This is a genomic window from Chryseobacterium sp. CFS2 (genome assembly GCF_036543225.1).
Taxonomy (GTDB): domain Bacteria; phylum Bacteroidota; class Bacteroidia; order Flavobacteriales; family Weeksellaceae; genus Chryseobacterium; species Chryseobacterium culicis_A.
In genome coordinates, this window is the sequence record NZ_JAZHQU010000001.1 from 1 (window position 1) to 57,671 (window position 57,671).

General features: G+C 36.0%; 55 protein-coding genes (1 of these 55 running past the window's edge). 30 read left to right on the plus strand and 25 right to left on the minus strand.

The genetic code is table 11. The features are described from left to right. The first annotated feature begins 125 nt into the window (after window positions 1-125). The 3 genes from ODR02_RS00005 (at window position 126) to ODR02_RS00015 (ending at window position 1,439) form a co-directional block, all read left to right on the plus strand. Complete coding sequence (locus tag ODR02_RS00005) at window positions 126-758, plus strand: peroxiredoxin (RefSeq protein ID WP_047098363.1); 633 nt, start codon at window positions 126-128, stop codon at window positions 756-758. A 124-nt stretch (window positions 759-882) separates the two neighbouring features. Next, complete coding sequence (locus ODR02_RS00010; protein WP_105682642.1) at window positions 883-1,191, plus strand: thioredoxin family protein; 309 nt, start codon at window positions 883-885, stop codon at window positions 1,189-1,191. Further along, complete coding sequence (locus ODR02_RS00015) at window positions 1,191-1,439, plus strand: DUF6952 family protein (RefSeq protein WP_123939986.1); 249 nt, start codon at window positions 1,191-1,193, stop codon at window positions 1,437-1,439. Before ODR02_RS00010 ends, ODR02_RS00015 begins: the two co-directional genes overlap by 1 nt. Before the next feature lie 983 nt (window positions 1,440-2,422). Here ODR02_RS00015 and ODR02_RS00020 read toward each other — a convergent pair. The 3 genes from ODR02_RS00020 to ODR02_RS00030 are packed head-to-tail and all read right to left on the minus strand — an operon-like array spanning window position 2,423 to window position 4,664. Continuing rightward, window positions 2,423-3,112 (minus strand): Bax inhibitor-1/YccA family protein, encoded by a 690-nt coding sequence (locus tag ODR02_RS00020; protein WP_105682644.1) that lies wholly within the window; start codon window positions 3,110-3,112, stop codon window positions 2,423-2,425. Between the two features lie 32 nt (window positions 3,113-3,144). Beyond that, complete coding sequence (locus tag ODR02_RS00025) at window positions 3,145-3,582, minus strand: peptidylprolyl isomerase (protein WP_309511239.1); 438 nt, start codon at window positions 3,580-3,582, stop codon at window positions 3,145-3,147. A 47-nt stretch (window positions 3,583-3,629) separates the two neighbouring features. Next, complete coding sequence (locus ODR02_RS00030) at window positions 3,630-4,664, minus strand: acyl-CoA reductase (protein ID WP_309511240.1); 1,035 nt, start codon at window positions 4,662-4,664, stop codon at window positions 3,630-3,632. A gap of 59 nt (window positions 4,665-4,723) precedes the next feature. Between ODR02_RS00030 and ODR02_RS00035 the strand changes: the two genes are divergently transcribed. The 9 genes from ODR02_RS00035 to ODR02_RS00075 all read left to right on the plus strand — a co-directional run bounded on the left by ODR02_RS00035 (window position 4,724) and on the right by ODR02_RS00075 (window position 15,883). After that, the gene (locus tag ODR02_RS00035) at window positions 4,724-5,074 is read left to right on the plus strand and encodes a 4Fe-4S binding protein (protein ID WP_105682647.1); all 351 of its coding nucleotides are present in this window, start codon (window positions 4,724-4,726) and stop codon (window positions 5,072-5,074) included. A 112-nt stretch (window positions 5,075-5,186) separates the two neighbouring features. Next, window positions 5,187-6,251 carry a 3-phosphoserine/phosphohydroxythreonine transaminase gene (gene serC / locus ODR02_RS00040; protein ID WP_209784798.1) on the plus strand — a complete coding sequence of 355 codons (1,065 nt, stop codon included), beginning with the start codon at window positions 5,187-5,189 and terminating at the stop codon, window positions 6,249-6,251. Window positions 6,252-6,364: 113 nt separating this feature from the next. Beyond that, window positions 6,365-7,330, plus strand: a complete 966-nt coding sequence (locus ODR02_RS00045; RefSeq protein WP_209784799.1) for a D-2-hydroxyacid dehydrogenase — start codon at window positions 6,365-6,367, stop codon at window positions 7,328-7,330. 2 nt (window positions 7,331-7,332) lie between these two features. After that, a complete protein-coding gene (locus ODR02_RS00050) occupies window positions 7,333-8,577 on the plus strand; it encodes a DUF1015 domain-containing protein (RefSeq protein WP_209784800.1) in 1,245 nt (414 codons plus the stop codon). A gap of 54 nt (window positions 8,578-8,631) precedes the next feature. After that, window positions 8,632-10,035 carry a M28 family peptidase gene (locus ODR02_RS00055; protein WP_309511241.1) on the plus strand — a complete coding sequence of 468 codons (1,404 nt, stop codon included), beginning with the start codon at window positions 8,632-8,634 and terminating at the stop codon, window positions 10,033-10,035. A 2-nt stretch (window positions 10,036-10,037) separates the two neighbouring features. Then, on the plus strand, window positions 10,038-11,396 hold the full coding sequence (locus tag ODR02_RS00060) for a M20/M25/M40 family metallo-hydrolase (RefSeq protein WP_309511242.1): 1,359 nt from the start codon (window positions 10,038-10,040) through the stop codon (window positions 11,394-11,396). A 2-nt stretch (window positions 11,397-11,398) separates the two neighbouring features. Continuing rightward, window positions 11,399-12,757, plus strand: coding sequence for a M20/M25/M40 family metallo-hydrolase (locus ODR02_RS00065; RefSeq protein WP_309511243.1), 1,359 nt, complete (start codon window positions 11,399-11,401; stop codon window positions 12,755-12,757). 859 nt (window positions 12,758-13,616) lie between these two features. After that, window positions 13,617-13,847: a hypothetical protein gene (locus ODR02_RS00070; RefSeq protein WP_209784804.1), complete on the plus strand. Its 231-nt coding sequence runs from the start codon at window positions 13,617-13,619 to the stop codon at window positions 13,845-13,847. A gap of 701 nt (window positions 13,848-14,548) precedes the next feature. After that, window positions 14,549-15,883 (plus strand): hypothetical protein, encoded by a 1,335-nt coding sequence (locus tag ODR02_RS00075; RefSeq protein WP_309511244.1) that lies wholly within the window; start codon window positions 14,549-14,551, stop codon window positions 15,881-15,883. 253 nt (window positions 15,884-16,136) lie between these two features. Here ODR02_RS00075 and ODR02_RS00080 read toward each other — a convergent pair whose 3' ends face one another. The 4 genes from ODR02_RS00080 to ODR02_RS00095 form a co-directional block, all read right to left on the minus strand. Then, window positions 16,137-16,712, minus strand: a complete 576-nt coding sequence (locus ODR02_RS00080; protein WP_309511245.1) for a hypothetical protein — start codon at window positions 16,710-16,712, stop codon at window positions 16,137-16,139. Window positions 16,713-16,878: 166 nt separating this feature from the next. After that, window positions 16,879-17,916, minus strand: coding sequence for a peptidylprolyl isomerase (locus ODR02_RS00085; RefSeq protein WP_245169878.1), 1,038 nt, complete (start codon window positions 17,914-17,916; stop codon window positions 16,879-16,881). An 81-nt stretch (window positions 17,917-17,997) separates the two neighbouring features. After that, window positions 17,998-18,510, minus strand: coding sequence for an FKBP-type peptidyl-prolyl cis-trans isomerase (locus ODR02_RS00090; protein WP_209784807.1), 513 nt, complete (start codon window positions 18,508-18,510; stop codon window positions 17,998-18,000). 169 nt (window positions 18,511-18,679) lie between these two features. Beyond that, window positions 18,680-19,750 carry a branched-chain amino acid aminotransferase gene (locus tag ODR02_RS00095; protein WP_309511246.1) on the minus strand — a complete coding sequence of 357 codons (1,071 nt, stop codon included), beginning with the start codon at window positions 19,748-19,750 and terminating at the stop codon, window positions 18,680-18,682. An 85-nt stretch (window positions 19,751-19,835) separates the two neighbouring features. Here ODR02_RS00095 and mnmD point away from each other — a divergent pair, with 85 nt between their 5' ends. Both mnmD and ODR02_RS00105 read left to right on the plus strand, forming a co-directional pair. Further along, complete coding sequence (gene mnmD / locus ODR02_RS00100; RefSeq protein ID WP_105682660.1) at window positions 19,836-20,510, plus strand: tRNA (5-methylaminomethyl-2-thiouridine)(34)-methyltransferase MnmD; 675 nt, start codon at window positions 19,836-19,838, stop codon at window positions 20,508-20,510. A gap of 207 nt (window positions 20,511-20,717) precedes the next feature. Further along, on the plus strand, window positions 20,718-21,134 hold the full coding sequence (locus ODR02_RS00105; RefSeq protein WP_142015296.1) for an NUDIX domain-containing protein: 417 nt from the start codon (window positions 20,718-20,720) through the stop codon (window positions 21,132-21,134). Between the two features lie 21 nt (window positions 21,135-21,155). Here the strand turns inward: ODR02_RS00105 and ODR02_RS00110 are convergent, their stop codons facing one another. Then, window positions 21,156-21,860 (minus strand): DUF4294 domain-containing protein, encoded by a 705-nt coding sequence (locus ODR02_RS00110; RefSeq protein WP_209784808.1) that lies wholly within the window; start codon window positions 21,858-21,860, stop codon window positions 21,156-21,158. A gap of 51 nt (window positions 21,861-21,911) precedes the next feature. Here ODR02_RS00110 and chrP point away from each other — a divergent pair, with 51 nt between their 5' ends. Together chrP and rpe are read left to right on the plus strand one after the other, a co-directional pair. Next, window positions 21,912-22,985 carry a chryseobasin maturation metalloprotease ChrP gene (gene chrP / locus ODR02_RS00115; protein ID WP_062670358.1) on the plus strand — a complete coding sequence of 358 codons (1,074 nt, stop codon included), beginning with the start codon at window positions 21,912-21,914 and terminating at the stop codon, window positions 22,983-22,985. A gap of 118 nt (window positions 22,986-23,103) precedes the next feature. Next, window positions 23,104-23,754 (plus strand): ribulose-phosphate 3-epimerase, encoded by a 651-nt coding sequence (gene rpe, locus ODR02_RS00120; protein WP_105682664.1) that lies wholly within the window; start codon window positions 23,104-23,106, stop codon window positions 23,752-23,754. A 217-nt stretch (window positions 23,755-23,971) separates the two neighbouring features. Here rpe and chrI read toward each other — a convergent pair whose 3' ends face one another. The 3 genes from chrI to chrA are packed head-to-tail and all read right to left on the minus strand — an operon-like array spanning window position 23,972 to window position 25,815. Beyond that, window positions 23,972-24,457, minus strand: coding sequence for a chryseobasin maturation helper ChrI (gene chrI / locus ODR02_RS00125; RefSeq protein WP_245169721.1), 486 nt, complete (start codon window positions 24,455-24,457; stop codon window positions 23,972-23,974). A gap of 35 nt (window positions 24,458-24,492) precedes the next feature. Continuing rightward, on the minus strand, window positions 24,493-25,590 hold the full coding sequence (gene chrH, locus ODR02_RS00130) for an MNIO family chryseobactin maturase (protein ID WP_309511247.1): 1,098 nt from the start codon (window positions 25,588-25,590) through the stop codon (window positions 24,493-24,495). 3 nt (window positions 25,591-25,593) lie between these two features. Continuing rightward, window positions 25,594-25,815, minus strand: coding sequence for an MNIO class RiPP chryseobasin precursor ChrA (gene chrA / locus ODR02_RS00135; protein ID WP_209784811.1), 222 nt, complete (start codon window positions 25,813-25,815; stop codon window positions 25,594-25,596). Between the two features lie 189 nt (window positions 25,816-26,004). Between chrA and ODR02_RS00140 the strand changes: the two genes are divergently transcribed. Then, complete coding sequence (locus ODR02_RS00140) at window positions 26,005-27,852, plus strand: alpha-L-fucosidase (protein ID WP_309511248.1); 1,848 nt, start codon at window positions 26,005-26,007, stop codon at window positions 27,850-27,852. An 80-nt stretch (window positions 27,853-27,932) separates the two neighbouring features. On the opposite strand, the gene ODR02_RS00145 is transcribed toward ODR02_RS00140, so the two are convergent. The 9 genes from ODR02_RS00145 to ODR02_RS00185 all read right to left on the minus strand — a co-directional run bounded on the left by ODR02_RS00145 (window position 27,933) and on the right by ODR02_RS00185 (window position 36,819). Then, complete coding sequence (locus tag ODR02_RS00145; RefSeq protein WP_076355787.1) at window positions 27,933-28,349, minus strand: nucleoside-diphosphate kinase; 417 nt, start codon at window positions 28,347-28,349, stop codon at window positions 27,933-27,935. A 588-nt stretch (window positions 28,350-28,937) separates the two neighbouring features. Beyond that, window positions 28,938-29,864, minus strand: a complete 927-nt coding sequence (gene rsgA / locus ODR02_RS00150; RefSeq protein WP_309511249.1) for a ribosome small subunit-dependent GTPase A — start codon at window positions 29,862-29,864, stop codon at window positions 28,938-28,940. A 165-nt stretch (window positions 29,865-30,029) separates the two neighbouring features. After that, window positions 30,030-31,109, minus strand: a complete 1,080-nt coding sequence (locus ODR02_RS00155) for a chorismate mutase (protein ID WP_105682670.1) — start codon at window positions 31,107-31,109, stop codon at window positions 30,030-30,032. A gap of 402 nt (window positions 31,110-31,511) precedes the next feature. Continuing rightward, entirely contained in the window at window positions 31,512-32,087 is a 576-nt protein-coding gene (locus tag ODR02_RS00160) for a hypothetical protein (RefSeq protein ID WP_245169723.1), read from the minus strand. A 38-nt stretch (window positions 32,088-32,125) separates the two neighbouring features. Next, the gene (gene dnaX / locus ODR02_RS00165) at window positions 32,126-33,211 is read right to left on the minus strand and encodes a DNA polymerase III subunit gamma/tau (protein ID WP_309511250.1); all 1,086 of its coding nucleotides are present in this window, start codon (window positions 33,209-33,211) and stop codon (window positions 32,126-32,128) included. Window positions 33,212-33,310: 99 nt separating this feature from the next. After that, window positions 33,311-33,943, minus strand: coding sequence for a TetR/AcrR family transcriptional regulator (locus ODR02_RS00170; protein WP_077414530.1), 633 nt, complete (start codon window positions 33,941-33,943; stop codon window positions 33,311-33,313). Window positions 33,944-33,948: 5 nt separating this feature from the next. Beyond that, complete coding sequence (locus ODR02_RS00175; protein ID WP_105682672.1) at window positions 33,949-35,205, minus strand: aminotransferase class I/II-fold pyridoxal phosphate-dependent enzyme; 1,257 nt, start codon at window positions 35,203-35,205, stop codon at window positions 33,949-33,951. Between the two features lie 427 nt (window positions 35,206-35,632). After that, on the minus strand, window positions 35,633-35,986 hold the full coding sequence (locus ODR02_RS00180) for a helix-turn-helix domain-containing protein (protein ID WP_209784816.1): 354 nt from the start codon (window positions 35,984-35,986) through the stop codon (window positions 35,633-35,635). A gap of 95 nt (window positions 35,987-36,081) precedes the next feature. Next, entirely contained in the window at window positions 36,082-36,819 is a 738-nt protein-coding gene (locus tag ODR02_RS00185; RefSeq protein ID WP_309511251.1) for a response regulator transcription factor, read from the minus strand. Between the two features lie 89 nt (window positions 36,820-36,908). Here ODR02_RS00185 and ODR02_RS00190 point away from each other — a divergent pair, with 89 nt between their 5' ends. The 3 genes from ODR02_RS00190 (at window position 36,909) to ODR02_RS00200 (ending at window position 41,909) form a co-directional block, all read left to right on the plus strand. Next, window positions 36,909-37,556: a DUF1349 domain-containing protein gene (locus ODR02_RS00190; RefSeq protein WP_209784818.1), complete on the plus strand. Its 648-nt coding sequence runs from the start codon at window positions 36,909-36,911 to the stop codon at window positions 37,554-37,556. A gap of 745 nt (window positions 37,557-38,301) precedes the next feature. Then, complete coding sequence (locus ODR02_RS00195) at window positions 38,302-41,292, plus strand: sensor histidine kinase (RefSeq protein ID WP_309511252.1); 2,991 nt, start codon at window positions 38,302-38,304, stop codon at window positions 41,290-41,292. Between the two features lie 5 nt (window positions 41,293-41,297). Further along, a complete protein-coding gene (locus ODR02_RS00200) occupies window positions 41,298-41,909 on the plus strand; it encodes a response regulator (RefSeq protein ID WP_105682677.1) in 612 nt (203 codons plus the stop codon). 137 nt (window positions 41,910-42,046) lie between these two features. On the opposite strand, the gene ODR02_RS00205 is transcribed toward ODR02_RS00200, so the two are convergent. Continuing rightward, window positions 42,047-42,892, minus strand: coding sequence for a hypothetical protein (locus ODR02_RS00205; protein ID WP_209784820.1), 846 nt, complete (start codon window positions 42,890-42,892; stop codon window positions 42,047-42,049). Between the two features lie 271 nt (window positions 42,893-43,163). Here ODR02_RS00205 and ODR02_RS00210 point away from each other — a divergent pair, with 271 nt between their 5' ends. The 4 genes from ODR02_RS00210 to ODR02_RS00225 all read left to right on the plus strand — a co-directional run bounded on the left by ODR02_RS00210 (window position 43,164) and on the right by ODR02_RS00225 (window position 46,320). Continuing rightward, on the plus strand, window positions 43,164-44,120 hold the full coding sequence (locus ODR02_RS00210; RefSeq protein WP_309511253.1) for a helix-turn-helix domain-containing protein: 957 nt from the start codon (window positions 43,164-43,166) through the stop codon (window positions 44,118-44,120). Window positions 44,121-44,234: 114 nt separating this feature from the next. Beyond that, on the plus strand, window positions 44,235-45,437 hold the full coding sequence (locus ODR02_RS00215; RefSeq protein WP_209784822.1) for an MFS transporter: 1,203 nt from the start codon (window positions 44,235-44,237) through the stop codon (window positions 45,435-45,437). A 197-nt stretch (window positions 45,438-45,634) separates the two neighbouring features. Continuing rightward, a complete protein-coding gene (locus ODR02_RS00220; protein WP_209784823.1) occupies window positions 45,635-46,048 on the plus strand; it encodes a hypothetical protein in 414 nt (137 codons plus the stop codon). 110 nt (window positions 46,049-46,158) lie between these two features. Then, a complete protein-coding gene (locus ODR02_RS00225) occupies window positions 46,159-46,320 on the plus strand; it encodes a hypothetical protein (protein WP_331834607.1) in 162 nt (53 codons plus the stop codon). 72 nt (window positions 46,321-46,392) lie between these two features. Here the strand turns inward: ODR02_RS00225 and ODR02_RS00230 are convergent, their stop codons facing one another. Both ODR02_RS00230 and ODR02_RS00235 read right to left on the minus strand, forming a co-directional pair. Then, window positions 46,393-48,033 (minus strand): serine hydrolase domain-containing protein, encoded by a 1,641-nt coding sequence (locus ODR02_RS00230; RefSeq protein WP_309511254.1) that lies wholly within the window; start codon window positions 48,031-48,033, stop codon window positions 46,393-46,395. A gap of 119 nt (window positions 48,034-48,152) precedes the next feature. Further along, a complete protein-coding gene (locus tag ODR02_RS00235; RefSeq protein ID WP_309511255.1) occupies window positions 48,153-49,193 on the minus strand; it encodes a helix-turn-helix domain-containing protein in 1,041 nt (346 codons plus the stop codon). 207 nt (window positions 49,194-49,400) lie between these two features. Here ODR02_RS00235 and ODR02_RS00240 point away from each other — a divergent pair, with 207 nt between their 5' ends. The 4 genes from ODR02_RS00240 to ODR02_RS00255 all read left to right on the plus strand — a co-directional run bounded on the left by ODR02_RS00240 (window position 49,401) and on the right by ODR02_RS00255 (window position 52,152). After that, complete coding sequence (locus ODR02_RS00240) at window positions 49,401-50,000, plus strand: Crp/Fnr family transcriptional regulator (RefSeq protein ID WP_209784827.1); 600 nt, start codon at window positions 49,401-49,403, stop codon at window positions 49,998-50,000. 65 nt (window positions 50,001-50,065) lie between these two features. Next, window positions 50,066-50,686: a hypothetical protein gene (locus ODR02_RS00245; RefSeq protein WP_309511256.1), complete on the plus strand. Its 621-nt coding sequence runs from the start codon at window positions 50,066-50,068 to the stop codon at window positions 50,684-50,686. A 12-nt stretch (window positions 50,687-50,698) separates the two neighbouring features. Then, a complete protein-coding gene (locus ODR02_RS00250) occupies window positions 50,699-51,100 on the plus strand; it encodes a DoxX family protein (protein WP_309511257.1) in 402 nt (133 codons plus the stop codon). A 140-nt stretch (window positions 51,101-51,240) separates the two neighbouring features. Then, entirely contained in the window at window positions 51,241-52,152 is a 912-nt protein-coding gene (locus tag ODR02_RS00255; protein WP_309511258.1) for a PhzF family isomerase, read from the plus strand. Window positions 52,153-52,327: 175 nt separating this feature from the next. On the opposite strand, the gene ODR02_RS00260 is transcribed toward ODR02_RS00255, so the two are convergent. After that, on the minus strand, window positions 52,328-52,975 hold the full coding sequence (locus ODR02_RS00260) for a DUF1062 domain-containing protein (protein WP_209784831.1): 648 nt from the start codon (window positions 52,973-52,975) through the stop codon (window positions 52,328-52,330). Window positions 52,976-53,478: 503 nt separating this feature from the next. On the opposite strand from ODR02_RS00260, the gene ODR02_RS00265 reads away from it, so the two are divergent. Together ODR02_RS00265 and ODR02_RS00270 are read left to right on the plus strand one after the other, a co-directional pair. Continuing rightward, window positions 53,479-54,894 (plus strand): aldehyde dehydrogenase family protein, encoded by a 1,416-nt coding sequence (locus ODR02_RS00265; RefSeq protein ID WP_309511259.1) that lies wholly within the window; start codon window positions 53,479-53,481, stop codon window positions 54,892-54,894. A 116-nt stretch (window positions 54,895-55,010) separates the two neighbouring features. Beyond that, window positions 55,011-55,808 (plus strand): helix-turn-helix domain-containing protein, encoded by a 798-nt coding sequence (locus ODR02_RS00270; protein ID WP_309511260.1) that lies wholly within the window; start codon window positions 55,011-55,013, stop codon window positions 55,806-55,808. A 159-nt stretch (window positions 55,809-55,967) separates the two neighbouring features. Here ODR02_RS00270 and metE read toward each other — a convergent pair whose 3' ends face one another. Further along, on the minus strand, window positions 55,968-57,671 hold the 3' portion of the coding sequence (gene metE, locus ODR02_RS00275; protein WP_309511261.1) for a 5-methyltetrahydropteroyltriglutamate--homocysteine S-methyltransferase. The gene runs 600 nt beyond the window's last position; the window shows 1,704 of its 2,304 coding nt (coding positions 601-2,304); the start codon falls outside the window, past its right edge; the stop codon is at window positions 55,968-55,970.

Below are 57,671 nucleotides of genomic sequence, written 5' to 3' on the forward strand. Positions count from 1 at the left end.
CAGGGCTTTTTTATTTCACAACGCACCAAAAACAATTATAGATTTTATTTATCGATATTTGTTTGTTCGATAGATGAATCTTTTATATATTTGCATAAGAAATTTAAATATAAAAACAGAAAATTATGTCTTTAGTAGGAAAAAAATTCCCAAATTTAACAATCGACGCAATGTCTGAAATGGGTGACGATCTAAGAATCAACATCCTTGATGAAGCAGTAAACAACCAGCAAAAAGTTCTTTTATTCTGGTACCCTAAAGATTTCACTTTCGTATGCCCTACTGAGCTTCACGCTTTCCAGGAGGCTTTAGGTGAATTCGAAAAAAGAAACACTAAAGTAATCGGTGCATCTTGTGATACTAACGAAGTACACTTCGCATGGCTGAACACACCAAAAGATAACGGAGGAATTGAAGGAGTAACTTACCCACTTTTAGCAGATACTCACAGACAATTGGCTAACACGTTAGGAATTGTTGATCAGGATTTCGAATACAATGAAGAAGGAGAAGAAGTGTTCACAGGGTCTAACGTAACTTACAGAGCGACTTACCTTATCGACGAAACTGGAAAAATCTTCCACGAAGCGGTAAACGATATGCCTCTAGGAAGAAACGTAAAAGAATTCTTAAGATTAATTGACGCTTACACGCACGTTCAAAAACACGGTGAAGTATGCCCTGCAAACTGGGAAGAAGGAAAAGACGCTATGAAAGCTGACAGAACTTCTACAGCAGAATACTTAGCAAAAAATTAATATCTTAATTTAAATACAACAATGTAACAATCTAACAGTATAACAATTTTAAAAGTCTTTTTTTGAATTGTTAGATTGGTCAATTTTTAGATTGTTACATTGTTTATTTTTTAAAAATAAACTTATGTACACAGAATTAACCGAAGATACATTACAAAATATAGTTAACGACAACGAAAAAGTAGTTGTTCAATATGGCGCAACATGGTGCGGAAACTGCAGAATCATGAAGCCAAAATTCAAAAAATTAGCCTCTGAAAATGACACTATTCCATTTTTATATGTAGATGCTGAGAAGCTTCCTGAAAGCAGAAAATTAGCAAAAGTAGACAACTTACCTACTTTCGCCATCTTTAAAAACGGAGAATTGGTCAACCAGGTTCAATCTAACCAGGCAGAAAGTTTAATTAACCTTTTTAACGAATTAGCATAATGAAATTACCCGTAATCAGACAGTTTTATCAGAATCAGACTCCTGAAAATCTTGAAAAAACATTAGAAGTACTGGAAAGCTTCTGTGAATTCAGAGGAACAAGCGAAGAAGACTTAAATGTTGCAGGAGAATTGATTACCAACATCTGCGGAGCTTTAGAAGTTCACGCTAATGTACAAAGCGGAATGAGTGAAAAAGATGCTTTAAACTCTTTTGCTCAAAAGGTTTTAGGATCAATCGACAAATAACATCTTTCGATTATCCTTAATCAAAAGAGTGCAAAAACACAAACTATACAATACCTGAGGTTTTCCTCATTACTATACTTTTTTCTATTCTTTAAGAATTTTTTATTTCAACTAAAATGTACTTCAAAGGACCTTAATCCGTCACATGAGGCTGGAAGTTGTATGAAAATCCGTCAAGAATAACCAATTAAAATCCCGGTGATATTTTCATCAGGATTTTTTGGGTTTACTTCTGAAACCACTAATAATACAAATGATTTTCACAAATATCACCAATAGAATATTACCAATCCATTCATCAAAATAACATGCAATCGTTTGTGTTAATCTTTGAAATCAGCAGAATACTTATAAGTTTTGGCTAAAGCCGTTGGAAGATATCTATACAATATAAAACGGGCTAAAGCCCGCTCCTATTAATCTTATTGAATTCATGTTATCCGCGAAAACATTTGCGAACTTTGTATTTGATTTTTCAAAACCACAAGTAACACAAATATTCCTTCACAAATAACGCAAATAAATATACGCATGCATCCGTGTCAATCTGTGGAATCTGTGGGATACTTATAAGTTTCGGCGAAAGCCATTGATGAGGCTTTATTTAAAGTAAAGAGACTAAAGCCCATTCCTATTAAATTTGTGTTATCCGTGAAATCATTTGTGCCATTTGTGTTTAATCTTAAAAACCACTAATAACACTAATATCTTTGCACTAATTTCACAAATAGAAGATGTGAAATTTATCCATCAAAACATACACAATTATCAATATCAATCAGTGAAATCCGTTGTTATAAAGTTCCGGCGAAAGCCATTGATGAGGGTTTATTTAAAGTAAAGAGACTAAAGTCCATTCCTATTAAATTTGTGTTATCCGTGAAAATCATTTGTGCCATTTGTGTTTAAAAATATCTGTATAAAAAAAAATCCCGATGAAAATTCACCGGGACTATTATTTAAAAGCTAAAATAACTTATCAATTAGTTTCTTCTGCTCATCAGAATATTTAGGATATACCAGAACAAAAGCATAATGGAAGCAAAAAGCTGCAAGGCTGCTCCAACATATTGGTTGGTACCATATGAATCTTTCAGTTTACTGGTCTGATATAAAATGGTAGCCGAAGCAAGGATTACCATCCCTACTGAAAACCACAGCCCAAGGTTAAAACCAAAGATCATTCCTCCAACAATCAGTCCGATTGAAATAAATCCTCCGATTACAATGATATTTCTTAAGAAAGAAAAGTCTCTTTTAGAGGTAAATGCTACTGCTGAAATACCCGCAAACATAGCAATTGTTAAGGTAGCAGCCTGGAAAATTACATTAGCTCCCCCTTCAATATTTGTTGCAATAAAAAGCAGAGGCATGAAGATAATTGCTTCAAGCAAGATATAAAACCCTAATCCCAGATACTGAGTGGATTTACTCTGTGAAAGAGACCATTTTGAAGCCAAAACAGAAGCTAACCAGAAAACTCCAATGATCAGTAACCAGATATATCTCTGACCGAACATCATTGCAATCAGTTCTGCCGGAACAGTTTTTAATAATATCGTTTCAACTCCAATAAAAGCAAGAATTGATAAAGCAACATGCAAATACGTCTTCTTGTAAAAATTCGCTTTCTCCACATCCGAAGAATGAGCGACTAAAACATCTGTCATCATAGTTAATATTTTTTATTTAATTGAAAATAAGTTTATTTCGCAGGCAATACCCCTAAAATCTTTCCATCATCTTCAAATACAGCTGTAATAGCCTCTTTGGAAGATGATTCTCCTACGTATTTATATTTAATACTCGGATGATTCAAGCCATCCATTGTCTTGTAATATCCTGCTTTTAAGATTTCAAGCTTTTTATTGGGATCAATGCCATCTTTAACTTTTTTAAGAACATTATCCGTTACAATTTCCTTCACTTTCTCAGAAAGCAATCCATCAATAGTCTTACGGTCAGAAGCCTGTAAAGCATCAATAAACTTAAGGAAGTTATCGTTATACAAACTGATCTTTTCCTTACTTATACTGGCCTGCTGCTCTTTTTGGGGACTATTTTCGACCTTTGCACCCGTTACTTTTTGTGCAAAAATCAACTGTCCGCCTACAAGAGCAAGTCCGAGCAATAATTTTCTCATAGTATTCATTTTTGTTCTGGTGAAATAAGTGATGGAAGATACGAAAATCAGACCAGTTCTAAAAATTTCATTGTATCTACGTTATCAGCGTAGGTATCCAGGCCTGGATTTTGTGCTTCACCAAAAGCTATTGCATCCAATCCTGCCTCTTCTTTTGCTACTACACATTGAATATTTTCTTCATTTTCTGCAATAAAAGATTTTACATCATCCAAAGATTCATATCTGCTGAAATTAATTACAGAAAGTGGGCTGAACAGTTTATCATCTTCCTTCAGCATCACAAAATTATTATCCCAGAATTTATCCTGATTTAAAAGATAAACAGCTCGGTTATAGTCATAATTGTTGGCATATTTATTATGATTGATAATATCCTGGAAACCTAAGAAGCTTTCAAACAGTCTGTCAATCACAAAATCTTTCGGAATAAAAATTCTCGTTACATTTCTGCATCCTAGTCCAAAATACTGAAAAATATCTTTTGCTAATAACTGCAGTTCCTCATTCGTTTCATCACCCTTCAGTACAGCAACAGAAGTTCTGTTTTTGCGGATAATACTTAAATGATTTTTAAAATAATATTCAAGATATCTCGCAGTATTGTTACTTCCTGTAGCAATAACGGCATCGAAATTTTCTAATTTTTCTACAAATTCAAAAGTTACATTTTCATTAGAAAACGCACTCCATTTCTTTAATAAAAACGGAATCATATACTTATCCTTTGAAGACAGCTTAATCACAGGAATATGATTGCTCAAAACAACAGAAATCACATCGTGAAACCCTACCAAAGGGATATTTCCGGCTAAAATAAGTCCAACTCTTTTTGAAATTTTAGAGATGGAATAATTTCCAAGCCAGTTTTTGATATTCTCTTCAGTCAAAAGATCTGTCCATTGCTGTAAAGCAAATTTCTGATTATCAATGGTAAACCACGGATTCTCTATTTCAGATCTTTTTAACAATAATTCAATATCAACATCATCTTCATTGTGATCTTCCGGTTTCTTCGCTAAAAACGCTTTTATATAATCACTTAATTTAATAAGTCCTAAAACTTGATTTTCGGTATTCATAATTACTTTAAAATTGGGGAATATTTTGTAATTTTGTGCAAATTTAAAAAAAATTAGCGATGGCTATTAAAATAACTGATGAATGCATTAACTGCGGGGCTTGTGAACCGGAATGTCCAAATAATGCAATATATGAAGGAGCTGTAGATTGGAAAGCTTCTGACGGAACGGCTCTTCAAGGTACTATTACGATGCCGTCGGGACTTACTGTAGATGCCAACGCACCACAGGAACCTGTAAGTGATGACGTATACTTCATTGTAACTGATAAATGTACAGAATGTAAAGGATTCCACGAAGAACCTCAGTGTGCTGCTGTATGTCCTGTGGACTGCTGCGTACCTGACGAGGATCACGTAGAATCAGAAGATGCTCTTCTTAATAAAAAAGCATTCTTACACGGCGAATAAAAAAAATTCCGTCTCATGATCTGTGAGGCGGCTTTTTTTGACCCAAACTCTCATTTAACCAAAAATAAAGCAGAAGGAATGTAAAATCCGGAAGCATCAAAAAAAATAAAATATGAACAAAAAGCACAACTTCAGCGCAGGACCATGTATTTTACCTCAAGAGGTATTTGAAAAATCAGCACAGGCTATCCTGGACTTTAACGGTATTGGATTGTCTCTTCTTGAAATCTCCCACAGAAGCAAGGATTTCGTTGCTGTAATGGATGAAGCGCGTGCCATTGTAAAAAGATTGATGAATCTTGGTGATGATTATGAAGTACTTTATTTAGGAGGAGGTGCCAGCCTGCAGTTTGCAATGGTTCCTTACAACCTGATGAAAGTAGGTGGCAAAGCAGCTTACCTGGATACAGGAACATGGGCAGCCGGAGCCATCAAAGAAGCAAAAAAAGTAGGAACGGTAGATGTAGTAGGCTCTTCAAAAGAAGAAAACTATTCTTTTATTCCTAAAGACTATACGGTAGGTGCAGAATATGATTATTTCCACTGTACTTCCAACAACACAATCTACGGAACTCAAATGAAATCTTTCCCTGAAGTGGATACGCTGATGGTATGTGATATGAGTTCTGATATTTTCTCAAGACAACTGGATTTCTCTAAATTTGATCTGATCTATGCCGGCGCTCAAAAGAATATGGGACCTGCAGGAGTTACTTTGGTAGTGATTAAAAAAGAAATCCTTGGTAAAACAGGAAGAGAAAATATGTTTTCTATCCTGGATTATTCTCAGCACATCGCTAAAGAATCTATGTACAATACTCCACCGGTATTCCCTGTATACGCTTCTTTACTTACCCTTCAATATCTTGAAAAAAATGGAGGAATTGCTGCTGCAGAACAGAGAAACGAAGCCAAAGCCAAGCTTTTATATGATGAAATTGACAGCAATCCGCTATTCGAAACTTTCTGCGTAAAAGAAGACCGTTCATTGATGAATGTTTCTTTCAAAATTACAGATGAAAGCAAGAAAGAAGAATTTGACAATGCATGGAAAGCTGCAGGTATCAGTGGATTAAACGGACACAGAAGCTTAGGCGGATACAGAGCAAGCTTATACAATGCCTTACCTATTGAAAGTGTACAGGTTTTGGTGGATGTAATGAAGTCAATAAAATAGCTTATATTAGGCGACCGAAAAAATAAAAAGATATCAGACAACAGATGTCGGATAACAGACCTCAAAATCTAGCTTCTGACATCTTCAATCTAAAATCTGTAATAAAATAACTCATGAAAGTTTTAGCAAACGACGGAATTTCAAAAGCAGGAGAAAATGCTCTAAAAGAAGCCGGAATTGAAATTCTGGACAATAGAGTGGCTCAGGATCACGTTATTAATTTTATCAACGATAATAATGTGGATGTTCTTCTGGTAAGAAGTGCAACGAAAGTGAGACAGGATCTGATTGATGCATGCCCGAACCTTAAAATTATCGGAAGAGGCGGTATCGGAATGGACAATATTGATGTGGAATATGCCAAAAGCAAAGGCATTAAAATAATCAATACGCCTACAGCATCATCAAAATCAGTGGCAGAATTGGTTTTCGGACATTTCATTTCACTGGCAAGATTCCTTCACGAATCGAACAGACTCATGCCTTTGGAAGGAGAAACTCATTTCAACGCCATGAAAAAGTCATTCAGCAATGCGTATGAACTTTCAGGAAAAACATTAGGAGTAATCGGCTTTGGAAGTATTGGCCAGGAAGTCATCAAAATAGGAATTGCTTTAGGAATGAAAGTAACCGTTCTGACAAGAAGCCCTAAGACAGAACTTCTTACGCTGAATTTCTTCGATGGACAGTCGGTAAACTTTGAAATCACTTCCACCAATGATATGGATGCATTCCTTAAAGATGCAGATTTCATCAGTATCAATACGCCGAAAACGAACGAGTATATTATAGACACCCCTCAGTTTGAAAAAATGAAAGATGGAGTCTATATTGTAAATACTGCAAGAGGAGGTGTCATCAATGAAGTGACACTGATTGATTTTATCGAGTCAGGAAAAATAGCCGGAGCTGCTTTGGATGTTTTTGAAAACGAACCCAATCCGGAACTCCCTTTACTGATGAATCCCGCATTATCACTATCTCCTCATGTAGGCGGCAACACAGTGGATGCGCAAGAAAAAATCGGTATCGAACTTGCAGAACAAATTATTAAGCTACAAAAAGAAACTATAAGATAAATATGCCTGTTTTTAAACCTTTCCGTGGAATAAGACCTCATAGAGACTTTGAGAGTACTTTCCCTACCCATCCACTGGATAATTTCACCCAGGAAGAGATTGCAGAGAAAGCTCAAGTTGAAAATACTTACATCAATATGATTAAACCCTATGTTGTAAGTAAATCTAAAGATATTGACCGGAACCTGCGAAAGATTCGTTCTACATTTGAAGAACTTCTGGACGAAAAGAAATTGGTCCAGGACAACTCTGCCTATTATCTTTATGAGCAGATCTATCCAAACAAACAGGTGTTCAGAGGACTTCTGGGATTAGCTAGCATCGAAGATTTCTGGAGTGGAAAAATCAAAAGACATGAAAGTACCATTCCTCAGAAAAAGGAGAAACTGGCGCATTACCTTGAAAAAGTAAATCTTCAGGCAGAACCTGTACTTCTTACCTACCCTGCCAATTCAAAAATTGAATTGCTGATGAACCATGAGGAAAAAAATGTTCCTATCTTCAATCATGTGGATTCTATTGGGATCAGACACAAAATCTGGAGAATAGACAACCGTCTGAAGCTGCAGCAGTTTAAAGAAGTAATCGATCAGATTGATTCATTCTATATTGCAGACGGTCACCACAGAATTGGTTCCACAGCTATAAACGCCAAATACCACAAGGAGAAAAACAAAAAGCATAATGGTACAGAGCTTTACAACTTTGTATACAGCTTTATTGTCTCCAATCAGTCGATTAAGATTCATGATTATAACAGAATCTTACATGACCTGAATGGCATCGCTCCCGAAGACTTCCTGAAGGAACTTGATAAATATTTCCTTATTCACGAAAAAGGAGAAACATCATACTACCCTTCTCAGAAATTCCATATTTCAATGTATATGGATGGGAAGTTCTACTCTCTTCACGTGAAGCACGATCTTCGTTCCAAAGAAATGTCTCTTGACAATCTGGATCACCATCTTCTGGACAAATATATTTTCAAAAACATCCTGAAAATTGAAGATCCGGATAGCTCTGAGCTTATTTCTTATGTAAAAGGAACTTCCAATATCAACGGGATCAACCTTTTAAAAGAAAAAGTAGACAGCGGTGAAGGAAAAGTAGGTTTCGGAATTTATCCTGTAAGTTTTAATGATATGATTAAAATTTCAGACTTAAAATTAAGTATGCCTCCGAAATGTACATTCATTGAGCCCAAGTTGATTACAGCCCTGTTAATGTACGACATGAAACCTTAATAAATTACTAATTTTTCCCTACTTTTATCAACGGAAAAGATAAGTAAATAAAAAATGAAAAAAATATTCATTATACTTCCACTCTTTTTGAGTGGATTTTTATTTTCTCAGAAAAAGCCACAAAAAAATCCTGCAAAAAAAGGTACTGTTGCCAAATTCAATTATCATGATGAGTTCAGAAAAATTTCAGATGAAATTATGACCAATGGTAAGGCTTATGATAACCTCGGAGAACTTACCAAAGGAATAGGATCGCGTTTCAGTGCAACTCCAGGCTATGCAAAGGCTGCGGAATGGGCAGAAAAAAAGTTCAAGGAAATTGGTATTAATATGATCTGGAGGCAAGAAGCCAAAGCTCCTGTCTGGATCAGAGGAAAAGAATCTTTACAGATAAAATCAGGAAACGGAGACTGGAAAAATATCAGAATGCTGTCCTTTGGAAATTCTGAAGGAACAGGCGGAAAAGATCTCGTAGGTGAAATTATTTTAATCAATTCCACTTCAGAACTGAACGCAATGTCAATAGGCCAGTTAAAAGACAAAATAGTTTTCGTAAATGTACCTATGGATCCGAAAATTATCAATACCAGTGATTCCTATTTACTGACGGCAAAATCAAAATTAATTTCGGCTTCCGTAATTGCTAAAACAGGCGCAAAAGCATTAATTATACGATCATTAACAACCGCTAATGACGACACTCCTCATGCTAAAATGATTTACTACGAACCAGACGATAAAGTTAAAATACCGGCTTTATCAATTGGAGTACGATCTGCTGATGAATTGGAAAGAACCTTAAAAAAACAAAAAGTCACGGCTAAAATAAACATGACCGCCGAATCAAAAGGAGATACAACAAATCCCAATATTATTGCTGAAATTGGCGGCAAAAAAGATTCTAAAGTAATCGTTTTAGGTGCTCAGCTTGATTCATGGGATTTTGGCGAAGGTGCAATTGATGATGGAACAGGAGTTGTGCAGTGTATCGAAGTCTTAAGAACGCTAAAAGCACTTGGATATGAAAATAACCATACCATCCGCGTGGTCTTGTATGCCAACAGTGAAAACGGAGGACAAGGCCGTGAAATGTATGCTGCTTATGTAAAAAAGAAAGACGAAAAACATGTATTTGCCCTAGGAACAGATGCCGGAGGTTATTCTCCACGAGGGTTTTCGTTAGACATGTCACCTCAAAGAAGAAGATTGGTTTTTCCATGGAAAGAATATTTTCTTCCTTACGGGGTTTATGATTTTGACCAAACAGAGGCTATTCAGGATATTTCACCTTTAAAAAAACTCGACATTCCTTTAGCTGAGCTTGTTGTAGACACCCAAAGATATTTCGACTACCATCATTCCGAACAGGATACTTTCGACAAAGTGAACAAAAGAGAGCTTCTTCTCGGAGCAGTGGCAATGACACAGATGATTTTTATGGTTGATAAAAACTGGTAACAATGAAAAAGATATTAGGAACCTCATTATTGCTTTTTGGAATGGCTGCTTTTGGCCAGTCTACAGAAGATTCTATCCAATTCAAAAAGATTTCCACAGAAATTCTGAACAATGGTAAAGGATACAATGAACTGAAAGAGCTCACCAAAAATATAGGACATCGTCTAAGTGGTTCTGAAGCCTATGAAAAATCAGTACAATGGGCAGCTCAGAAACTTCGTGATGCCGGAGCTGATAAAGTATGGCTTCAGGAAGTAATGATTCCGGTTTGGGTAAGAGGAAAAGAATCACTGCATATTCAAACCTCTAACGGAAAATGGAAAAGTCTGAAAATGCTTTCCCTTGGAAATTCTGAAGGAACTGGAGGAAAAGATCTCTCCGGTGATATTATTATGGTGAAATCACTGGAAGAATATGAACAGCTTCCCGCAGAAAAAGTAAAGGGTAAAATTGTATTTTTCAACTATCCTTTTCATCAGGAAAATGTACAGACATTTATTTCTTACCGTGACGCAAGTCCTTACAGAAGAACAGCCGCTTCATTGACCGCTCAAAAAGGAGGTAAATTTGCCATCATCCGGTCGCTTTCTTCTGCTTTCGATGATGTTCCTCATACAGGAAACATGCGCTATGACGAGAATACTTCGAAAATACCGGCCGTCACTATAGGAAATATCTCTGCTGATGAGCTGGAAGTTCTTTTGAAAAACCAGAAAGTCACTGCTAAACTCAATTCCAATTGTGGAATGAAAGGGGAAAAACGCTCCCACTCCGTGATCGGAGAAATCACAGGCAAAAAAGACCAAAGCGTAATTGTTGTCGGTGGACATCTGGATTCCTGGGATGTGGGCGAAGGCGCTCATGATGACGGTGCCGGAATTGTACAGAGTATTGAAGTATTACGAACTTTTAAAAAATTAGGAATTCAGAATAATCATACCATCCGTGCAGTTTGTTTTGCCAATGAAGAAAACGGAACAAAAGGCGGCAAACAATATGGTAAAATTGCCAAAGAAAACAATGAGAAACATCTTTTTGCCATAGAATCAGACGCAGGAGGATTCTCACCACGAGGAATTTCTCTGGAAATGAATGAAACTCAGAGAAATCAGATCAAAAGCTGGGTCAGCCTGTTTCTACCTTATGGAGTGTACAACTTTGAAGGTAAATATTCCGGATCAGATATTGCTCCGCTCCACGAAATGGGAGTGCCCACGGCTGAGCTGGTACCCGATCCACAGCGTTATTTCGATATTCACCACACGGAAGAAGACACTTTTGAAAAAGTCAACCGAAGAGAGCTTTTATTGGGCTCTGCGGTAATGACACAACTTATTTATATGATTGATAAAAATTGGTAACAATGAAAAAGATATTAGGAACTTCATTATTGCTTTTTGGAATGGCTGCTTTTGGCCAGTCTAAAGAAGACTCCATCCAGTTCAGAAAGATCTCCACAGAAATCCTGAACAACGGAAAAGGATATACAGAGCTCAGAGAGCTTACAAAAAATATAGGCCACCGTTTAAGCGGTTCTGAAGCCTATGAAAAGTCCGTAAAATGGGCAGAACAGAAACTTCGTGATGCCGGAGCTGATAAAGTATGGCTTCAGGAAGTAATGGTTCCGGTATGGGTAAGGGGAAAAGAATCCCTGCACATCCAGGCTTCTAACGGAAAATGGAAAAGTCTTAAAATGCTTTCTCTTGGAAATTCTGAAGGAACCGGAGGAAAAGATATTTCGGGAGAAATCATTATGGTAAAATCTATGGAAGAATACGATAAACTTCCTGCCGAAAAGGTAAAAGATAAAATTGTGTTCTTCAACTACCCTTTCAGCCAGTCATTCATAGAGACTTTCAAAGGATACGGTGACGCTGCAAAATATAGAACGACAGCAGCTTCACTAACAGCAAAAAAAGGGGGAAAATTTGCCATCATCAGATCTCTTTCTTCTGCCTTTGACGATGTTCCACACACCGGAGCAATGCGCTATGAAGATAAAGTATCCAAAATACCAGCCGTAGCCATCGGAAGCACTACTGCAGATGAACTGGAAGCCTTATTGAAAGGCCAGAAAATAATGGCTAAACTTAATTCCAACTGTGGAATGAAAGGAGAAAAACTTTCCCACTCGGTAATCGGAGAAATCACAGGTAAAAAAGACCAAAGCGTTATTGTGGTAGGCGGACATCTTGATTCCTGGGATGTAGGTGAAGGAGCACATGATGACGGTGCCGGAATTGTTCAGAGTATTGAAGTGTTACGAACTTTTAAAAAGTTAGGATTACAAAATAACCACACCATCAGAGTGGTATGTTTCGCCAATGAAGAAAACGGTGTAAAAGGCGGAATACAATATGGTAAAACCGTAAAAGAGAAGAATGAAAAACATCTTTTTGCCATCGAAACAGATGCCGGAGGCTTTGCACCAAGAGGTATTGCTCTGGATATGGATGATACCAAAAGAAACCAGATCAAAAGCTGGTCAAACCTATTCCTTCCTTACGGAGTTTACAATTTTGAAGAGCGCTTTTCAGGAACGGATCTCTATCCCCTTCACAACATGGGCATTCCTGCAGCTGAATTGATGCCGGATTCTCAACGCTACTTCGATATTCACCACACTGAAGAAGATACTTTTGAAAAAGTGAACCGAAGAGAGCTTTTATTGGGCGCCACAGCTTTGACACAGATTATTTATATGATTGATAAAAACTGGTAAAAACCTGAAACCGTCTGTAAAGGCGGTTTTTCTTTTTTTAATAGTACATAACTCTTAGATTCAATAGGAACGAAATTTAGTCTGTATACCTATATTTTTTATCAATGAATTTTACTTTTTCTATTTGTGAAATTAGTGTAAAGATATTAGTGTTATTGGTGGTTTTAAGATTAAACACAAATGCCACAAATGATTTCACAGATAACACAAATTTAATAGAAACGTACTTAGTCTGTTTTACTTTAAATAAACCTCCATCTTCATTTCTAAACTTTTCTGATCGTATTAGAAATATATAAAAAATTTTCACCGTAATATTTTCTACGTTTCAAATTACCAAGCAGGAAAAACGGAAAATTTTTCTTTGTTTAAGGAAATAACAGATAAAAATATGTTTCAGTACAGGTTCTATCAATCCCGTGAAACAAAGTGTTGATCGCGAATATATAACTTTGGCATGATATTAGCATGTAAAATATTGAGAAAAAATTAAAAAAACACTAAGGATGAGAAAAGAGGTTTTCTGTGGATTTTCAGTTTTTCCACTGATTCAATTTCATATCTAGTATATGAATCCTTTTTTTTCTACGATGCCGTACAAGATACGGGTTTGTGATTAATTAACCCCCGTTAGTTTTTCACAGCAATTTTGCACCCCGTATCTAACTGGTATCACAATAGCAAAGAATCTTTATTGATTCAAAAAACAAAAATTTCCCGGACTTTCAGCCCGGTATAACGATATAAATAAATGGCAAAGTCATCGTGAACCTTAGCCCAGTAAAGGAATTTATTCTTTTTACCGTGATGAGTACGCCTTTATTTTTTAATTAATTGTATAACCCTTAAAATGTGAGTAATGATGAGAGCCTTTTTTGAAATGATTTTTAAGAGAAATGAAGATGCTGCAAAATTGCATATATGGAGCCTATTGCTGGTATTAAGTTTTGCTGCATTTTCTGTGTTGGTATACGCCCTAAAACCAAGCTTTAACAGCTTAATTATATACCTGACGGCATTTGCCGCCTATATCGGGTTTGGCCTAGTATTCATCAGTTCCTTAGCTGGAACAAGTATGAAGAAAAAATAACAAAACATATAACTTTCAATTTATTTTTACTGAAAAACTATCCTTTGGGATAGTTTTTTTTATGTCTGATCAGAATAAAATATCCCGATCCTTATATCTCACTATTCATTTCCTCTTTTCATAGGTGAAAAATCACACAAAAATTTCAGAGAAAATTAAATCCAAAGCAACTTAAATGGAGTTGTTTTCCATAAATCATAGATAAGTCAGCGTTTTTCCACCCCATGATAATCTTTGTATGATAAAACTTCCTCTCCCCTAAGAGGATATGGCATATTTCACATTCAGAAATAAATCAGGTTTCTTTTACAGCCCGTAAGTAAAATTCAATCTCTGGTATTGCCATCAGAGTAGCTGTATTTTCCAGGCATTTTTTTGAGATCCTTTTTAATTATAACATGAAAGGATTCTTTTATCATACTTCTTTAAAAATGAAATTTACATTTTCACAGATCTGTTTTGATGGGATTACTTATAATTTAAGGGAAGTTGAAATGTTCAATAGATGCATAAAAAAGCATTTCAATATTAAACAAGGGTTTAAAAACCTGAATTTTTAACAATATTAGCCCAAATGGCCGCTGAACAGCGAATGATGTATATTTGATGTATGTGTTTTTTTGGCCACAAACTAAAAAAACAAGGATATTTGCATATAAAAAAATAACTCTCCTATTGGAGAAAAATTAAAAACACATATTATGATTTCGAAAAAATTATTAGTAGGTTTACTATTGGTAAACCTGTCAGTCTATGCCCAAAAAGGGAATGTAGGTATTAATACATCCAATCCGGGAACAACGCTGGATATAAACGGAGCAATCACTACCCGTGAAAGTAGTTTGGCTGTGACTGGTAATGCAGCTACCATCCCAAGTAATGTGAGCCAGGTACAACTTACAGGAGCTGCTACAGCAACAGTGGCTATTTCTGCGCCTAATGCGCCTAATGCCGGCCAGCGTTTGATTGTCTATAACAATACAACAGGTGGGTTTGGGGCTACCTTAAACGGTACTACTATTCCTAATGGTAAAATACAGGAATTCGTTTTTACCAATTCATCGTGGAGATCTACTGCCAGCGACACTGGGGCTGCCTCAGCAAATATTTATACTGCAGACGGCAGCCTTACCAGAAACAGGACTGTAACACAGGGTTCAAATACTTTAACTTTTACGGGTAACAAAATCAATGCTTTTTCTGTGGATGGAAGCACTATTTCTGTGGATGCTGCTAATCACCGCTTTGGGGTAGGTACCGCCAATCCAGATACTAAACTTACCGTACAAACACCGGATAATAGCTTTGGAATCAGTCATAATAATGGATCTGTCAATCTGAAAACTTACATCGGAGGAGGATCTGCATTTATAGGGACCACTACTGCCAATACATTAAATCTGACCAGTAATAACGCTTCCAGAGTAAGTATTATTCCTAATGGAAATGTAGGGATTAATACTAATACTCCAGATCGTACATTGGATGTAAATGGTAATGTGAGAATCCACAAAATAGATTATGTCAATAGTGCTGCTAATTACGGAATTGTAGTAGCAGATGGAGGTGGGGCTATTTCACAGATTAATCCCGATAACTTTATGGGCTCATTAAAGATTCCGGAAAGCATCTTTCATGCGGAGCAAAACTCGTCTCTTTCTGCTTCCCTGTCAGGAAATGGAGCTGACCATAAGGTTGTATTCAGTTCAGTTAATATTAATAAACCCAATGCAGGCACCTGGAATTCAGCAAATAATACATACACAGTGGCAAAAGCAGGAATATATCAGATTGTAGCAGGGGTAAAACTTGAAAATACAAATAGTAAAGCTTTATACACCTTATATATTAGCGCAGGCTCACCGACATGGGTTTTTCCAGGAACCCATCTACTTGGAGGAATGGTTTCATCTGGAGGAACCTATGTCAAATTACTCAATGCCGGAGATGTAATTTATTGCTCAACAAGAACAGGGGGTACATTCAATTATACTCAAGGTCCTGCATTCATGCATATTATCTATACACCCCTATAGAAATTGTACTTACATTATAATAACTTAGTTGAAGCACAAAGTTTTAATTTAATTTAAGACAAAAATAAAATAGGCTGCCTGATAGGGAGCCTATTTTGTATCGTCAATGGGTTATTTTACTTTTACAAGCTCAACATCGAAAACTAACCAGAAATTTGGCGGGGATCACTACTCCTGCTTCTCTTTCTCCGTAAGACATTGCTATAGGAATCAATAATTTACAATAAAAGTTGATGCTTATTGCTTAGCTTCTTTAAAATTTATCAAGAACTTTCTTTGGTAAGATTTTCACCAGTTCTTTTTTATATTCCTTTTCAAGAACGACAAATTTCCAAGTCTTTCTATCTTTTGAAACCGCACAGGCTTTCATAGTGGCATTGATGAGATATGAACTTTCATTGGCCAGATATTTCACATTATTTGCGCCATACTTAGTGGTTAAAGCGCTGCTCATTTTCTTTTTCATATCATCATTTAATGAGCTGACATTACATTTCAGTTTCAAAAAATACCGGGTAATAGAAAAATACTCTCCAGTAATGAGTTCAGGTTTTTCAATATTTCCGAACTTGAAATCCTGTACTTCAATTTTCATGAATGGATTATTGTAAGTCATATTCAAAATCTGTGTCATCTGCTCTTTTGAAATGATGGTAAAGAATTTTGGATATATACAGCTTACCGCCTGATCTATCTGTTTAGATTGAATACTGTTTACAAAATAAGTAAGTGACTTTTTTATCGCAGCATCGTCAGGATTTGACTTGGTCTGCGAAAAAGTCATCATCGACAGCAGAACAAAAAGAAACAGAAGTGATTTGGTTTTCATTATCTAATAGTTGTTACAAATTTTAAGATTACTTCTCATGAGAAAAATTATTAAACTTTCCAGATATTAAAATAGGTCGCAACATATATGCAGATCGTTACAGAATATATTTAAACTAAAAAAGCCGTCCTTATCGGGACGGCTTCATATCTTAAAAAAGATTCAATTATTTTACTTTTACAAGCTCAACATCGAAAATTAACCAAGAGTTTGGCGGGATCACTCCTCCTGCCCCTCTTTCTCCGTAAGCCATTGCCGGCGGGATCAATAAAGTAGCAGTTTCACCTTCTTTCAATAACAGGATTCCTTCATCCCATCCTTTGATTACTCTTCCCATTCCGATTGGTATTTCGATAGGCTCGTTTCTCTTGAATGAAGAATCAAATTCAGTTCCGTCTACCAATTTACCTGCATAGTGTACAGATACATTGTCACCCGCTTTTGGAGCTTTACCATCAGCAGTTTTGGTGATTTTATAGTAAAGACCTGATTCAGTTTTCTGCATACCAGCTTTTAGGTTTTCAACCAATTTCTCCTGGTTAGCTTTGAATTCTTCTTCTTTTTTCTTCTTTTCAGCTTCTTCTTTAGCGATAAAAGCTTTATTATTTTCTGCAATTTTAGCTTTTCCTTCGTTGAAAGTCTTAGCAGCATCATAGTGCTTGTACTCGTCACCTTTGCTGAAAACAGAAACTTTTTCTAAAACGATATCTGTTTTAGGTTTATCCTGAGCTCCTTTTTCAACGTTAGCGATAGCATCAATCACATCATTTCCTTTTACCACTTTTCCGAAGATGGTGTGTCTTCCGTCTAACCAAGGTGTAGCCACCTCCGTGATGAAGAACTGAGAACCATTGGTATTCGGTCCTGAGTTTGCCATAGAAAGAATACCTTTTCCTGTATGTTTAAGGTCATTTCTTTCATCCTCGAATTTATATCCAGGATCACCAGCTCCAGTTCCTTTAGGGTCTCCCCCTTGGATCATGAAATCTTTGATCACTCTGTGGAAAATAGTTCCATCATAGTAAGGAACTCCCTTAGCCTTAGCTTTGTTGTCGATTTTCCCTTCTGCAAGACCGATAAAGTTGGCTACAGTTACTGGTGCTTTCTTGTCCTCAAACTTTACAATCAGGTTACCTTTTGTAGTTTGAAGATTGGCATAAAGTCCGTCATTAAGACCTTCGTAAGTTTCTTTGTCTACGTTCATTTTTTTATAAATTGGGGTACAACTCATCAGCGAAATACTTGCCGCTGCCAGAATTATATTCTTGTTAAACAATTTCATGTATTATAGAGCTTTTAATTTTATGATTAATGGAATATCGTTATCTATTTTCTTTTCGTCTCCGTAGGTTCCGTAAGCCAAAGAAGACGGTACCAAAAGCGTTACTTCCTCTCCATCACGTATAAAACGCAAAGCATTCTCCACCGCTCTCAGTTCATCAAAATGCCCGAATCTGGCATCTCTTCTTTCAAAAGGCTGATCGTATATTTTAGTCTGGTCAAAATCGTACAGATCATAAGAATAAGAAATTGTTGTTTCATCCTTTCTTCTTTCCCTTTGATCATAGCCCTCCACTGTCACCCAATAATTAAGCTGCGTAGGATAATACTTTACAGACTGACCACTGATCCAATCCTGAATCTGGCCCCGTTCTATAGTATTAAGATTTTTCATCCTGTTTCTAGAAACATCCAGATCTTTTTGGCTTAAAACACCTCCTACAGGAGGATGGGCCGTCTGTGCATTTCTATTGCAGCTCAACAGGCTTATGGCTGATATGAAGAGTATTTTTTTCATAAACTTTTGCGAAAATACACATTTCGCGAATCAATTACAAAACTTGACAAAGAAATATGTGAATGTAACAATATATTACCTTCCATACACTATTCCTACATAACACTTGAATACATAGATACAAAAAAGCCGGGAAAAACCCGGCTTTAATATAGTTATTTATATCCTATTATACTGTTTCTAAAGCGTGATCTACTGTAACTCTCCATCCGAAAGGATCTTCAGCTAAGTTGTTTTGTAAATCTACCAGGTCTTTCTTAAGAAGAGCAGCATAGCTTTCTTCATCAGATAATCTTGGAAGCTCCAATTTTTCACCTTGGTATCCTAAAGCCTGGAATTGAGTGGTTACTACTGCAGTACCTACTCCCCATACTTCTTTAAGCTCTCCATTCTTTAAAGCTTCAATTACTGTTTTCACAGGAATTGGTTCTATTTTCACTTCGATTCCTCTTTTCTTAGCTAACTGAATGAAGCTGTCTCTTGTTACTCCGTCAAGGATTTTCTCAGACGTTGGAGGTGTATAGATTGTATCGTTAATTCTAACAAATACATTCATTGTACCACTCTCTTCGAAATATTCGTGAGTAGCATCATCTGTCCAGATAATTTGCTCGTAACCTTCTTCAATGGCTAGTTGTGTCGGATAGAAAGAAGCAGCGTAATTACCTGCAGCTTTTGCAGAACCTACCCCTCCGTTTGCAGCTCTTGAATAGTGATCAGAGATTTTTACAGATACCGGTTCAGAATAGTAGCTTTTCGCAGGTGTTGCAACGATTGCAAACATATATTTATTAGATACTCTTGCTTTCAAAGCTTCCTCTGTAGCAAAAATCAAAGGTCTGATATAAAGAGACATTCCTTCCCCCTGTGGAATCCACTCTCTGTCTATATCTACCAATGCCTTTAATCCGTCTAAAAACATTTCTTCAGTCACTTCAGGCATAGCAAGACGCTTAGCAGACTTATTGATACGTTCAAAATTCTTTTCAGGCCTGAAAAGGAAAACCTGTCCGTCTTTGTCTTTATAGGCTTTCATACCTTCAAAACAAGCTTGTCCATAGTTTACTCCCATCATGGCAGGTGTAAATGGAATCGGACCGTAAGGAACTAATTTTACATCTCCCCATTTTCCATCTTCATACTCACAAATAATCATATGATCAATGAAAGTACCACCAAATGAAAAATTGTTAGGGTCAAATGTAGAAATTCTGGAGTTTTCAGTTTTTTGAATTATCATTTTTTAAAATTTTTACGATGTTCTACAAATTTAACATAATTTTCTAAATATAAAAATTTTAGAGTAAATTTGACAAAAAAATAGCTTGAAAAGAGAGATTAAGACCACAAACGACGGGAGTAAAACATTGTTTATCAATGATTTAAACGAAAACTACCATTCTCATCACGGAGCACTACAGGAAGCCGAACATGTGTTTATCAAAAACGGACTAAATTTGATAAATGATTACGAAATTAATATTTTAGAACTCGGTTTTGGAACAGGTTTGAATGTTTTGGTAACAATTAATGAATATTTAAAAACTGACAAAAATCATGTCATCAATTATTTTTCGCTTGAAAAATATCCCATAAATGAATCCGAAGTTAAGGATTTAGCTTACTTTGAACTTTTTGATAACCCTGAGTTTAAAAATATTTATCAGAAAATTCATCTGGCAGATTGGGAAAAGCCAGTAGAAATCATTAGCGGATTCAACTTAAAAAAGATAGAATGTGATTTTTTCGATCTAAAGCATATTGATCTGCCCAAAATTAATCTTGTTTACTTTGATTGTTTTGGGGCAAGAGTACAGCCTGATCTTTGGGAAAAGCCATTATTTGAACTGGTTTCTGACAAAATGTCCATTAACGGATTATTAACAACCTACTCTTCTAAAGGCAGCGTAAGAAGAATTCTCCAGGAACTCAATTTCCAGGTAGAAAAAAAGCAGGGACCTCCGGGAAAAAGAGAAATGATTAATGCAATTAAGATGTAGAAGAAAGCTTGAGGATGGAAGCTGGATGTTTACAGCCGACTGCTTAATTAATTTTATTTTTTAAATAATAATCAATATATAAGATAAGTTAATTCAACATTATTAAGGATAAATAGTGTTAAAAACTTCCAGCTTCACACTTCCAACTTCCGGCTTTTTCCAACAAAATTTCTTACATTAGCTATACAAATATTATACATTATATATATGATAGATAAGATCAACATTAGAGTGTATGCCTGTGCGGTAAAAGATAAACAAGTTCTGACTTTATTTGAGGAATATGCCGGCGAACCTTTAATGAAATTTCCGGGTGGCGGGTTGGAATATGGCGAAGGCGTGCTGGAATGTCTGCATCGTGAGTTTGACGAAGAACTTAATGTAAAAATCAATATTCTGGAACATTTCTATACTCAGGAGAATTTTCTGGTATCCCGTTTCAAAGAGAATGAGCAGCTTCTTACCATCTATTATATAGTAGACATCGTTAATGAAGAAGACTTTATTATTCTGGATCCCTGCATTGAAAAAACAGAATGGATTGACATTGACAGACCGGACAATCCTTTTCCTCTTCCGATAGATAAAATTGTATTCGATAAATTAAAAGAAAAATTCCTGTAAGTATTCTTACAGGAATTTATATTATTTCTTTACTTTAAAATCATTTGCTCCGGGATAAGGCTGCAGATACCCTGAATTCCAGTTGGACTGTAGTAATGATTCTATAAATTCATCACTTCTGTTGGTGTGGGGATCATAGCGCTCTTTCAGGTCAATATCAGCCATTTTTCCTTTTACATTCCACCAGAAAGCACTCCATCCGCCTCTCAATTCTTTGATAATCTCAAATACATTTTTTCCGGTAGCTCTGTTCATCAGTTTGGCAAAAACCTGTCCTTCGGTTGTAGTAAGATCTCTCAGTTGTTTTTCATATTGGTCAGCAAGCATATTCTGTCTTTCTCTTACAAACTTTCTTTTGGCTTTACTATCCATGTCATTCATATCTTTCTGAATATCTCTGTACTGTTGCAGTGCGGTGACAAACAAAGGATATACCCTGTACAGCTTTTTATTCAGGAAGTAATAGTAATTCTTATCCAACTGATTATTGAATCGTGGTTTATTCACCAAAACCAACTCGTCTAAGACTACAACAGGCTCACCATTGATTTCATACACCTTAATCTTCTGCTGTTCGTCATAATAATACTTATTACCAAATTCATCCACTTTCAGGGATTCAGGCGGATACTGATTGAGTGGTTTTGCCACTATACCATCCTTCTGGCCGAAAACACTGACTCCAAAAAAGAAAACAAAAAGGCAGATAATCTTACTAAAATTCATTATTTTTACACTTATAAGAACAAAAATTAAACGCAAAAATCGTTCCTTTTTATGAAATTTGAAAAGAAATCTTTGAAATTTTTAGAGAAATATTTAAACACATCATCTCCAACAGGTTACGAACACAAAGGACAGGAAGTCTGGATGGACTATATCCGACCTTATGTGGACAAAATAGAAGTAGACCATTATGGAACCTGCTATGGGATCATCAATCCGGAAGCTGAATTTAAGGTAGTGATTGAAGCGCATGCTGATGAAATCTCATGGTATGTAAATTATATTACAGATGACGGCTTAATCTATGTCATCAGAAACGGAGGCTCCGACCAGACTATTGCGCCTTCAAAAGTTGTACATATCCATGGAGAAAACGGAATTGTAAAAGGAGTATTCGGATGGCCTGCCATTCATACAAGAACCAACCAAAACGAGCCTACTCCAAAAATCGAAAATATCTTTATCGACTGTGGCGCTACTTCTAAAAAAGAAGTGGAGGAAATGGGAATTTTTGTAGGATGCATGATCACTTATCCTGATGAATTCTTTGAAATGAACGACAGGTATTTTGTATGCAGAGCTCTGGACAACAGAATTGGCGGTTTCATGATTGCTGAAGTTGCCAGACTTTTAAAAGAAAATAAGAAATCTATTCCTTTTGGGCTTTATATTACCAATTCTGTTCAGGAAGAAGTAGGTTTATACGGAGCAGACATGATTGCTGATACCATTAAACCGAATATTGCTATTGTAACAGATGTTACCCACGACACAACAACTCCTATGATTGAAAAGAAAAAAGAAGGAGATCAGAAATGTGGTGCCGGGCCAGTAGTATTCTTCGCTCCAAGCGTTCACCATACCATCAGAGAACTGATTATTGATACTGCAAAAACAAAGAAAATTCCTTTCCAAAGAGCCGCTGCAAGCAGAGCTACAGGAACAGACACAGATGCTTTTGCCCATTCTAACGGCGGAGTACCAAGTGCTTTAATTTCCTTACCTTTGCGTTATATGCATACTACGGTAGAAATGGTATCTAAAGAAGATGTAGGTAATGTAATTAAGCTAATCTATGAAACAGTCCTTAAGATTAAACCGGAAATGAAACTGAAATATCATTAATAGAATCAAGATGCCAGACACAAGATTCAAGATAACCGAAATACACACATAAAAACACCTGTTTTGACCATGTTTTGGTTCTTGATTCCTGACTCTAAATATCTAATATAAAGTAAAAATGAAAACGAAGCTTATTGCTCCATCCCTTTTATCTGCAGACTTTGGGAATCTGCAAAGAGATATTGAAATGCTGAACAATTCTCAGGCCGACTGGTTCCACATTGATGTAATGGACGGCAGATTTGTACCTAACATTTCATTTGGTTTTCCGGTAATGAAAACCGTTCAGCAGCATGCTAAAAAATTTGTAGATGTCCACCTGATGATTGTAGAGCCTGAGAAATATGTTGATGAATTCATCAACCATGGTGCAGATCTTATTTCTGTACATTATGAGGCATGTACCCACCTTCACAGAACTATCCATCACATTCAGAGTAAAGGAGCAAAAGCGGGTGTGGTTTTAAACCCTTCTACTCCGGTATTAATGCTTGAAGACATTATTGCTGATGTGGATCTTGTATTATTAATGAGTGTGAATCCAGGATTTGGAGGTCAGAAATTCATTGAAAACACATACAAAAAGATTGCTGAAACCAAAGATCTGATCTTAAGCAACAATTCCACTGCACTTATCGAGATAGATGGAGGAGTAAATCTTGACAACGCATCCAAATTATTTGAAGCGGGGGCAGATGTTCTGGTTGCAGGAAATGCTGTTTTCTCAACTGAGAGCCCTGAAAGAACAATTGAACTTTTAAAGATCTGATAGATTATTCTTATCATACACAAAAGGCAGCCATTGGCTGCCTTTTCTCTTGTTTGGGAATTTAAGTCGTCTTGGTTATAATCTTTTTTTCAAAGTATTGAAAATGTTTAAAACTGTCATACTAACAACACAAAGATCCGAATAAAACCAAACCTGCACATCCGTAGAAATACCGAATCTGATCGGTAAGTATTTTCACTTAATTCCATTATATTTTTCACACATCTCTGTTCCAGATGCAGGCACAGATCACAAAAATGATAGAAATAACAGAAAAGACTGTTCTTATATTATTCAGAAAATTCCATCTGTTTTCAAAGTTTTCCCGCATCTGCCTGATTGCTTCTGCTGTGGAATTGGAGATATCAAACTTATCTAAAGCATCATTCATAGGAACATTTCCCGCCACCGTTACTCCAAAAACTCCAATCAGATAGGCTAATGTGGCCAGCAGAAGAAAAATAAAAACAGGCTGCTGTCCACGAAATAAAAAAGTAGACATGGGAAGGAGAATTACAGTCCCCATAAAACTCATAAAGAAAACAGGATTCAGGATTTCCCGGTTGATACTCTGCATTGCCTTCAGGTATTCTGTATCAGAAAGTTTTCCAAGCCCGAGCACAACGGAGCATGAATAAGCATAGAAAAGTCCTCCTATCAAAGCAGTGAGGACAGCGGTAATGATCAATACTAGTGTTGTCATTTTCATATAATTTGATTTTGGTTACCAGAATAGAATTAATAAGGATTCCATTTTTTAATGATGTTCTGGGCGGTAAGAATCATTTCGGCATCCCAGTTTTCTGTTTTAAAATAATGAAAATCCTGATCTTTAATGGCTTTCACTTCTACATTATCAAAAAGAAGCTTGGTCAGTCTGGATTGCTCCTCATATAAAACCAGGTTTTCTAAAGGCTTCTCCGAAAGTTTCATTTCCCTTTTACTCCAGCCGTTTTTTCCTTTCACTTTCCAGTCTGAAGTTTCAATAATCTTGCTTACGGTATTAAAATCATTCAGGAAATTATCTTTTTCTTCTTCTGTTTTTACCGTATCTCCAAGTCTTTCAATAATAATATATTCCAGATTTTGACATTGTGTAAGTACAGATGGCAAAACAGAAAGAATATCCTGAGGAATAACATCATCATGTGTATCTCTCCTCACCTGTTTGTCCCCATACACACTATCCTGCCAGCTCCCACCCGAAAGATGGATTTCTTTTACTTTATCCAAAGGATACAAATTAATGATTTCCTGAATCGGTACTCCAAAGTTACAGGACTGGCAGTAAATATTATGGAGATCGAGAATCAGAAAACCCTTTGTGCCTTCCGTAAGTTTATCAAGGAAAACACCCTGTTCTTTCACATCATCGATGGAAAATGAAAACGCCAGATTTTCTATACCTACAGGAATATTCACCGCTTCCTGAAGCCTGTATAATCTGTCCTGTCCTATTTCTAAAGTTTTGGGATGTAAAGATACCGGCAACGGCACTCCCTGATGAAAATTTTCAGTATTCATGAAACCAAAATGTTCCGTAATATGATTGTATTTCCGCAGACTGACTTCTTCTGTTAATTTTTTTAGCCATTCTTCCTGCCTTTCTGTCCATCTCGCATCAAACAAAGAATAGTACACTCCATGGCCTATCAAACGGTCATTTTCTGCGTAAAAATTCAGTAAATCGTGAAGCCAATCCGGTTCATGGGCATGATAAAGGGTGTCAAAAGACCACTCCATCACTTCTATGGAATTATTTTGCAACAACTGCAAAATAGCAGAAACAAAATCTGCTTCCGCCATCATTGACACTCCTAACATTGGCTTTCTCATCTCCTATCCCATTCCGCAGGCCGGACAGCCATGTCCACGAAGCACAAGCGTATCTTTTTTTACATCTGGCTTAGGAGCTCCCGGTTTTTTCTTTTCAACCGTATCCTGAGAAGTTGCTTTCTTTACTTTTCTAACAGGCTTTTTCGTTTTAGTTTCAGGTTTAGTAGTCTGTGCAGATACACCTACTGCTAATAAACTTGCCATTAATATTGCCGGAATTTTCATAATTGCTTTTTTCAGATAAATTTTACAAGAAACGTTCCATTTCCATTTTATTGTGAAAACAAAACTTCAATTGCTCAGTTTTTAAAAATACAATAAAAAACAAACGCTTTAACAGGAATGATTAAATAACAAGAAACTATTGCTGTAATGTTTTCTTTATCTATATTTAATGTTCAAATAAATCTATATATGAAAAGCAGTCTGATTAAAGCTGTTTTCCTTGGATTGGTATTTTCTGCATATCATACCGATGCCCAGGTTCAAACAGTTGACAACAGCAAAAAAATGGAGTGGTTTAAAAATGCCAAACTGGGTATTTTTATTCATTGGGGAATTTACTCCGTTAATGGAATCTCCGAATCCTGGTCATTCTTCAATAATTATATTAATCACGAAAATTATATGAAACAGCTGAATGGTTTTTCAGCTTCAAAATACCAGCCGGAACAATGGGTCAACCTGATTAAAGAATCCGGAGCAAAATATGCTGTCATTACCACAAAACATCATGACGGTGTTTCCTTGTGGAATTCAAAGGCAGAAAAGGCAATAAGTATTCCTCAAAATTCTCTGGCAAAAAAAAATGTTCTAAGTCCTTTTATTTCCGCAATTAAAAAATCCGGATTAAAAACAGGTCTTTATTTCTCTTTACCGGATTGGAGCCATCCTTATTATGATATCAATACCCGGACAAAACTACGGTATGAAGTAAAAAATAATCCGACACTGTGGCAGAATTTCATCCGTTATTATCAGGATCAGCTTAACGAGTTGTCTACGCAATATTCTCCGGATCTTATTTGGTTTGATGGAAACTGGGAACACACTTCTGAAGAATGGAAAACGACTCAAACCATAGATTTGCTCAGGAAACACAATACTGATATTATTATCAATTCCAGACTTAACAATCATGGAGATTATGATACCCCCGAACAGGGCATTCCTGTTATTCCCCCGCAAAATCCTTACTGGGAACTTTGTTACACCATGAATGATTCCTGGGGATATCAACCTTATGACAAAAATTATAAGACTCCCAATATGATTGTCAGAACCCTTGCAGACGTCATAAGCATGGGAGGAAACCTTCTGCTTGATATCGGTCCAAAATCAGACGGCACCATTCCTGAAGAACAAGTTGAAATTCTAAAAAACCTTGGACGCTGGACTTCAAAAAACCAGCAGGCCATCTATGAAACAACCCGCGGAATTCCTTTTGATAATTACAAAGGAAAATCATCTTTATCAACTTCTAAAAAGTCGTTATTCCTTTATCTTGAAGAAGCCAAAAATTTTACAAAAATCTATGGATTGGCAACCCAACCTCTTTCCGTAAAAATCATCGGAAATCCATCAGCTTCCGTTAAAGTGGATTATAACCCAGAAAAAACATTGACCCTAAATTTTTCTAAGGTGAAATTTGACAAAGATGTCACTGTGGCAGAACTTATTTTTGATGCTCCTCCCGTATTTATAAAAGATTTTAAGAAAGAAGAACACTCTCTAGTTGAAATACTGAATAAAAAGAATGCCCAGGAAGCGGCCTATGACATAGCCAATACGTTGAATTATGATAATAATGTACTGACCCATGAAGGCTTGACCAATGACGGTCTTGGCATGCAAATAAAAAAAACGCCTAACAGAAATCCAGAAACCCTGGAATGGATAAGCAAACATGCAGAAGCATTATTTGAGACAGGAAAAGGTCTTCCGGCGGGTCATTATCCGGGAATGAGTGCTTTATCAAAAGACAAACAGACTCTTTATCTCTTTGTGGAAGGAACGCCTACCGGTCCTATCGCTCTGAAAGGAATAAAAAATGACATTTCACGAATAAGAATCGTAGGCGATGGCAGTATGCTCAGCCATACTATTTACAATAAACTTTACTGGAGTGACCGGCCAGGAATTATTTATATTGATATTCCTAAAGAAAGATTAGATAAACAAATGACTGTTATTGCCGTTCTGCTTAATAAACCTCTAGAACTGTACAGAGAAAATGTAGGAGCCATTGAAAACAACCTTTAATAAGGTTTGAAATAAGAATTCATATAAAAACAAAATCCGGAGAAAATTCTCCGGATTTTTTATTTTGTAAGATGATTTTCTTAGAAAATCTCTCTTCCTGAAAAATGGAACTGAGCTTCGATTAATGCATTCTCGTTAGAATCTGAACCGTGAACAGCATTTTCTCCGATGCTTCTTGCAAACATTTTTCTGATAGTACCTTCCGCAGCTTCTGCAGGGTTAGTAGCACCGATTAATGTTCTAAAGTCTTCAACTGCATTATCTTTTTCTAAAACTGCTGCAACGATAGGACCAGAGCTCATGAATTCTACTAATTCTCCATAAAATGGTCTTTCAGCATGTACTTCATAGAATTTTTTTGCATCAGCAACTGTAAGCTGAGTTAATTTTAAAGCTTTGATTTTAAAACCTCCTTCAGCAATCTTACCCAATATAGCACCGATATGTCCGTCAGCAACTGCATCAGGCTTAATCATAGTGAATGTAATGTTAGACATAAATGTATATTTTTTTAATGGCGCAAAATTACAAAAAATATCTTTGATTTTTATTTTAATTTTTTTTTAACATAAAAATAACTTTTATTAAGAAATCTTAAAGCAATCTTTGGCACAGTAATTGTTTGTTCTATTGCGATTCTCATGTTTAATTTGAGTTTTCATGGTTATTAGTTTTTACCCAGCTTCGGCTGGGTTTTTTATTTTCAAAAAACAGGGCTGTTTTTTATTAATTATGTAATTTATAACGTAATATAGATCTATATTTAAGGTTATTTCCGATTTTATTTCAATTAATACAATTGAACGGTTTTCTAAAATATTACTTTTCTTTCCACCCAAAATATGACAAAAGTGGAGTTATCTGCCAAAAAAGCAATATTGAAAAGTAGAGTTATCTAAAAACAGATTTTTTTTCATTAAAAACTAAAAAAAATAATCAAAAAAAATATATAGTTTAAGAAAGTATTAAATCCAATCTTTAAAGAAGCAAATTGTCAGAATATAATTCTCACATAATGAAAAACAGGAATGTACAGATTGTCCGAATCAATCTGTAATTATTAAAAAGTAAATATCTGTTGCTATTTATTTTTGAGAAGCTTCTTCTGCTTCATCCATCAATTTAATGTAAGTGGCATAGCGTGAATGTTGAATTTCTCCTGTTTCAAGGGCATCCATAACAGCACATTTAGGCTCATTCACGTGAAGGCAGTTATGAAACTTGCACTCTTCTCTTTTTTTGAAAATCTCAGGAAAGTAATGCTGCACCTCTTCTTTTTCAATATCAATCATGGCAAATTCACGAACACCAGGCGTATCAATAACATTTCCGCCAAAATCCCAGAAATGCATCTGTGCAAAAGTTGTTGTATGTTTTCCTTTCAGGTGAGTATCGGAAATTTCAGATGTTTTTAAATTCAGTCCTGGCTGTAAAGCATTCACCAAAGTAGATTTCCCACAACCTGAGTGGCCGAAAAATACTGAAGTTTTATCTTTAAGAACCTCCTGAAGCTGATCCAGATTTAATTTTGAGTAGGAAGAAATTTCCAGGGTTTCGTATCCTATTTCCTGATATAAGAATTCAACGTCTTTTACAATTTCAATTTCCTCCTCGTGGAGAACATCCATTTTATTAAAAAGAATAACCGGTGTAATATTATAGGCTTCACAGCATGCCAGAAACCTGTCAAGAAATCCTAAAGATGTTTCAGGATGTTTCAATGTAAAGATAAAGCAAGCCAAATCAATATTGGAAGCAATAATATGGGCTTCTTTTGAAAGGTTTACTGATTTCCTGATCAGGTAGTTGGTTCTTGGTTCAATTTTCGTGATCCACGCGATATCATCCTGTTCCAGCTGAAACTCAACAAAATCTCCTACAGCAAGTGGATTGGTAAGTCTTGTTTTGATTAATTTGAATTTCCCCCTGATTCTGGCCTCGAAAATTTTATTTGTTTCCAATTCCAAAACCTGGTACCAACTGCCTGTAGATTTAATGATTTTTCCTTTCATAGATAATGCTGGTGCAAATATACGCAATTAGGGCTTAGCATTCAGGAAATAGGTTTAAAAACACATGTTTCAATTGCCCTGCATCCTGATGGCTAAGCCCTAAATAATTTTTTCAGGCGAAAAATTTAGTAAAAGCTTGATAACCTCTTACCTATTATCCGCAATCTATCTCTCGATCATAATATTGTTCTGAACTTCGATAGATTCTTCGTGAATTGCTTTGAATACTTTTTCAATAAACTCCTGAGACATTCCTGTTTCTTTCGCTTTTTGAGTAGCGTATTCTGTGATTACTTTCCAACGTTCAGGCTGGAAGATTGCAATATCGTTTTCCTTTTTAAGTTTACCGATTTTTTCAGAAATTTTCATTCTTTGAGAAAGAAGTTCAATTAACTGGAAGTCAAGATCTGAGATTAAAGTTCTATGTCTGCCCATTTCTCCTTCAAAACCTGCAAGATTAGAGTTTCTTACTTTCAGGTTACCAATAAGTTCTGCAAGAACCTCAGGAGTAATCTGCTGAGAAGCATCACTCCATGCTTCATCAGGATTGCAGTGAGATTCAATGATCGCTCCCTGGTATCCTACGTTAAGTGCTTCCTGTGTAATATCAGCAAGACCAGTTCTGTTTCCACAAATGTGAGAAGGGTCGATTAGCATTGGAATATTCGGAAACTGGCTCTTGAAATCAAGCGCAATCTGCCAGTTCGGATTGTTTCTGTATTTTGTTTTCTGGTATGTTGAAAATCCTCTGTGGATTACCCCAAGATTTTTAATGTCCTGACCTAAAAGTCTTTCCAAAGCTCCGATCCATAATGCAAGATCCGGATTAACAGGGTTTTTTACGAATACAGGTTTATCAGTTCCTCTTAAAGCCATTGCAATTTCCTGTACAGTAAATGGATTCACTGTAGAACGAGCTCCGATCCAAAGAACATCCACGTCTGCTTCTAAAGCGGCAAACACGTGATGTGCATTGGCAACTTCAGTAGCTGTTTTAAAACCATACTCTTCTTTTACTTTTTTTAGCCAGTTCAAACCAATCACTCCTACTCCTTCAAAACCGTTAGGTTTGGTGCGGGGTTTCCAGATTCCTGCACGGAAAACTGACACATTGGCATTAGATTCTTTAATCCTCCTAGCCGTTTCAAGCATTTGAGCTTCACTTTCAGCACTACATGGTCCTGCAATCATTAGAGGCTGTGTAAGCCCATCGATCCACTCATTTTTCAAATCATTTAAATTCATATTCTAAATTTTATTGTTTTTGTATCTATAATTTTTTCGTTGACAGCAATAGCCCTTTGGATTATAAAATTTAATTTATAATTCTTTTCAAAAAATGCCGTTCAAAATTATTTAAAGGAATCAGGAAAATAATAGGGCTCTACTTCTCCTGTATTTTTTGGAAAGAAATTCAGTTAACAGTACCAATAAAATCGGTAATACGTTCTGAAATTTCTATAATAAGAAGCAGAAAAACTAAAATAACCGCTAAAAAAGTAATTAGCGGGTGCAAAAAAAGACAGATATGTGTTAGTCAATTTTTCCATTTTATTCTAGAAATGCCTTTGTTTTAGCTTTTCTGGTTGTACATTGTTTTTGTCAAAAACTCATTTTCGACAGAAATATTTGACAAATATATAAAAATTATGTCAAATCAAACTTCATTAAATCATCAAGATCTTTCAAAAGTGGATTTTTTTCGATGAATTTTTCAAACATCTTCCTCTTAGTTACCACCTCAATCTTCAGATTTTCAACGTCTCTGACATATTCTATCTCAATAATATGATTTTGAATTTTTCTTTTAAAATGATTAAAAAATTCTCCACTTATTTTATCAAATTCTACTTTAGCCGAATCTGAAGGAAATAAAACTTTAATTTTATTTTCCTCAGCTTTTTCCAGTTTGAAAGTTTTTACTGCATTAAATACAAAACTATCTTTTTTCTGGAGTTGTTTAAGCATAATTTTCCATTCCATCTGCAGATCAGTATCTGTAAAATGGTTTTGCGGAAGATTTTCAGTTCTCACAACAACGTTTTCTGTTGTTTCTACTTTATCTTCTTTATTCAGGAAAGAATTGATGCTGAAACCGGAAGAAATTCCCGGCCTAGACAATGGCTTTGTTGTTTTTGTTACTGAAGTTTCCTGAGCTGTCTGAGAAACTACAGGCTGCTGTTCTACTTGAACGTTTTTCTTTTCCTGAGTTTTTTCAGGCATTTTCACTTCCAGTTTCTCACTGAGAAACGGAGCTAGAATCAGGAACTTTTTTTTTTAGTATCGCCTAAATTAGCTGTCAGTGAAGCCAGCTGCATTAATGCAATTTCAACCGTAAGTCTTGGGTTTTTCGAATTCTTATAATTAATATCGGCATGGTTGCAGATCTCAATACCATCAATAAGCTGTTGGGCGACCCACTTTTGTCCCTGTTCTACGAATTTGGCTTTTGTCTTCTCTCCTACTTCAATAAGTTCCATAGTGGAAGCATTCTGTGCCATCATCAGGTCTCTGAAATGATTTCCTAATCCCGCTATAAAAATATGAGGATCAAAACCTTTTTTTACAATCTCATTGAATGCGAAAAGCACTTCAGGAATTTTATTTTCCTTGGCGAGATCCACAATATTCAGATATTGATCATAATCCAAAATATTCAGTACTTCAGCAGCTTTGGTAAGCGTAATGTTTTTCTGGGAAAAAGTAGAAAGCCTGTCGAAGATAGAAAGCGCATCTCGTAAAGCACCATCAGCTTTCTGAGCAATCAGATACAAGGCATCATCTTCGTACTGGATATTTTCTTTTTGGGCAATGTTTCTCAGATGACTCTGGATGTCTTCAATGGTAATTCGTTTGAAGTCATAGATCTGACAACGGGATAAAATTGTTGGAATAATTTTATGTTTCTCCGTAGTTGCCAAAATAAAAATAGCATGAGCTGGCGGTTCTTCCAGCGTTTTAAGGAAAGCATTGAAAGCGGCAGAAGACAGCATATGAACCTCATCGATGATATATACTTTGTATTTACCCACCTGAGGTGCAAAACGTACCTGATCTATCAGTTCCCTGATATCATCTACAGAGTTATTGGATGCAGCATCCAGCTCATAGATATTATACGCAAAGCCATCTTCTGAAACCGAGCCATCTTTCTCATTGATCTTTCTTGCCAGAATTCTGGCGCAAGTAGTTTTACCTACACCACGAGGACCACAAAAAAGCAATGCCTGAGCTAATTGGCTTTCTTCAATTGCATGTTCTAAAGTATCCGTAATATGAGATTGCCCTACAACAGTATCAAACTCCTGAGGACGATATTTTCTTGCAGATACTATAAAATTTTCCATTGGCCAAAAGTAAGAAATATAGTTTTAATTTGAAAATTAAAAGTTTTCAAATTATCAACAAAAAATGTATTTGTGCTCAAATCGGAAAACTTTTAAGTTCTACTTTTTCTTGCTGTATGCAAAGTCGATCAACTCAACAATAGCGCTTTCTATCTCTTTTCTTCCTTCTTCAGTTTTCAGGTCAATACCACAAAATTTGTTTGCGTTGTATCCTGTATAAAGGTTAAGATAGTAAGCCCCGGAAACAATTAAGGCCATAATTGCCCTGTGTCTTGTTGCCACTCCTTCTCCAAAGTAAGGATCTGAGATGTTTCCAAATAAAACTTCTCCTACTTCTTCACGTTGTTCAACTAATTTTTTAAGGATAGGCTTGCTTTCTGAAAGCTCCCAAAGGATAATTTTCTGAAGCTCTTTATTTTTCTTCAGGTTTTCGAACTGGTTCAATACCACCATTTTGGTAAGTTCATGTCCACCGTCAGAAAAATCCATATCAACATCCTGGTTGACCTGGCTCCAGTAATCCTGAGATTTGATATATTCATCGATCAGCTTATCAGTACTTCCAAAGTACTCATAGATCAATTTTTTATCAAATCCGGCAACGGCAGCTATTTTGCTTACTTTTAATCCGGAATATCCTTTTACTCTTAAAATTTTACCAACTGCAGCAAGCAGTTTCTGTTTTGTTTTTTCTTTGTCCCTAATGGGACCCTGCACTACTTTTCTAGGCATAATTATTATTTTTTCGCAATATGCAATTTTTTATTAATATCATCAAACGCGTTAAGCGTTTTGTCGAGATGTTCTTTTTCATGTCTTGCAGTCACACTCATCCTGATACGCGCATCTTTTCTTGGTACAGCCGGGTAAAGAATCGGGTTGGTATAGATTCCTTTTTCTATTAGTAGTTTTCCGGCTTCTCCTGTTACATAAGGATCTCCAATTTTAACGGGAATAATTGCGGAACAGGTAACGCCTGTATCTAATCCTAAATCGTCAAGTCCTTTTTTAAAATAATTGATGTTATTCCAGAGTTTTTCTCTCCAGATAGGTTCTTCATCAATTAAATCAATGGCTTTAACGATTCCTGCGGATGATGGTGGAGCTGTAGCTGAGAAGATCTGCTGACGTGAATGGAATCTGATGAATGCTGCTATTTTTTTATCTGCAATAACATATCCTCCCAGATTTCCAAATGTTTTGCTGAATGTACCTGTGATGATATCCACTTTATTCAATAATCCAGCCTGTTCCAAAGTACCTCTTCCTGTTTCTCCAAGGATACCGACACCGTGTACGTCGTCTACCATTAGAAAGGCATTGTACTTTTTCACAAGGTCATAGATCTCATTAATACGGGAGGTATCACCATCCTGGGAATACACTCCGTCCACAATAACGAGTTTCGTACGGTACAGATTTTCAGATACCTTCAAAATGTGTTCCAAAGATTCCAAATTATTGTGTGGAAATGTTTTTTTATTGGTAAAAGCACATCCTTCGTGCACACTTGCATGTACAGCCATATCTAAAATAGCAAGATCTTCTTTCTGCATTAAGCATTGTAAACTCGCACTATTAGCAGTATAACCTGTAGTAAATACTACGGCTTCATCTTCTGTTCTTTTAAAAAAGCTTGAAATTTTCTTTTCTAAAGCATTGTGGTAATCAAAATATCCGCCGATAAGAGGAGTGGCTCCTGTACCGGTACCATATTTTTCTATTCCCTCAATTGCAGCTTGTTTTACTTTTGGGTGTTGTGTAAATCCCAAATAATCACTTGATACGAAACTAACAAACTCTCTGTTGTGGTTTGCAATGTTTACATTCAGTATTGCATTGGTTCCTGAAGTATTCTTCAGTCTGTAATTCATGTGTCCATTAGACTTTACATAGTCTAAATATTCATAAAATATTTCAGCCCTTTGAGCCATATCATTGTCTGGTATATTCTCAAAGTCTTTAATAGTTGCTGTTGTGAAATTGATGCTCATCCTTAATCTTGTTTGTTGTGGTTAAAAAAACAAATATATAACTATTTAAAGGGCCTAAGCTCCCTTATTAAGATTAAATATTATTAAAGACACAATATTTTTATCTTATTATCTGGAAACCAAAGTATTTAAATATACATCTATCTTTTTTAACGTTTTTCGCTTTTGAATTAATTAGTTTTTCCTTACCTAAATTTAATAAAAAAAGTAAATAATAAAGAAATATTAATACATAAATAATAAAAAAATGTAATTATTTTTCACAAACAACTCATTTATAAAAGATTACTTTTCTGTTATTTTAACATTTTAATTCACTAAACAGCATTAAAAAACACAATAATTCGAGCGTTCAAATCCCTATCCTGAGACAAAAAACAGCGCAAATCTCTTGCAACAACAATATTAAACAAAAAAAGTAGTCAATTTAAACTTTTTGAGAATTTCTGAAATTTCCGGGAGTAAAGCCGGTCATTTTTTTGAAAAATTTTGAAAAGTTGGACGGATCATAAGTAAAAATCCGGGCGATTTCTGCTATCGACTTATCGGTAACAATAAGCATCTCTTTAGCCTGCTGAATAATCTTTTCATCATAAAAAAAACAAGGATGCCGGCCGGTTTCTTTTTTTACCGTATCCGTAAGATGTTTATGTGACAGCGCAAGTTCACTGGCAATTTCATTCAGTTCCATAAATTCCGGAATCGTTCCGGAGATCACACCCTGGATATGATTATCCAGAAAAGTAAAATACTGAGAGGTAATTTCTTCACTTCTTTTCATCACGTTGGTTCATGCTAATGTGTACTCAAGGTATAAAATTACTCATAAGATACAACATAACATGGTGAACTTTTCGGATATTGGGATCTGAATATTTAAGAAAAACTATCTTTAAAAGCCTGGGTAGAATTTTTCACTTTCAGCTTTTCCAGAATATTCTGACGGTGTCTGCTTACTGTATTAATGCTTATGGAAAGAAGATCTGCAATTTGTTTGCTTGTATATCCCTCTCCTACATATTTTAAAACTTCCAGTTCTCTGGGACTTAAAATATTTTTGTAATCAAGCTTATCTTTAACAACAACGTCACCCTTTATTGTATTAATAATCAAAAAATCAGAAACTGAAGAGGAAGAAATAGCAATATTATAAAGACAAAGCGCAAATCTTAACCTCCCATTATAAGGAGAATACATGTAAAACATGCGATGTTTCACCCATCGGTACTCATCTCTTTTATCTTTCATTCTTATTTTTGACACCACACTGTATGCTGCACGCTCCTCCATTTCAACAGCATCCAATAATTTGAAAAAACGGAGTTCATGAATATACTTTTTCAACCGGTCGTCGGGATGTATCTTTTTCAGCATTTCTTCTTCCCAGATACTCTCTATTTCTGTAGGATTCTCTCCCATCGTAAGTCCTAATTCGGCGGCAGCATGGGATTTATAAATATAACTTTTATTCTCCTGCATATCACTGAGCACACATATCGCTCCTTCCATCTGGGAATATACAAGCGCCCTCTGTTTATAGGCTTCTATATCAAGCAGGCATTTTTTGGAGGCATTATCCAGTAATTTATCACTAAGCTGTTCACGGATTTCCATAATGGTTATTTATCAGTATTGACGCAAATGAAGTTTAATAATACTTTTGCTAAAATAATAATTTACGCTTAGAACTTATCCTAAAGAGAATGAAGAAACTGATTTTCGGCTTTTGCACCTTATTCCTGATTCAAAAGTTTTCTGCCCAGACTCTGGAGAAAATGACCTGGTTTAATGAACCTGAAAAATGGGAAATCAAAAACAACAGCCTTTCCATGTTTGTAACACCGCAGAGTGATTATTGGAGGGTTTCGCACTACGGATTTACGGTAGATGACGCTCCCTTTTATTACACGACCTATGGTGGCGAATTTGAAGCAAAAGTAAAAATAACCGGCAGTTATAAAGCCAGATTTGACCAAATGGGTCTGATGCTGAGAACAGATAAAGAACATTACATCAAAGCCGGAGTAGAATTTGTAGATGGCAAATACAATCTCAGCACTGTGGTAACCCACAATAAAAGTGACTGGAGTGTCATTACTTTAGAAAAAACACCTTCTGCCCTATGGATAAAAGCAGTGAGAAGACTGGATGCAGTAGAGATATTTTATTCTTTTGATGACAAAAATTATATCATGATGAGAAATGCGCCTTTACAGGACAACACTCCTGTAATGGTTGGCTTAATGGCTGCCTGCCCTGACGGAGAAGGATTCAATGCTGTTTTTGAAAACTTCCAGGTAAAGCATCTGCCGGACGAACGCAGGCTGAAGTGGCTTGAAACTCATAAATAATGATTGAATTACATTTCAATATACAGTTAATTTTATTCACCTCCCATCATTTCCGGGAGGTTTTTTTGTTAAAAATACGATTAGAATGTGAAATATAAAAAAGAGACTGTTTACTTTTAATACAGTCCCTTTTGTTTTTGAGATAAAACCGTTTGTGTTCTTAGAATCATTATTTTGACAATAAAGTTTCTTTACTTGTGATGAGAATATTTTTGCAAAAATATGAATATTCATAAGCCCTGACAAGGTTGTCATGTAGAATAAACCTCATATTTTTTGTCAAATTTTTACTACAAAAAATCAATTAAACAAAATATCAGTCGTTAGTCAATAAATTGATAAAAAAAACATTCCAATACAACACGATTTATCATTTATAAAATTCTAAAAGAAGTCACAAATCCAGCATAATACTGGGATCTGTAAAAGAAAATTCAAAACGAATTCAACATAAATTTATCACTTATTATTGAAATATGATAATGTTTTAAATTTTTTTAAATGAATTATTGCCTACACTGCATGATAAAACTTACAGAAAACAGATCATGCAATACTAATTTATCTCCATAATTTCACTATTTTTACACGATCAAAAAATATAAAACACAAAAGACCAGAAAACTTCAATGATAAAAATTTATTTTCAATCGTTCCTGCCCATTAAAAAAACTTCGACTTGTACAAATACTATTATTAACCGTCTATTGCATTAGCAGCAGATATAGATCAGTTTTGCACATATATGAGAGTTTGGGCATTAATTTTTGCTTGCATCTATCTAAACATTTCCGGGCAGCACTATACATCTACGTGGCACAACATAGATAATGGGCTTCCACAAAGCAGTGCAAAGGCCATTGTCAAAGACAAATATGGCTTCATCTGGATTTCTACAGAAAACGGACTGGTACGGTATGACGGGAGTTCCTTTATTACTTTTGATAATTTTAGGGTAAATAATCTCCATTTTGGGGAATTTATTGGTGACCCGCTTCTTGACAGTATAACAGTTCTTAACAATTTTCAGGAAAATAAAATCATTATTAAAAACAGATTTCCAAGGCTGGCAAGACTTACCTCCGGAGATAAAATGACCTTTTCCAATGGTACGGATATCCTGTACCGTATTGCCAATAATATCATCACATCAGACTTCCATAGTGACATTCAGTATTTTATTCAGCTTAAAAATTCTGTTTATCATTTTACAGAAAAGAATGCCATCATCTATAAGGAAGGGAAAAAAGAAATAAAGATTGCCCTCCCTTTTACCAATAAAGATCTGAATTATATTTTTGTACTGAATGAACATCTTTTCATCAATGATCTGAAAAAAAGAAAAACCTATTCTATCTACAAAGGACATCTTTCCGTTTCTGATAAACCTACTCTTTTTAATCATCCTGACACTAAAATCTATTGGCAGCAGATTACCAATCAGACTTTTATTATCAATCATGATAACATTTATTTATTAGAAGGAAATGAAAAGGATCTTCGCCTGAAATTTCTTGTAAATTTTGAGGAAATCGGAAATCACTCCTACTGTTCCATGTTTTATGATAAAAATTTCAATAAATTATATCTGGGAACCCTCAATAACGGATTGAACGTACTTCAACTTTCCAATTTCTATGTTTCAAAAAAAGAGGCTGATTTTTCTAATAATGTATATTTTGCCTCTCTTCCCTTCAGCCAAAGTACAATCATTGCTGAGGACGGGACAGAATTTGGGAGAAACGGGATTGTTAAGAAACACCTTTTCGGAAGCAATGACAATTATATGATGATGTATGACAATTCCGGGAATATTCTGATCAAAAAGAGAAACAGTATTATCAGGTTTTATAAAAATTCAGGGTATAAAAAGAAGGATTCCATTTTTGTTAAAAAAGGGTTTGAAACGTTTATGAAAAGTGGAAATCTTTATGGTACCACCTTTACAGATCTTTCGGGTACCCAGCTTTATCTTCACAAAAAAGATATGTTTGCCCAACCGGATTTCACTTATACTTTTAAAAGTTTCGTGAATATTTTTTTTCAGTACAGCGACAATGAAATTCTGACCGGAAACAGCGACGGCCTTTATTCCGTAATGCTGGGAAGTAATACCATAACTCCCTTAATCAAAAACATCCATGTTAAAAGCATCATCAAAACAAAGGATAATCTGATATGGATTACTACAAATAAAAACGGATTCTATCTTTTCAGGAATCATAAGCTTATCAAGATGCCGAACGACTGTAATAATTACCTCCAGTCGGCCCATTATATTCTTGAAGACCAAAAGGGATATTATTGGATATCTTCGAATAACGGAATGTTTAAGGTTCCTAAGAAGCAGTTGCTGGACTATGCAGAAGACAAAAAAACTCCGGTTTTCTATTACCGTATCACCAAAAAAGACGGCTTTCTGACCAATGAATTCAATGGAAGTTCTGAGCCTAACGCTTATGCTTTGGAGAATGGAGACTTTGTATTTCCTTCTATGGATGGTTTTGTATTTTTCAATCCGGAAAGTGTTCATTCTTATTATCCGGAAAGAAATAAAATTTACATTGAAAGGGTGAAAATCGGGAATGCTGAGCCTCAGTATTTTCATCAGCTTCTTGAGTTAAAGAATAATTATAAAACAGCGGATATCTTTATTGACATTCCTTATTTTTCTAATCTTGAAAACCTTTATATTGAGGCCAAAATATCAGGAAAAGAAAACACTGAATGGGAAAAGATCGCTGCAGGAAAAGAATTAAAATATACCATCAGTAATCTTTCTCCCGGTGAATATACACTCAGTGTAAGAATCCTTATTTCTCCGGATGGAAAGTATGAAGAAAAAACAATACGTTTCAAAATTCATCCTCTTTTTTATCAGACATTACTTTTCAGAGTGTCTGCTTCCATTATTATCCTTATCATAATCATTGTTATCGTTCAGTTAACCACCAATTTTTTAAGGATAAAAAATAAAGCTTTAAAACAGATTGTTCACAATAAAAACTCTGAACTAAAGGAAACTTCTCTTCACCTGGAGGTTGTGAAAAACAATTTGCAGAAAGAAACGGAATATCAGAAAAAACTGGTGGAAACCATCAGCCACGATATTACCACTCCTATCAGGTTTATTGCCATGCTCTCCCAGAAACTTCATGAGTCTGATGATGTGGAGCTTCAGAAAAAGTATTTTGACAGTATTTATAAATCTTCAGAACAGCTTTATCAGTTTACGCTGAATTTAAAAGAATACACTGAGCTTTATAAGGCTGAAAATATTTTTGAAGAGAAGGAATATCCCATCAACAGAATCCTGGAAATCAAGAACAGACTATTCTGTGAAATCGCCAAAGAAAAAGGGACAACAATTACCAACCTTACTGAGCACACCGTTTATTCTCAGGTAAATGAAAGTATTTTGACTGCTATTATTCATAACATCCTTGATAACGCCGTAAAAAATACTTTTGAAGGAAATATAACCCTAAATATTACCGAAAATCCACAAAAATCCACCATAATAATTACTGATACAGGAACAGGAATGTCTGCAGAACAGATTGACATTTACATGAACCTGTTCAGAAATCCTAAACAGGAAACCCCCAGCTTCAAAGGAAAAGGTCTTGGGCTGCATATGGTCATCCATCTGGTAAAAAAGATCAATGCCGAAATGAGTTTCAGACAAAACCAGCCTAAAGGAACTGTTGTGGAAATAACACTCAATAAAAACTAATCTCTATGAATGAAAGAATTTTAATCGCTGATGATCATTATGTAGTAAGGGCAGGCACCTCTTTGGTTCTTGAAACTGCTTATCCGGCCATCCGTATAGATTTTGCAGAAAATTATGACCAGGTGAAAAAGAAACTGGAAGGTCAACGGTATGATCTTCTTATTTTAGATATTGATATGCCAGGAACTCAGTATAAAAAAATGGTTCCGGAGCTTAAAAATATACAAAATGACCTTAAGATTCTCATATTCTCAGGATATGACAAGGATGTTGCCATCCAGTATATCAGAGAAGGTGCTGAAGGCTATCTGAATAAACAAAGCAGTGAAGAAGAAATTAAGAATGCTGTAAAAACGGTCATCGAAAAAGGATATTTCTACCCTGCAGAGCTGATTGGCCTTATTATTCAAAACAAGAGAAATAATCCGGTAGAAAAGCTATCATCGAGAGAATATGAAATTTTTAAACTTCTGGCAGACGGCAACGGTAATCTTGAAATTGCCAACAGGCTCAATATCCAGATGTCTACGGTGAGCACTTATAAAAAGAGAATTTTTCAAAAGCTTGATGTAACCAATATTGCAGAACTGATCAAGGCCTATGAAATGATGCATTAAGAAAATCGGGGCTGAAATTTCATACTATTCCAGCCCCAGAAAAAACACAAATCTCATTAGATTTTTTAAACAGCTAACCCATAGATTTTGTATATTTTTATATCATTATTGTATTTTTAGAATCATCAGGCGGCTAATTAATATAGTCTCTGTACAGAAAGAAACAGTTCCCTTGTGTTATCAGAAGTATTGGAATCTGTGGTGGTAGCATCACTGCTTCCTGTATTAGATTTGTTATCTACGCGGAATGCATAATATACTCTGTACCATCTTGGTTCCGGTTCCTGTATGGTAATATCAAATGTTACGGTCTCATTATGAGTCTGAGTAAGATAAACACCATCATCAAACTGTCGGTAAGCTCCCGGTGATAATTTAATATTTCCGTTGTCAGAATCACCGGTATGGGTAGACATTTCTGAGACCCAGATTTTCACATCTGAAGTCCCTGCATTATAAAGTCTCGGATTAAAAGTGGTAGCCGCTCCAGTTCCTGCTGAACTGCTGTTAAATTGGGCATCAAGTCTTAGGAAACCTCCCAAAACGGGTAAATCTGAAAGATAGGTACTGGCTAAAGTATTCGCTCCTGAAACTCCTGCAGGAATACTTCCGTGGTAATAAATTAAATCTCCTATGGTGATATCATCATCTTTCCCACCAAATGCAAACTTCCAGGTCGTTCCGTTAAACATATAATAACCGGCTTTATCTACTTTCGCCGTTTTTGCAGAAGGCATTGTGACCGCCTGAGTCACATATACCAATGCTCCCGTTTGTACCGTTGTGTAAACATCATCTTTCGCTTTCAGCTGATCCCCTGTTATTCTGGGAGCCATTACTCCATCAGGAACTGTTGCAACGTCCGGTTTTCCTTCTACATGCAATGTTACTTTAGGAGAGTCTGTATTGATCCCAACCTGGGAATATGCCGCTATTGAAAAACACATCATTATGCTGGCAAGAGGTAATTTTATTTTTTTCATTTTAGTATATTTGTTTAAAATTTTGTTGATTTATTTAAGAATTGAATAAATCATGCGGGGTCAATTGACATATCATCAATCAGCCTTTGTTGAGCTAGCTGGTGCAAAGTTATCCGCATTGATCAATCAACTTTATCAAGAATCAATGAAAAACCGGAAACGGCTCAATAAAACACAAACAACTAATAATCAAATGTTTAAATAAGTCATTTTCTGAAAACTGACTGAATAAAATGTATTGAATGGTTTAAAAAATTATCTCTAACCACAAATGACCACCGCAAAAGACATAAAAATTGAACAGTATAAAAGACAGCTGGTGTATTATTATAATATTCTGATGTCTGTTATTCTTGCCCTATTTGGTTTGATATTTACTTTTATCATTCCGGATAAAATAATGGCATGGTATCTTTTCGGAGGGCTTTTTTTATTGGATTATACTTATCTGATTGTTCGTAAAAACTATTCGGTGAATGTAATGGTGCATTCCTATATCATTATTGCCACACTCTATAATTTTTACATCATGCTGGCTTTCTGGAACAACTCTATAGCGAGTTTTGTCTGGCTTATTCCCATTCCACTGGCCGCCTATGTTTTCTTTCAGAGGAAGTATGTATATATTTACAGTTTATTTGCTTTACTGAATATTGTTGCAGGATACCTTATTTCCAAATCCTTCAGCTTTAACTTTCCCATACACAGGCCGGAAGATGTAAGGCTTACAGATACCATCCTGATGATCTCCAATGTAGCTGTGATTGCCCTCCTGCTCTATTTTAAGGATAAAATAAAGCGGGTTGAAATTTACCATGAGATTGAGGAGAAGGCTCAGAGTACAACAATACAGCCGGCTCCTATGGTAGAGAAAACACCTTTTGCAGATGAATTATTTGAGAAAATTGAACAGGTAATGAGAGAAAAACAGCTGTATAAAGATGTTAATTTTAATATTTCAAAGCTTTCAACGGAAATTGATATTAACAGCAGCTATATCTCCAAATCCATCCGTACAAAAGGATATCCCAACTTCAATAACTATCTGAATATGCACAGAATTGAGTGTGTAAAAAGACTGCTTAATGAAAATGATCTTGAGAAGGTAACCCTTATGTATATTTATACAGAGGCAGGATTCTCCAACCAGTCTACCTTCAACAGGGTATTCAAACAGATGGAAAGTATTACACCCTCTGAATACATCAGCAGTTTGCAGCTTCACTGATTTGTTTCACCAATCAATATCATTGAAATAATGATTTTTAAATTAGGAAAATAATCAGGAAATTTACAGAACTTAATTTTCTGTCAAACCACTGCATTTTAATTGCAAACCATAATGAATCCATCTGAAAAAGCTCTTCAGGGAAGCCAACGTCTCCGATACATCAAACTTTGTATATTCTTTTCCGGACTTTCGGTTTTTGCACAGCTTTATCTTTTCCAGCCGATGCTACCTATGGCTGCAGAACAGTTTGGGGTATCTGTAGGTGACACTTCCCTTTTGGTATCATCATCCACGATAGGTATGGCATTGGGATTACTGTTTTTTGCCTTTAAAGCCGACAGCTATTCAAGAAAAAGCCTGATGGTTTTTTCGTTGATTTCATCTGCCCTACTTACCATTATTTCGACCTGGATTCCAAGTTTAAGCCTCCTGATTGCTATCGGAGTTTTTAAAGGTTTTGTTGTTTCCGGCGTTTCTGCTGTTGCGCTAGCCTATCTTACAGAGGAAGTAAGCGCTCTGGCAGTCCCTGCAACCATCAGCATGTATCTCAGTGGAAACACTATTGGAGGAATGAGCGGAAGGATAATGGCGACTTTATTTGCCGGGGAATTCGGATGGCGTAATGCAGTATTGCTTATCGGAATAGAAAGTTTCATTCTGGCCGTTGTATTCTGGAAACTGTTTCCGGAATCAAGGTTTTTCAATCCACAGAAAACAGATTATCATCTTAAGATCAAACAGATGAAGTTTTTTCTTACCAATCCGTATATGCTTCGCTTATATTGTACTGCAGCATTACTAATGGGAGTTTTCGTAAGTGTTTATAACTATCTAACATTCAGATTAGAAGCCAAACCATTTTCATTAAGCCATTTTATTATCGCTTTTATCTTCCTGATGTATATTTTTGGAGTCTTTGGGACGATGATCGTAGGCCGCCTTTCTCAAAAGTTTCCGATGAACAGCATTCTTAAAGTTTCTATCCTGTCTATGCTCACCGGAGCAGCATTATTATTATCAGAAAATATTTATATTCTTATTTTCGGACTTGGACTTTTTACCCTCTCTTTTTTCGCAGCCCATACAATGGCCAGCCAGATGACTGCTTTGTATGCCAAACGTGGAAAATCTTCAGCCACTTCTATTTACTGGTTGTTTTATTATTTTGGTTCAAGTATTCTGGGAAGTGGTACCGGCTATCTTCTTCATGCTTATTCCTGGAATGTTTTCATTGGAGTCCTTATCATCTCCGTTATTATTGCTCTTCTTTTGGTTACTTTTAATACGTCACCCAAAGCAAGAGTAAAAAACTAGTACCACATATATACCACATTACATATTTCATGATGGCGTGACAAACCCTTTACGGACGTACTATTTTAACATATCATTAATTTTTTATAGTAAAAATTTAACCTAATATTTCCTAAAACAAGGCTTGACAATACAATGCCGGGCATACTATTTGCTTTTTATCTGAGACCATATCATCAACTAAAAACCAAAATATTATGAACGTAGCAGATCTAAAAATCAAGAACTTAGTAGAGTACAAAAATCAGATTTATACGATTACTGAGATCTTTCAGAATGTTGAGCAGGCTTATTTTGTTAAAATTGAAAATGATATTCAAAGTATTTCAGTTCCGGCAGCCTCCATCAAACCTATTAAGATAACAGAAGAATGGCTTGAAAAACTAGGATTTTCAAGAACTTACAGTTCGGAGCAGAGCATCCGATATGAAAGACCGGAATCCTTTATAAAATATGACATTGATCTGAGCTCCAGAAAAATACTGGAAGGACTAAAGATATACGGGAATGCCATAAAGTGCAGGTACATCCATGAGTTTCAGAATATTTTCTCAAGCTTATTCGGAAAAGAAACTGCTTTACATTATGGTTATTTGAAAACAGAATCGTAGTTAAAATAGTTCTTAGTTGAGAAGACCACAATTTATCCCGTAAATTGTGGTCTTCTTTTTAGCATAAAACAAACAAAACCCTCATCTTTTTCATGTAAAATAAATTTCTATTGGCCGTATTTATGGGTTTCAAGAAAGCAACCGCCATGATTTCCGGTAAACCTGAGATGGTAAAAATGTTTGGAAAATGGGGAACATTTCAGATCTACTTCAAATTCCACAAAAATGCAGAAGGTCAATTTGACAAGCTGGATATCGGACAGGACAGATAAATTCTTTTATACAAAAAAAGTATCATTATGGATATCATACAGTTAAAACCCGGAATAACACTTTTGAAAAGACTATTTTATTCTTTTAAATTCAATATCAGAGAGGCTTCCTCCCGATAAAAGAAATCCCTTAATATCATTATTCTTATCATATTTAAAATCAAGCTTTCCGAAGAATGATTTGTAAGAATAAAGTTGTGAGGAACTTGAAAAGTACAATAAGATATCTGGATTCAAAGGATGTCTGGCAACCAGTTTATCATTTTCTACCACTAATTGATATATCGTGTTGAATTCTTCATTCCTGTAGAATCCGGTGTACTTACGAAGATCCATTGTATTCTCATTCAGAGGCTTTAATACTACTTTTTTGCATACAAATGTAAAATCTCCAATATTGAAAATTAACTTCTCCGGATGAAATGTGAAACTTCCTGTCGGAATAAAAGGGATATTAAACTTATCATCTCCTGCTATTTGTAAGGGAGTTTTATTATTATCCCAATAAAGGTTTTTACCGTCTGTTTTTATCTCCAGATAATTTCCCGGATTTATTTCATAAGTTCCTTCAAATGATTTTAACTCAGCCGCTGTATAAGATATTTTCTTTGGAAGATCCGGAAAAACCTGCTGGTCTTTAAGAAATACATCTACTAATGCATAGGCAATCACCAGTCCGTCAAAAACACTCTTATTTCCTGTGAGTACAACAGATAGATGATAGGCAGGAACATGCAGGATATAAGACCTGTAACTGGCAGTTCCTCCTCCATGAAAGACAATATCCAATCCTTTATACTTTCCGGTTTGCAATCCCAGCCCGTATTGTATTTTCTCACCGGTATTCAATATTGTACTCTGCTGCATCTTATTGTAGATTTCACGGCTTCCCACCAAAGGTTTCTGAAAATTAACAGCCCATATACACAGATCATTCAAAGTAGTAAAAATATTGGACGAGCCATTTTCCATCTGCCCGAGAGGAGTTTTGACAAAACCGGAATGGGTTACCTGATAGGATTCCGCTCTGTTGGGAGTGATTTTTACCGGATCATTCACCGCCATTGAGTGATTCATTTGCAAAGGTTTGAAAATATATTCCTGAAGTATTTGTGTAAAATCTTTCTTATAAACCCTGTGGAGGATTTCTGCAAGCAACATAAAACCGGTATTGTTGTACCTGTACTGATCGCCTGGTTTAAAATTGATATTTTTAATGGCTAAAACTGTTTTTACAGCATCTTCGTTAGTTACCCGGACTTCATTTCCGAATCCCTGCAAGTCTTTAATACTTGTAAAATCTGGCAATCCATGGGTATGATTGGCAAGCTGTCTCAGGGTAATTTTATAGGGAAGATTCTTCAGCTCCGGAAGATAAGTCCGGATATCATCTTCCAATGATAATCGGCCTTCTTTTTCAGCCAAAAGTGTAATAAAAGCTGTAAACTGCTTTGAAACAGAAGCAATATCAAAAGCGGTAGAGTCTGACACCGGAATTCTATCTTCGAGATTTGCCAGTCCATATGTTTTTTTATAGAGTACTTTTCCGTCTTTGATAATGCCTACAGCCATTCCGGGTTCATTGGATTTGGCATAAGTATTTAGTAAGGAATCTGCTTTTCGGATTTTGTCCTGCTGAGTGAATTGTCCGAAATAAAATCCGGTGCTCAGGATGGTAAAAATAAATAACGTCAATCTGATTTGTGGTTTCATCTGTTTTACATTTTAATGATGAAGCAAATCTGAAACTTTACGATGATGTAAATATCCGACTACCGGAAATCGGACTCTTTTTATCTGAAAAATCAGTCCGACTTTAATTCGGACTCTATTTAAACAACTGATTTCCTGTAATCTGTAGGAGTAACACCTGTTTCTTTTTTGAAAGCCGTATAAAATGAAGATTTGGAATTGAACCCCACCTCATACAATACTTCAAGCACCGTAAGCTGGGGCTGATCCTTAAGAAGATCTTTAGCTTTATTAATTCTGAACTCATTAATAAAATCAAAAAAATGTCTGCCCGTATGCTGATTAATTAATATTGACAAATGCTTTTCCGGCATCCCCATCTGTACTGCCAATTTCTGTAAGGTAAGCTTATCATCCAGATAAGGATGTTCTACTTCCATAAAGGTCAGGAGATTTTTCAGCTGCTCCGGTTCTTCTTTTTGAGATTCTTCAATCTCCTGCACCGGAGTCAGATCCTTGTTAATCCCAGCCAGAAGATTGGGACGGTATAAAGCATTCAATACAAACCAGCTGATCACAAATAATACAAATAACGAATTCAGAGTATATAAATATAAAAATGCAGTTTCATTATCTTTCAGAAACTCTCTTATCAATACAAATGTGTTTCCGATCAAAAAGAGAATTGTGGTCTGCAGCAGCCATCTATAGGTAAGCTGATGATTACTGGAATAGTTTTCCTGATATAGCTTTTTAAAGGTTCTCAACACCAAAAATACAGCAATGATATAGAAATAATACTGAACAGTAGAAACAAGATCAAAGGCCTGATCATTCTGCCCGGAAATACCTGTTATGCTAAACCATCCCATGAAAAACAAAAATGGCAATGCATGCAGAAGATGCTTTTTGCGGAGGGTAAAATTATAATAACAGGCGGCATTTACATACAGATAATATAGCGGCATCTGCAAAAGAACACTTGCCAATTTGAAGTCTTTAATTATTTTATGATCAGATGGAGGCAGGAAAAAACCGGAAAGATCAATGACAGAAATCAACAGAAAGGCAGCGAATAAATAATGGGGTAATTTTCTTTCAGATTTTGCAGTCAGCAGAAAAGCGCTTAACAGCAGAAACAGGAAAAAAATAATCTTACCCAAATCGTTGATAAATGACATATTCTCTATTTTCATGATATTCACAAATCTACAAATAATAGTTTCTTGTTGAGTATTTTAGCTTTCAATGAGATTTCTTTTTTCAATACTCATCATTCTTTTCAACTGAGGTTCAGCTTTTGTTATTCCTGAAATTTTTAATATTTGTGTAAATTTGTACGGTAGGCAATACCTTAGATTCATTACGGTACGCTACAATATTTTATAATGGATACCGATACAATACTGTTACAGCTGATAGAACACTTTAAGGAAATAGTCTCTTTAGAAGATAAAGATATAGACTGTGTCACGTCCAAATTAGAGATTATATCGCTCAAAAAGAAAGACTTTCTGCTTCGTGAAGGACAGGTTTCCAGACACATGAGATTTATTGCCCAGGGAAGCCTGTACGCTTATCATATTGATGAAAAGGGAAAAGAAAACACCACTCAGCTGGGTATTGAAAACTGGTGGGTGAATGATCTTTACAGCTATTTGAGTGAACTGCCGTCAAGAATGTTTATTCAGGCTAATGAAGATACTATCATTGTACAGATCAGTAAAAGCAATTTGGAATTATTATACAAAGAAGTTCCGGCCATTTCCGAATTCTGGCGGCTGAAAATGCAGTCTGCCTATGTTACTTTGCAAGAGAGAACTTTTGAACACTCACGGGTAGATGCCTATACCAAATACCGAACATTTGTTACTGCTTACCGCAATATCGAACAGCGTTTCCCTCAATACATGATTGCTTCATACCTTGGAATCACTGTAGAATACCTGAGCTATCTGAGAAAAAAGCACCTCTCTGACGTTTCTTAAGATTTCTTAAGTTTATTCCGTTCCAGCCCGAATAATTTTGCTCACAGAATTTTAATGAGTGAAATATGAAGGCAAAAATTATCGCAGTAACAGCTCTTGCATCAGTCTCCCTGAGTCTGAATGCCCAGAAATTATCCTATACTCCCGATCTTGTTTTAGGGCATCGCTCCTATACCTATATGCACAATATCAACTATCAATTCAATGATCGGTTGAAACTGAATAATCTTACTTTATTTGATACAGAATATACCAAAGACAAAGAAAATATATTCTTCATCAGAAATACGCTGGCTTATAGCTTTACCAAAAGACTGAGTGCCAACGCTGCATTCGGAATGAAAAACCCTGGAGCATTTTTCAGTGCTTACCTGCAATACAAGATTATCCAGTCTGATTATTCTCTCTCCTACTCTATAGGAACTACTTATCAGAAAGGATTTTCATTGGAACAGTCCATCTCATTTGAATATACTCCGTATCTGTCAGAAAATATCAAGGGATATTTCAGTGTACTGGCTATTGGAAACCTGGATGACAGTGGGTATCCCAGAGGGCTGCAGTTTATCCGGCTGGGAGTAAAACAAGACAAGATGATGTATGGGCTGGCCTCCAATTTTGACCAGTTTAACAATGGAAAAAAGACCCTGGAAAATATCGGGGCATTTGTAAAATATAACTTTTAAAAATTATAAGAAATGAAACAGAACATTGATTTAGGAATGCTTATCACCAGAATAGCTATTGGATTTCCCATGTCAGTTTATGGAATCAGTAAGCTGGTACATGGCGTTGGGTTTATTGAAGATATGATGACAATGCACGGTCTACCATCATTCTTTGCTTATGGGGTTTTTGCAGGAGAAATTATAGCTCCTATCCTATTGATTATTGGATTCCGGGCGCGTCTGGCAGGATTGATCTTTGCAGCCAATTGCTTCACCGCTACTATTCTTGCCCAAACAGCTAATATTTTCAAACTTAATGAATTTGGAGGCTGGGCTTTGGAACTGCTGGTAATCTATATGCTGGTAAGTCTCAGTTTTTTCTTTACCGGTGCCGGAAAATATGCCGTTTCTACCCAAAATAAATGGGATTAAATACTTAGAAACTTTATAATTTACTATTGATATAAATCAGAATCTCAGGATTCTGGTTTATTTTTTACCAAATGACAATAAAAACAGGCATTAGACACCGGTTTCATTCCGTATTTTTACAGTAACCTTAATCGTTAGTCATGAAAGAAGTAATCGTGTATCAAATTGATTCCTTTACCAAAGAAAAATTCAAAGGAAACCCTGCCGGAGTTGTATTAAATGCAGAAAATATGACCTCTGAAGAAATGCAGCTTGTTGCCAGAGAGCTGAACAACTCTGAAACCGCATTTGTTTATAAATCAGATTCTCAAGAGGAAAACTTTGATTATAACGTCCGCTATTTCACTCCTACCACAGAAGTTCCTTCCTGTGGACATGCTACTATTGCCGCGCTCTACGCAAAAGCTCAGGAAGACCAATTGGATTCATGCACCCTTACAATCAAAACACAAATCGGAATATTGCCGATTCATATTGAAAGAAAAAACAACGATTACCTCATCACAATGACCCAGGGAAGCTTTGAACTGAGTCCTGCTTTCGATGTTTCAACCACACAAAAAATTGTTCAGGCTTTGGGATTGACTATCGATGATCTTGATGAAAAATGCCCTGTACAGATTGCTTCCACAGGCCATTCAAAAGTAATGATTGGTATTAAAAGTAATAGGGTTTTAAACCAACTGGCTCCTGATCTTGCGGCTTTGGCAAAGCTTAGCAAAGAAATCGGCTGTAACGGATACTTTGTATTTACTTTCGACACCCACGAAAAAGATATTTTAACCAATGGCAGAATGTTTGCCCCAGCCATTGGTATTGCCGAAGATCCGGTTACCGGAAATGCTAACGGTCCTTTGGGAGGCTATCTTATTCAAAACAAAATCAAAGAAACTGCTGACGGTATTTTTGAATTCACAGGAAAACAGGGTGAAGCGATCAACAGGATGGGTAAAGTAGAGGTAAAAGTTCAGGTAAAAAACAATCAACCAGAGAGGATCAGTATCACCGGAAATGCAGTCGGTGTTTTCAGAACTACTATGAATCTGTATTAATACTTATATTTAGATAAAAATACAGATAAAGCCATTCATCATTTTGAAGAAGCAATCCGAATGACAAAATCTAAAGCAGAAAAACAAACTTTGCGGAAACAACTTAATCTTTTAATACCATAAAACTTCAATATAGAAAACGTCCCGATCAATGACCGGGACGCTTTTCTTTTTATTATTTATCTTCTACGGCATTGAGAAATAATTCCTCCTTTCCGACAAGATAAATATTGATTAATTCTTGCCTGTCGATCTTAATAGTATCCCCGTTTTTACATTTATATTTCTTTTGCAGAGGCTTTCCATTAAAATAAACCTTATCCGAATCAAGTAATAAATTCAGTTTAGAAGATGAAATGCCTAAACACGTCCGGATCACCGTTGAAATTCTCAGATTAAAATCAAAAGGACACTGCATTTGAAACGAAATCATCTCATCGTCCATATTTATCAGGTTCTCTACCGAAAGCTTATCATATACCATTTCATATTCTACACTTTCCCAGTCGGCTTCCACATTATTTTTTCGCTTGAGTTCCTGTGAAAAAGCATATTCCCAGGCAATTTCTGTATTATTTTCTGAAAATTTATTGAATATTTCTTTACTGATTGATTCTGTTCTGATTCTTGAAAATACAGTCATGTTATAGGTGTTGTTGCATTTTACACATCGGTAAATTAACCATATATCAATATTCTTTTTCTGAGCATTCAGCCTGAATTTATCGCTGCAATGAAATCTTTCGCTGTTACAATGGTTGCATTTCTTTTTTAGTAAGGGAGTATTTTTCGCTTTTACCTCCCATATATATTGTGTACTCATTACTTATAATTGCGCTTATTATTCTTTGTTGGATTTTTCCCTATTATTCACGCATTACAAGGATGTTACATGCATCCGGCTTTTAACTTAAAGAGTATTTCTCAAGGTATCGTTTGCCGTATATTTTGGTTCCTGATCAATAGTAATTGTCAAAACCAAAATAACAGATACAGCTACCCTTTGCGGGCAATGCAGTGAATAATATGATGAAATGAAAACCAGTTCGGGTAGAGAATTACCCAAACGAAAGAACGATCAGCCTGTGGTTACGAAGACTGATACTAAGCGATAATAAGTTTAAGAGTTGTTCTCAAAACGGGTTATTTACTTGGTTATGATAAAAGTAGTCAATTTTATCGAAGGACAGGGCATTGTGACATTTAAATTCAAAAAATAAAAATTCACAGGTTATAAAGTGAACCATACAACAAACAAAATTTGAACTATACAACAAACTCAGCCTTTTCATTTCTGCCGAACTTTGTGGTATTAAAATCATCAAAATGATACAGATAAATAAAATTTACATCAACGGCGAATTTGTTACGCCAAAAGGAACAGAAACTTTTGATCTTATAAATCCTTCTACCAATCAAAAAACCGGAGAGGTAGTTTTGGGAAATGAAGAAGACACCAGAATGGCCATCGCCGTAGCAAAAAAAGCCTTTGCTACATTTTCAAAAACAACGAAAGAAGAACGTATCTGTTTTCTTAAAAAACTGCATGAAGCAGTAAGCAAACGTGAAGATGAGCTTGTATCCGTCATGGTGAATGAATACGGAGGAACATTACAATTCTGCAGAATGAGTCTTCAGAATGCCATATCAGCTTTTACCAGCACTATTACCACTCTGGAATCTTATGACTTTGAAAAAACAGTCGGAAATTCTAAAGTCCGTTTTGAATCTTTGGGTGTTGTAGGAATCATTACTCCATGGAATGCCAGCAACAGCTTCATCTGTAATAAACTGGCTACCGCCATTGCTGCCGGATGTACAGCCGTTATCAAACCTAGTGAAATGAGTGCTGTGCAAACCCAGGTTCTTACTGAATGTTTTCATGAAGCAGGGCTACCAGAGGGCGTATTCAATATTGTAAACGGATTAGGAAATGTAGTGGGAAATGAAATCACCCAGCATCCGGATATTGCTAAAATATCTTTCACCGGATCCACCCTTACAGGAAAAGCAATTGCCAAAGGAGCGGTTGATACCATGAAAAGAGTCACCTTAGAACTCGGCGGAAAGTCTCCTAATATTATCCTTGAAGATGCTGATTTTGATAAAGCAATTCCTATGGCTGTTTTCGGGGCGTATATGAACAATGGGCAGGCATGTATTGCTCCTACCCGATTGCTTGTTCCAAAAAATAAGCTGGATGAAGTGAATGAACTTGCTAAAAAAGCGGTACAACAGGTAAAAGTAGGAAATCCCAATGAAGAAGATACTCTTGTAGGGCCAATGGTAAGCGCTAAACAATTTGACAGAGTACAAAGTTATATCCGCCTTGGACAGGAAGAAGGTGCTACTCTTCTCGCTGGTGGTGAAGGGAAACCGGAAGGTCTTGAAAACGGTAATTTCGTAAAGGCAACCATCTTTACCAATGTTCGTAATGATATGCGTATTGCACAGGAGGAAATTTTCGGACCTGTCCTATCCATTATTCCTTACACTAATGAAGAAGAAGCCATTGCTATTGCCAATGATACCACTTATGGCCTGGCAGCTTACATCAGTTCTGCCGACAAAGAGCATGCGGAGCGTGTGGCAGCACAGATTGATGCCGGAAGAATCTGTATTAACGGGTTTGCCCATGATCCTTATGCCCCTTTCGGAGGCTTTAAACAGAGCGGTATCGGACGTGAGTATGGTGTATTTGGGCTGGAAGCCTATTTAGAACCTAAAGCCATCCTTTCCTAATGGTATTTTCTTCACAGCAGAATGTTCTCAGGATCGTTTTGCTGTGAAGATTCTATGATCCTAAAAAAGTTTTGTAAGTTTGAAGAAGAATCCATCCAGAAATATCCGCGTGAGCTATGAGCGAAAATACTATTCCTTTACCCATCAATTATTCCTGTCATTTTTCAGAATTCAGGGAAGGTGAACAGTTTTCACGGATTCACAGTCTGGGACTTGTTCTTTCCGGAGAAATGGAGCTGAATGACGGGATTACAAAGACGATATTTAAAGAAGGAGAACTCTACTCTGCAAGGAAAAACCGTTTATTAAAATTTGCAAAATATCCACCTAAAGACGGTGAAATAAGAACTGTAACCATTTATTTTGACGAAGCCATCTTACGTGATTTCAGCCGTGAATACGGATATCAGGCAGAGAAAAAAGATAATATCCCGGCCTTCATAAAACCGGATCAAAAGGCATTAACAGCCTTTATGTATTCTCTGCTCGCTTATGAGAATCTTCCTTCTTCCACAGAGCTTCTGCGTCTCAAACAAAAGGAAGCTTTACTTCTCATGCTTAATCATGATCCCGGCCTTAAGGATATTTTATTCGATTTTTCTGAACCTTATAAAATAGATATCGAAGCTTTTATGAATAAAAATTTTCATTTCAATGTCAATGTAGAGCGTTTTGCTTATTTAACGGGAAGAAGCCTGTCTGCATTTAAAAGAGATTTTCAAAAGATTTTTGGAATTCCTCCAAGACAATGGCTGCAGCTTCGAAGACTGAAAGAAGCTCATTTTTTGCTTACCCAAAAAGGCAGATCAGTTTCTGACATCTATCTGGATCTGGGGTTTGAAAATTTATCCCATTTCTCTTTTGCATTTAAAAAACAGTTTGGCTATCCACCCAGTACATTACAGGCCAAATAACTTAGATCTCTTTTAAAATATAACCGGATGCAAAAATAGAATATAAAAATGAATGGATTCGTATCTCTCACTCCCATTTTAACCCTTTAAAAAGAAACAGATCGTGCCATAAAATCATGACACGACCTGAATTATTGAATCTAATTATTTTAAAGTTTTTTAAAGTGCATATTCTACTGAGGCTTCTTTAGCGGCAGCTACCATTGCTATTAAAGCTTTTTCTGTTTCTTCCCAGTGTCTTGTTTTCAGTCCGCAGTCCGGGTTTACCCAAAGCTGGTTGGCAGGAATTACGTTTTGTGCTTTTCTCAACAGTTCAATCATTTCTTCTTTTGACGGAACCCTTGGTGAGTGGATATCATATACTCCGGGACCAATTTCATTCGGATATTTAAAATCTGCAAAGGCATTCAGCAGTTCCATCTGAGAACGGGAGCATTCTATAGTAATCACGTCTGCATCCATATCCGCAATATTTTCAATAATATCATTGAATTCTGAATAACACATATGGGTATGAATTTGTGTAGCATCTTCCACTCCACTTGCTGAAATTCTGAAAGCTTCAACCGCCCATTTCAGATAATTCTGCCAGTCTGCTTTTCTTAAAGGAAGCCCTTCTCTGATAGCAGGTTCATCAATCTGAATAATTCTGATTCCGGCTTTTTCCAGATCCACTACTTCATCACGGATTGCCAGCGCAATCTGCTTGCACGTTTCTGAACGAGGCTGATCATCACGTACAAAAGACCACTGTAAAATCGTCACAGGACCCGTCAACATTCCTTTTACCCATTTTTCCGTTTGAGATTGGGCATACTGAGACCAATACACCGTCATAGGAGTCGGGCGGGAAACATCACCAAAGATCACAGGAGGTTTTACACAACGGCTTCCGTAGCTCTGTACCCATCCGTTTTTGGTGAACACAAATCCTTCCAGCTGTTCTCCAAAATATTCCACCATATCATTACGCTCAAATTCTCCATGCACCAATACATCAATGCCGATGTCTTCCTGCCAGCGAATGGTTCTCTGAGTTTCTTCTTTTAATAAAATATCGTATTGCTCCGCGGTAAGTTCTCCTTTTTTGAATTTAGCTCTCCAGCTTCTTACCTCTGTTGTCTGCGGGAATGACCCGATTGTTGTAGTGGGAAACAAAGGAAGCTGCAGGACTTGCTGCTGTTCTTCTTTACGGGTTTTGAAGGCATTTATTCTTTGTGCGTCCTTTTCAGTGACCGCATTTGATCTTTGTTTTACCTGATCATTGTGGATAAGAGAAGAGGTTCTTCTGCTTTCAATGGCTTTTTTATTTTCTTCAAATACCTCAAGAATGTGTTCTTTTTCCGTTCCTGATACCAGTTCTTTAAGCGTCACCACTTCTTCTACTTTCTGTTTAGCAAAAGCAAGCCAGTTTTTAATCTCAGGGTTAAGGTTCGTTTCAAAATCAAGATCGCAAGGAGAATGAAGCAATGAACATGACGGTGCAATCAAAATCCTTTCAGAGCCTAATTTGTCAACAGCTTTTCTGATGAAAGACAATGACTTTTCAAAATCATTTTTCCAGATATTTCTGCCATCAATTACTCCTAACGAAAGACTTAGGTTTTCCGGAATACGATTCAGAATATCATCCAATTGTTCCGGATTTCTAACCAAATCGATATGCAAACTATTCACCGGAAGTGAAACAGCAAGCGATGCATTATCTTTTAATCCGTCGAAATAAGTGGCAACAATGAATTTCAGTTTCGGGAAACGGTTTCTTATTTCTGAATACACAGAAAGATAGGTTTCTTTTGCTTTCTCAGTTAAATCCAGAGCCAGAAAAGGTTCATCAAACTGAATCCATTCAGCACCCTGCTC

Coding starts and splice junctions, on each gene's coding strand:
- ODR02_RS00005 (WP_047098363.1), top strand. CDS start 126: ATGTCTTTAGTAGGAAAAAAATTCCCAAATTTAACAATCGACGCAATG.
- ODR02_RS00010 (WP_105682642.1), top strand. CDS start 883: ATGTACACAGAATTAACCGAAGATACATTACAAAATATAGTTAACGAC.
- ODR02_RS00015 (WP_123939986.1), top strand. CDS start 1,191: ATGAAATTACCCGTAATCAGACAGTTTTATCAGAATCAGACTCCTGAA.
- ODR02_RS00020 (WP_105682644.1), bottom strand. CDS start 3,112: ATGATGACAGATGTTTTAGTCGCTCATTCTTCGGATGTGGAGAAAGCG.
- ODR02_RS00025 (WP_309511239.1), bottom strand. CDS start 3,582: ATGAGAAAATTATTGCTCGGACTTGCTCTTGTAGGCGGACAGTTGATT.
- ODR02_RS00030 (WP_309511240.1), bottom strand. CDS start 4,664: ATGAATACCGAAAATCAAGTTTTAGGACTTATTAAATTAAGTGATTAT.
- ODR02_RS00035 (WP_105682647.1), top strand. CDS start 4,724: ATGGCTATTAAAATAACTGATGAATGCATTAACTGCGGGGCTTGTGAA.
- serC (WP_209784798.1), top strand. CDS start 5,187: ATGAACAAAAAGCACAACTTCAGCGCAGGACCATGTATTTTACCTCAA.
- ODR02_RS00045 (WP_209784799.1), top strand. CDS start 6,365: ATGAAAGTTTTAGCAAACGACGGAATTTCAAAAGCAGGAGAAAATGCT.
- ODR02_RS00050 (WP_209784800.1), top strand. CDS start 7,333: ATGCCTGTTTTTAAACCTTTCCGTGGAATAAGACCTCATAGAGACTTT.
- ODR02_RS00055 (WP_309511241.1), top strand. CDS start 8,632: ATGAAAAAAATATTCATTATACTTCCACTCTTTTTGAGTGGATTTTTA.
- ODR02_RS00060 (WP_309511242.1), top strand. CDS start 10,038: ATGAAAAAGATATTAGGAACCTCATTATTGCTTTTTGGAATGGCTGCT.
- ODR02_RS00065 (WP_309511243.1), top strand. CDS start 11,399: ATGAAAAAGATATTAGGAACTTCATTATTGCTTTTTGGAATGGCTGCT.
- ODR02_RS00070 (WP_209784804.1), top strand. CDS start 13,617: ATGATGAGAGCCTTTTTTGAAATGATTTTTAAGAGAAATGAAGATGCT.
- ODR02_RS00075 (WP_309511244.1), top strand. CDS start 14,549: ATGATTTCGAAAAAATTATTAGTAGGTTTACTATTGGTAAACCTGTCA.
- ODR02_RS00080 (WP_309511245.1), bottom strand. CDS start 16,712: ATGAAAACCAAATCACTTCTGTTTCTTTTTGTTCTGCTGTCGATGATG.
- ODR02_RS00085 (WP_245169878.1), bottom strand. CDS start 17,916: ATGAACGTAGACAAAGAAACTTACGAAGGTCTTAATGACGGACTTTAT.
- ODR02_RS00090 (WP_209784807.1), bottom strand. CDS start 18,510: ATGAAAAAAATACTCTTCATATCAGCCATAAGCCTGTTGAGCTGCAAT.
- ODR02_RS00095 (WP_309511246.1), bottom strand. CDS start 19,750: ATGATAATTCAAAAAACTGAAAACTCCAGAATTTCTACATTTGACCCT.
- ODR02_RS00105 (WP_142015296.1), top strand. CDS start 20,718: ATGATAGATAAGATCAACATTAGAGTGTATGCCTGTGCGGTAAAAGAT.
- ODR02_RS00110 (WP_209784808.1), bottom strand. CDS start 21,860: ATGAATTTTAGTAAGATTATCTGCCTTTTTGTTTTCTTTTTTGGAGTC.
- chrP (WP_062670358.1), top strand. CDS start 21,912: ATGAAATTTGAAAAGAAATCTTTGAAATTTTTAGAGAAATATTTAAAC.
- rpe (WP_105682664.1), top strand. CDS start 23,104: ATGAAAACGAAGCTTATTGCTCCATCCCTTTTATCTGCAGACTTTGGG.
- chrI (WP_245169721.1), bottom strand. CDS start 24,457: ATGACAACACTAGTATTGATCATTACCGCTGTCCTCACTGCTTTGATA.
- chrH (WP_309511247.1), bottom strand. CDS start 25,590: ATGAGAAAGCCAATGTTAGGAGTGTCAATGATGGCGGAAGCAGATTTT.
- chrA (WP_209784811.1), bottom strand. CDS start 25,815: ATGAAAATTCCGGCAATATTAATGGCAAGTTTATTAGCAGTAGGTGTA.
- ODR02_RS00140 (WP_309511248.1), top strand. CDS start 26,005: ATGAAAAGCAGTCTGATTAAAGCTGTTTTCCTTGGATTGGTATTTTCT.
- ODR02_RS00145 (WP_076355787.1), bottom strand. CDS start 28,349: ATGTCTAACATTACATTCACTATGATTAAGCCTGATGCAGTTGCTGAC.
- rsgA (WP_309511249.1), bottom strand. CDS start 29,864: ATGAAAGGAAAAATCATTAAATCTACAGGCAGTTGGTACCAGGTTTTG.
- ODR02_RS00155 (WP_105682670.1), bottom strand. CDS start 31,109: ATGAATTTAAATGATTTGAAAAATGAGTGGATCGATGGGCTTACACAG.
- ODR02_RS00160 (WP_245169723.1), bottom strand. CDS start 32,087: ATGCCTGAAAAAACTCAGGAAAAGAAAAACGTTCAAGTAGAACAGCAG.
- dnaX (WP_309511250.1), bottom strand. CDS start 33,211: ATGGAAAATTTTATAGTATCTGCAAGAAAATATCGTCCTCAGGAGTTT.
- ODR02_RS00170 (WP_077414530.1), bottom strand. CDS start 33,943: ATGCCTAGAAAAGTAGTGCAGGGTCCCATTAGGGACAAAGAAAAAACA.
- ODR02_RS00175 (WP_105682672.1), bottom strand. CDS start 35,205: ATGAGCATCAATTTCACAACAGCAACTATTAAAGACTTTGAGAATATA.
- ODR02_RS00180 (WP_209784816.1), bottom strand. CDS start 35,986: ATGAAAAGAAGTGAAGAAATTACCTCTCAGTATTTTACTTTTCTGGAT.
- ODR02_RS00185 (WP_309511251.1), bottom strand. CDS start 36,819: ATGGAAATCCGTGAACAGCTTAGTGATAAATTACTGGATAATGCCTCC.
- ODR02_RS00190 (WP_209784818.1), top strand. CDS start 36,909: ATGAAGAAACTGATTTTCGGCTTTTGCACCTTATTCCTGATTCAAAAG.
- ODR02_RS00195 (WP_309511252.1), top strand. CDS start 38,302: ATGAGAGTTTGGGCATTAATTTTTGCTTGCATCTATCTAAACATTTCC.
- ODR02_RS00200 (WP_105682677.1), top strand. CDS start 41,298: ATGAATGAAAGAATTTTAATCGCTGATGATCATTATGTAGTAAGGGCA.
- ODR02_RS00205 (WP_209784820.1), bottom strand. CDS start 42,892: ATGAAAAAAATAAAATTACCTCTTGCCAGCATAATGATGTGTTTTTCA.
- ODR02_RS00210 (WP_309511253.1), top strand. CDS start 43,164: ATGACCACCGCAAAAGACATAAAAATTGAACAGTATAAAAGACAGCTG.
- ODR02_RS00215 (WP_209784822.1), top strand. CDS start 44,235: ATGAATCCATCTGAAAAAGCTCTTCAGGGAAGCCAACGTCTCCGATAC.
- ODR02_RS00220 (WP_209784823.1), top strand. CDS start 45,635: ATGAACGTAGCAGATCTAAAAATCAAGAACTTAGTAGAGTACAAAAAT.
- ODR02_RS00230 (WP_309511254.1), bottom strand. CDS start 48,033: ATGAAACCACAAATCAGATTGACGTTATTTATTTTTACCATCCTGAGC.
- ODR02_RS00235 (WP_309511255.1), bottom strand. CDS start 49,193: ATGTCATTTATCAACGATTTGGGTAAGATTATTTTTTTCCTGTTTCTG.
- ODR02_RS00240 (WP_209784827.1), top strand. CDS start 49,401: ATGGATACCGATACAATACTGTTACAGCTGATAGAACACTTTAAGGAA.
- ODR02_RS00245 (WP_309511256.1), top strand. CDS start 50,066: ATGAAGGCAAAAATTATCGCAGTAACAGCTCTTGCATCAGTCTCCCTG.
- ODR02_RS00250 (WP_309511257.1), top strand. CDS start 50,699: ATGAAACAGAACATTGATTTAGGAATGCTTATCACCAGAATAGCTATT.
- ODR02_RS00255 (WP_309511258.1), top strand. CDS start 51,241: ATGAAAGAAGTAATCGTGTATCAAATTGATTCCTTTACCAAAGAAAAA.
- ODR02_RS00260 (WP_209784831.1), bottom strand. CDS start 52,975: ATGAGTACACAATATATATGGGAGGTAAAAGCGAAAAATACTCCCTTA.
- ODR02_RS00265 (WP_309511259.1), top strand. CDS start 53,479: ATGATACAGATAAATAAAATTTACATCAACGGCGAATTTGTTACGCCA.
- ODR02_RS00270 (WP_309511260.1), top strand. CDS start 55,011: ATGAGCGAAAATACTATTCCTTTACCCATCAATTATTCCTGTCATTTT.